The 56,487-nt window shown below is 73.0% G+C and carries 47 protein-coding genes (2 of these 47 running past the window's edge); 16 read left to right on the forward strand and 31 right to left on the reverse strand.

The window, feature by feature from the left end:
- The 4 genes from AB0D29_RS17085 to AB0D29_RS17100 all read right to left on the reverse strand — a co-directional run.
- Window positions 1-592, reverse strand: partial view of a thiolase domain-containing protein gene (locus AB0D29_RS17085; protein ID WP_362854947.1) — the 5' portion only. Its footprint begins 584 nt before the window's first position; the window shows 592 of its 1,176 coding nt (coding positions 1-592); its start codon is at window positions 590-592; the stop codon falls past the left edge of the window.
- A complete protein-coding gene (locus AB0D29_RS17090) occupies window positions 589-1,647 on the reverse strand; it encodes a thiolase domain-containing protein (RefSeq protein WP_362854948.1) in 1,059 nt (352 codons plus the stop codon). Before AB0D29_RS17090 ends, AB0D29_RS17085 begins: the two co-directional genes overlap by 4 nt.
- A complete protein-coding gene (locus tag AB0D29_RS17095; RefSeq protein WP_362854949.1) occupies window positions 1,647-2,606 on the reverse strand; it encodes an OB-fold domain-containing protein in 960 nt (319 codons plus the stop codon). The genes AB0D29_RS17090 and AB0D29_RS17095 overlap by 1 nt, the downstream gene beginning before the upstream one ends.
- A gap of 277 nt (window positions 2,607-2,883) precedes the next feature.
- Entirely contained in the window at window positions 2,884-3,684 is an 801-nt protein-coding gene (locus AB0D29_RS17100; protein ID WP_362854950.1) for a crotonase/enoyl-CoA hydratase family protein, read from the reverse strand.
- A 198-nt stretch (window positions 3,685-3,882) separates the two neighbouring features.
- On the opposite strand from AB0D29_RS17100, the gene AB0D29_RS17105 reads away from it, so the two are divergent.
- The 5 genes from AB0D29_RS17105 (at window position 3,883) to AB0D29_RS17125 (ending at window position 10,256) form a co-directional block, all read left to right on the forward strand.
- Complete coding sequence (locus AB0D29_RS17105) at window positions 3,883-5,520, forward strand: acyl-CoA synthetase (protein WP_362854951.1); 1,638 nt, start codon at window positions 3,883-3,885, stop codon at window positions 5,518-5,520.
- Between the two features lie 125 nt (window positions 5,521-5,645).
- Complete coding sequence (locus AB0D29_RS17110; RefSeq protein WP_362854953.1) at window positions 5,646-6,383, forward strand: class I SAM-dependent methyltransferase; 738 nt, start codon at window positions 5,646-5,648, stop codon at window positions 6,381-6,383.
- Window positions 6,384-6,866: 483 nt separating this feature from the next.
- Window positions 6,867-8,195, forward strand: a complete 1,329-nt coding sequence (gene paaK, locus AB0D29_RS17115; protein WP_362854954.1) for a phenylacetate--CoA ligase PaaK — start codon at window positions 6,867-6,869, stop codon at window positions 8,193-8,195.
- A gap of 71 nt (window positions 8,196-8,266) precedes the next feature.
- Window positions 8,267-9,121 (forward strand): YhjD/YihY/BrkB family envelope integrity protein, encoded by an 855-nt coding sequence (locus AB0D29_RS17120; protein WP_362854955.1) that lies wholly within the window; start codon window positions 8,267-8,269, stop codon window positions 9,119-9,121.
- Between the two features lie 211 nt (window positions 9,122-9,332).
- On the forward strand, window positions 9,333-10,256 hold the full coding sequence (locus tag AB0D29_RS17125) for a hypothetical protein (protein ID WP_362854957.1): 924 nt from the start codon (window positions 9,333-9,335) through the stop codon (window positions 10,254-10,256).
- A gap of 11 nt (window positions 10,257-10,267) precedes the next feature.
- On the opposite strand, the gene AB0D29_RS17130 is transcribed toward AB0D29_RS17125, so the two are convergent.
- Entirely contained in the window at window positions 10,268-11,800 is a 1,533-nt protein-coding gene (locus AB0D29_RS17130) for a fatty acyl-CoA synthetase (RefSeq protein WP_362855131.1), read from the reverse strand.
- Between the two features lie 184 nt (window positions 11,801-11,984).
- On the opposite strand from AB0D29_RS17130, the gene AB0D29_RS17135 reads away from it, so the two are divergent.
- Complete coding sequence (locus AB0D29_RS17135) at window positions 11,985-14,462, forward strand: penicillin acylase family protein (RefSeq protein ID WP_362854958.1); 2,478 nt, start codon at window positions 11,985-11,987, stop codon at window positions 14,460-14,462.
- Between the two features lie 27 nt (window positions 14,463-14,489).
- Here AB0D29_RS17135 and AB0D29_RS17140 read toward each other — a convergent pair whose 3' ends face one another.
- On the reverse strand, window positions 14,490-15,614 hold the full coding sequence (locus AB0D29_RS17140) for an ionic transporter y4hA (RefSeq protein WP_362854959.1): 1,125 nt from the start codon (window positions 15,612-15,614) through the stop codon (window positions 14,490-14,492).
- Window positions 15,615-15,677: 63 nt separating this feature from the next.
- On the opposite strand from AB0D29_RS17140, the gene AB0D29_RS17145 reads away from it, so the two are divergent.
- On the forward strand, window positions 15,678-15,854 hold the full coding sequence (locus AB0D29_RS17145; RefSeq protein WP_362854961.1) for a hypothetical protein: 177 nt from the start codon (window positions 15,678-15,680) through the stop codon (window positions 15,852-15,854).
- Between the two features lie 70 nt (window positions 15,855-15,924).
- Here AB0D29_RS17145 and AB0D29_RS17150 read toward each other — a convergent pair whose 3' ends face one another.
- Both AB0D29_RS17150 and AB0D29_RS17155 read right to left on the reverse strand, forming a co-directional pair.
- Window positions 15,925-17,478 (reverse strand): acyl-CoA synthetase, encoded by a 1,554-nt coding sequence (locus tag AB0D29_RS17150; protein WP_362854962.1) that lies wholly within the window; start codon window positions 17,476-17,478, stop codon window positions 15,925-15,927.
- A 14-nt stretch (window positions 17,479-17,492) separates the two neighbouring features.
- Window positions 17,493-18,599: a nitronate monooxygenase family protein gene (locus AB0D29_RS17155; RefSeq protein ID WP_362854964.1), complete on the reverse strand. Its 1,107-nt coding sequence runs from the start codon at window positions 18,597-18,599 to the stop codon at window positions 17,493-17,495.
- 286 nt (window positions 18,600-18,885) lie between these two features.
- Between AB0D29_RS17155 and AB0D29_RS17160 the strand changes: the two genes are divergently transcribed.
- On the forward strand, window positions 18,886-20,922 hold the full coding sequence (locus tag AB0D29_RS17160) for a serine hydrolase (RefSeq protein ID WP_362854965.1): 2,037 nt from the start codon (window positions 18,886-18,888) through the stop codon (window positions 20,920-20,922).
- Window positions 20,923-20,994: 72 nt separating this feature from the next.
- Entirely contained in the window at window positions 20,995-21,546 is a 552-nt protein-coding gene (locus AB0D29_RS17165) for a DinB family protein (protein WP_362854966.1), read from the forward strand.
- 207 nt (window positions 21,547-21,753) lie between these two features.
- Here the strand turns inward: AB0D29_RS17165 and AB0D29_RS17170 are convergent, their stop codons facing one another.
- From AB0D29_RS17170 to AB0D29_RS17195, 6 genes are all read right to left on the reverse strand, one after another.
- Window positions 21,754-22,338, reverse strand: coding sequence for a GNAT family N-acetyltransferase (locus AB0D29_RS17170; protein ID WP_362854967.1), 585 nt, complete (start codon window positions 22,336-22,338; stop codon window positions 21,754-21,756).
- 79 nt (window positions 22,339-22,417) lie between these two features.
- The gene (locus AB0D29_RS17175; RefSeq protein WP_362855132.1) at window positions 22,418-24,115 is read right to left on the reverse strand and encodes a methyltransferase; all 1,698 of its coding nucleotides are present in this window, start codon (window positions 24,113-24,115) and stop codon (window positions 22,418-22,420) included.
- 209 nt (window positions 24,116-24,324) lie between these two features.
- Entirely contained in the window at window positions 24,325-25,494 is a 1,170-nt protein-coding gene (locus AB0D29_RS17180) for a 4-hydroxybenzoate 3-monooxygenase (protein ID WP_362854969.1), read from the reverse strand.
- Window positions 25,495-25,789: 295 nt separating this feature from the next.
- Window positions 25,790-26,152 (reverse strand): hypothetical protein, encoded by a 363-nt coding sequence (locus AB0D29_RS17185; protein ID WP_362854970.1) that lies wholly within the window; start codon window positions 26,150-26,152, stop codon window positions 25,790-25,792.
- A complete protein-coding gene (locus AB0D29_RS17190; RefSeq protein ID WP_362854972.1) occupies window positions 26,121-27,395 on the reverse strand; it encodes a CHAT domain-containing protein in 1,275 nt (424 codons plus the stop codon). Before AB0D29_RS17190 ends, AB0D29_RS17185 begins: the two co-directional genes overlap by 32 nt.
- Window positions 27,392-30,121, reverse strand: coding sequence for a hypothetical protein (locus AB0D29_RS17195; protein WP_362854974.1), 2,730 nt, complete (start codon window positions 30,119-30,121; stop codon window positions 27,392-27,394). The genes AB0D29_RS17190 and AB0D29_RS17195 overlap by 4 nt, the downstream gene beginning before the upstream one ends.
- Window positions 30,122-30,626: 505 nt before the next feature.
- Between AB0D29_RS17195 and AB0D29_RS17200 the strand changes: the two genes are divergently transcribed.
- Window positions 30,627-31,724 (forward strand): polyprenyl synthetase family protein, encoded by a 1,098-nt coding sequence (locus tag AB0D29_RS17200; protein WP_362854976.1) that lies wholly within the window; start codon window positions 30,627-30,629, stop codon window positions 31,722-31,724.
- Between the two features lie 271 nt (window positions 31,725-31,995).
- On the opposite strand, the gene AB0D29_RS17205 is transcribed toward AB0D29_RS17200, so the two are convergent.
- The 4 genes from AB0D29_RS17205 to AB0D29_RS17220 all read right to left on the reverse strand — a co-directional run bounded on the left by AB0D29_RS17205 (window position 31,996) and on the right by AB0D29_RS17220 (window position 34,532).
- The gene (locus AB0D29_RS17205; protein WP_362854978.1) at window positions 31,996-32,682 is read right to left on the reverse strand and encodes a DNA alkylation repair protein; all 687 of its coding nucleotides are present in this window, start codon (window positions 32,680-32,682) and stop codon (window positions 31,996-31,998) included.
- Between the two features lie 108 nt (window positions 32,683-32,790).
- Window positions 32,791-33,408 carry a GNAT family N-acetyltransferase gene (locus tag AB0D29_RS17210; protein ID WP_362854979.1) on the reverse strand — a complete coding sequence of 206 codons (618 nt, stop codon included), beginning with the start codon at window positions 33,406-33,408 and terminating at the stop codon, window positions 32,791-32,793.
- Between the two features lie 104 nt (window positions 33,409-33,512).
- Window positions 33,513-33,890: a VOC family protein gene (locus tag AB0D29_RS17215; RefSeq protein WP_362854980.1), complete on the reverse strand. Its 378-nt coding sequence runs from the start codon at window positions 33,888-33,890 to the stop codon at window positions 33,513-33,515.
- Between the two features lie 9 nt (window positions 33,891-33,899).
- Window positions 33,900-34,532, reverse strand: a complete 633-nt coding sequence (locus AB0D29_RS17220; protein WP_362854981.1) for a TetR family transcriptional regulator — start codon at window positions 34,530-34,532, stop codon at window positions 33,900-33,902.
- 89 nt (window positions 34,533-34,621) lie between these two features.
- Between AB0D29_RS17220 and AB0D29_RS17225 the strand changes: the two genes are divergently transcribed.
- Together AB0D29_RS17225 and AB0D29_RS17230 are read left to right on the forward strand one after the other, a co-directional pair.
- Window positions 34,622-35,830: an FAD-dependent monooxygenase gene (locus AB0D29_RS17225; protein WP_362854982.1), complete on the forward strand. Its 1,209-nt coding sequence runs from the start codon at window positions 34,622-34,624 to the stop codon at window positions 35,828-35,830.
- A gap of 39 nt (window positions 35,831-35,869) precedes the next feature.
- Window positions 35,870-36,319, forward strand: a complete 450-nt coding sequence (locus AB0D29_RS17230) for a nitroreductase family deazaflavin-dependent oxidoreductase (RefSeq protein ID WP_362854983.1) — start codon at window positions 35,870-35,872, stop codon at window positions 36,317-36,319.
- A gap of 23 nt (window positions 36,320-36,342) precedes the next feature.
- On the opposite strand, the gene AB0D29_RS17235 is transcribed toward AB0D29_RS17230, so the two are convergent.
- The 5 genes from AB0D29_RS17235 to AB0D29_RS17255 form a co-directional block, all read right to left on the reverse strand.
- Window positions 36,343-37,236 carry an alpha/beta fold hydrolase gene (locus tag AB0D29_RS17235; protein ID WP_362854985.1) on the reverse strand — a complete coding sequence of 298 codons (894 nt, stop codon included), beginning with the start codon at window positions 37,234-37,236 and terminating at the stop codon, window positions 36,343-36,345.
- A 91-nt stretch (window positions 37,237-37,327) separates the two neighbouring features.
- The gene (locus AB0D29_RS17240; RefSeq protein ID WP_362854986.1) at window positions 37,328-38,905 is read right to left on the reverse strand and encodes an NAD(P)/FAD-dependent oxidoreductase; all 1,578 of its coding nucleotides are present in this window, start codon (window positions 38,903-38,905) and stop codon (window positions 37,328-37,330) included.
- Window positions 38,902-41,064: a serine/threonine-protein kinase gene (locus tag AB0D29_RS17245; RefSeq protein ID WP_362854988.1), complete on the reverse strand. Its 2,163-nt coding sequence runs from the start codon at window positions 41,062-41,064 to the stop codon at window positions 38,902-38,904. Before AB0D29_RS17245 ends, AB0D29_RS17240 begins: the two co-directional genes overlap by 4 nt.
- A 26-nt stretch (window positions 41,065-41,090) precedes the next feature.
- Window positions 41,091-42,038: an oxygenase MpaB family protein gene (locus tag AB0D29_RS17250; RefSeq protein ID WP_362854990.1), complete on the reverse strand. Its 948-nt coding sequence runs from the start codon at window positions 42,036-42,038 to the stop codon at window positions 41,091-41,093.
- Window positions 42,039-42,226: 188 nt separating this feature from the next.
- Entirely contained in the window at window positions 42,227-43,618 is a 1,392-nt protein-coding gene (locus AB0D29_RS17255) for a hypothetical protein (protein ID WP_362854991.1), read from the reverse strand.
- A gap of 427 nt (window positions 43,619-44,045) precedes the next feature.
- On the opposite strand from AB0D29_RS17255, the gene nadE reads away from it, so the two are divergent.
- On the forward strand, window positions 44,046-44,876 hold the full coding sequence (gene nadE / locus AB0D29_RS17260; protein ID WP_362854992.1) for an ammonia-dependent NAD(+) synthetase: 831 nt from the start codon (window positions 44,046-44,048) through the stop codon (window positions 44,874-44,876).
- A gap of 81 nt (window positions 44,877-44,957) precedes the next feature.
- On the opposite strand, the gene AB0D29_RS17265 is transcribed toward nadE, so the two are convergent.
- From AB0D29_RS17265 to AB0D29_RS17290, 6 genes are all read right to left on the reverse strand, one after another.
- Entirely contained in the window at window positions 44,958-46,364 is a 1,407-nt protein-coding gene (locus AB0D29_RS17265; RefSeq protein WP_362854994.1) for a carotenoid oxygenase family protein, read from the reverse strand.
- Window positions 46,365-46,468: 104 nt separating this feature from the next.
- The gene (locus tag AB0D29_RS17270) at window positions 46,469-46,909 is read right to left on the reverse strand and encodes an SRPBCC family protein (RefSeq protein ID WP_362854996.1); all 441 of its coding nucleotides are present in this window, start codon (window positions 46,907-46,909) and stop codon (window positions 46,469-46,471) included.
- Between the two features lie 53 nt (window positions 46,910-46,962).
- On the reverse strand, window positions 46,963-48,414 hold the full coding sequence (locus AB0D29_RS17275; RefSeq protein ID WP_362854998.1) for an MFS transporter: 1,452 nt from the start codon (window positions 48,412-48,414) through the stop codon (window positions 46,963-46,965).
- A gap of 106 nt (window positions 48,415-48,520) precedes the next feature.
- Window positions 48,521-49,087 carry a TetR/AcrR family transcriptional regulator gene (locus AB0D29_RS17280; RefSeq protein ID WP_362854999.1) on the reverse strand — a complete coding sequence of 189 codons (567 nt, stop codon included), beginning with the start codon at window positions 49,085-49,087 and terminating at the stop codon, window positions 48,521-48,523.
- Between the two features lie 55 nt (window positions 49,088-49,142).
- The gene (locus AB0D29_RS17285; protein WP_362855000.1) at window positions 49,143-51,521 is read right to left on the reverse strand and encodes a CehA/McbA family metallohydrolase; all 2,379 of its coding nucleotides are present in this window, start codon (window positions 51,519-51,521) and stop codon (window positions 49,143-49,145) included.
- Between the two features lie 176 nt (window positions 51,522-51,697).
- On the reverse strand, window positions 51,698-52,489 hold the full coding sequence (locus AB0D29_RS17290; protein WP_362855002.1) for an SDR family NAD(P)-dependent oxidoreductase: 792 nt from the start codon (window positions 52,487-52,489) through the stop codon (window positions 51,698-51,700).
- A gap of 149 nt (window positions 52,490-52,638) precedes the next feature.
- On the opposite strand from AB0D29_RS17290, the gene AB0D29_RS17295 reads away from it, so the two are divergent.
- Together AB0D29_RS17295 and AB0D29_RS17300 are read left to right on the forward strand one after the other, a co-directional pair.
- Entirely contained in the window at window positions 52,639-53,211 is a 573-nt protein-coding gene (locus tag AB0D29_RS17295; protein ID WP_362855003.1) for a TetR family transcriptional regulator, read from the forward strand.
- 60 nt (window positions 53,212-53,271) lie between these two features.
- Window positions 53,272-54,183, forward strand: a complete 912-nt coding sequence (locus AB0D29_RS17300) for an ADP-ribosylglycohydrolase family protein (protein ID WP_362855005.1) — start codon at window positions 53,272-53,274, stop codon at window positions 54,181-54,183.
- Window positions 54,184-54,212: 29 nt separating this feature from the next.
- On the opposite strand, the gene AB0D29_RS17305 is transcribed toward AB0D29_RS17300, so the two are convergent.
- Window positions 54,213-55,403: an acyl-CoA dehydrogenase family protein gene (locus AB0D29_RS17305; RefSeq protein ID WP_362855007.1), complete on the reverse strand. Its 1,191-nt coding sequence runs from the start codon at window positions 55,401-55,403 to the stop codon at window positions 54,213-54,215.
- Window positions 55,404-55,545: 142 nt separating this feature from the next.
- Between AB0D29_RS17305 and AB0D29_RS17310 the strand changes: the two genes are divergently transcribed.
- The gene (locus AB0D29_RS17310) at window positions 55,546-56,097 is read left to right on the forward strand and encodes a DinB family protein (protein WP_362855008.1); all 552 of its coding nucleotides are present in this window, start codon (window positions 55,546-55,548) and stop codon (window positions 56,095-56,097) included.
- Window positions 56,098-56,125: 28 nt separating this feature from the next.
- On the opposite strand, the gene AB0D29_RS17315 is transcribed toward AB0D29_RS17310, so the two are convergent.
- Window positions 56,126-56,487 carry the 3' portion of a hypothetical protein gene (locus AB0D29_RS17315; protein ID WP_362855009.1) on the reverse strand. It continues 166 nt past the right edge of the window, so only the last 362 of its 528 coding nucleotides appear in the window; its start codon lies off the right edge, out of view; it ends in the stop codon at window positions 56,126-56,128.

The raw sequence follows: 56,487 nt of genomic DNA on the forward strand, positions 1-56,487 counted from the left end.
GCGAGGCCTGGACCTTCTCCAGGGTGATGTCGTGCTCGTGCAGGTGCGCGTACGGGTTCTTCAGCGCGTTGCGCCGGTCCTTGTACGCGACGAGCGAGCCCACCGTGTCGGGCGCGCCCGTGCGCCGCATGTACGCGCGCACGTGCGGGGCGAAGAACCCGCCCGCGCCCGCCAGCAGCGGCTGCTGGAAGGGGACGGGGAGGGAGAGCCCCCACATGGCGTTCGACTCGGACTGCTTCTCGAAGGCGAGGGTGAGCACGGTCCGGTGGACGCGCGCGGCGACGAGGTTGGAGGCGACCAGCGCGGTGGACCCGCCGACCGAACCGGCCGTGTGAACGCGCAGCATCGGCTTGCCGACCGCGCCGAGGGCGTCCGCCAGGTACAGCTCCGGCATCATCACCCCCTCGAAGAAGTCGGGAGCCTTGCCGATGACGACCGCGTCGATGTCCGCCCAGGTCAGCTCGGCGTCGGCGAGGGCGCGCACCGCCGCCTCGCGGACCAGCCCGGCGATGGACACGTCGTGGCGGGCGGCCACGTGCTTGGTCTGCCCGATCCCGACGACGGCCACCGGCTCCTTGCCCGTGGTGCTCATGCTCGGTCCCCTTCCAGGACGGCGACCAGGTTCTGCTGGAGGCAGGGGCCGGAGGTGGCGTGGGCGACGGCCCGGTCGGACTCGCCGCGGTGGATGCGGGCGGCCGCCTCGCCGATGCGGATCAGGCCGGCGGCCATGACCGGGTTGGCGGCGAGCGCGCCTCCGGAGGGGTTGACGGCCACGCCCTCCCCGAGGCCGAGCGCCTTGCGGAGCACGACCTCCTGCGAGGAGAACGGGGCGTGCAGTTCCGCCGTGTCCACGGGCGCCTCGAAGACGCCCGCGTGTTCGGCGGCGATCCGGGTGGACGGGGAGTCGGTGAGGTCGCGCAGCCCCAGGCTGTGGGCCTCGATGCGGTGGTCGATGCCGGTGATCCAGGCCGGGCGTGCGCACAGCTGCCGGGCGAGGTCGCCGGCCGCGAGGATCACGGCGGCCACGCCGTCGCCGATGGGCGGGCAGTCCCCGGTGCGCAGCGGCCGGACCTGGTAGTCGCCCTGGGGCACCGAACCGCTCAGCTGGGCGTGCGGGTTGGCCTCGGCGGCGGCCCGGCTGCGCGCTCCGATCGCCGCCAGGGCGGGTTCGTCGGTCTCGCCCGCGTCGATGAGGGCCTGGGCCTGGAGGGCGGCGAGGGCCACCGAGTCGGGCCAGAGCGGAGCGACGTAGTACGGGTCCAACTGGCGGGTCAGCACGTCGCGCACCGACCCCGGCGAGGACTTTCCGTACGAGTAGACGAGCGCGGTGTCGGCCTCGCCGGTCTGGATCTTGACCCAGGCCTCGTAGAGGGCCCAGGCGCCGTCCATCTCCACGTGCGACTCGGAGATCGGCGGCCAGGCGCCGACCCCGTCGAGGGTCATGGTGAAGGAGAAGGCCCGGCCGGCCAGGTAGTCGCTGGAGCCGGAGCAGGTGAAGCCGATCTCCCCGGCCTTCAAGCCTGTCGCGGCCAGCACCTGGTGCAGGACCGGCATGACCATCTCGACTTCGCTGAGTTCGTCGGTGCGGCGCAGGTGGTCGCTCTGCGCGAAGGCGACCACCGCGACCTCACGGGCGTATCGGGCCATCAGATGAGCTCCTTGTACGCGTCGTAGTCCGCGTCCGGCTCGCCGGTGGGGCGGTAGTGGTCGGGGTAGCGGCCGCCCTCGGTCCACACGGGCTCGACCCGCAGGCCCATGCGCACCTGGTCGTACGGGATGCCGCCGATCCGGCCGTGGAGGGCGAGGCCGGCGCCGTCGAGGGCGATGTGGGCGTAGACGTACGGGACCTCGATGTCGAGGTTCCTGGCCTTGATGTTGACGATGCAGTACGTGGTGACCGTGCCCGCCGGGCCGACCTCCACCTGGTCGGTGGTGGCCACCCCGCAGGTGGGGCAGGCGCCGCGCGGGGGGACGTACACCTTGTGGCAGGAGGGGCAGCGCTCGCCGACGGTCTTCTGCTCGGAGAGGGCGTTGATGTACGCGGTCTGGGCGCGGCCGGGGCTGTAGACGTAGTCCAGGCGGGCCTGCGCGACGATGCCGGTGACGGCGTCGGCGAACTCCCCGTCGTGCGGGGCGGCCCGGCCGCCCGCCGGGCCCTCGTACGGTTCGAAGCAGGCGATGTCGGTGATGGCCCCGGTGCGCTCGGCGGCCCAGCGGACGCGCACCCGCATGCCGGTGCGCACGGCCTCGGGGCCGGGCGCGTCGAGGGCGTGCAGGAGGGCGGTGTCCGCGCCGTCGAGCTTGACCAGCACCCATGCGAAGGGGGTGTCCAGGGGCTGGTTGGGGCGGGGCAGGCCGTTCCAGGCCCAGGTGGTGACGGTGCCGGTGGCCGCGACCTCGACGAGCTCGCGGATCTCCTCGGCGGTGACGGGGTCGTACTCGACGGGCGGGACCATCACCTTCCCGTCGGAGGTCTTCACCCCGAGGACGACGCCTTCGCGCAGGCCGGTGAGAAAGGCACTCTGAACGGGCCCGAGGGACCGGGTGAAGGGAAACTCGACGACGAGAGGCGCGCGGAGCACCTCCGGTGGGGAGGCAGCTGTCATGGTGGCTCTCCGATGCATTGATTCCGACAACCCACGGGCAAACCCAGCCCCGCCGGCAACTCCAGCCCCGCGGGCAAACCCAGCCCGCCGGCGTTTGAGGCGCGGGGCCCGGGGCGGAGCCCCTGGTCTTTCAGCCCCGCCGACCAACCCAGCCCCGCCGGCGATTGAGGCGCGGGGTCCGGGGCGGAGCCCCGATCTTTCAGCCCCGCCGGCGTTTGAGGCGCGGGGGAACGGGGGCAGCGCCCCCGGCAAGGCAACGGCGGCGGCGACGCGGCGGCTACTCCCGCCGATACACCGCGGGCCGCTTCTCCGCAAAGGCCCGCGCCCCCTCCTTCGCATCCGCCGTCTCGAAGATCGGCCACCCCCGCAGCAACTCCGAGGCCAGCCCCTCCGTCTCCGTCAGCTCGGCGGTCTCGTAGACCGACGCCTTCACCGCCTCCACCGCCAGCGGCCCGCACGCGTTGATCCGCTCCGCGGTCTCCAGCGCGGCCTCCAGCGCCGTGCCGTCCGGCACCACCCGCCCCACGAGCCCGATCCGCGCCGCCTCCTCCGCGGAGTACGGGCGCCCGGTCAGCAGCATCTCCAGGGCGTGCGTACGCGGGATCTGGCGCGGCAGCCGGACCGTGGAGCCGCCGATCGGGAACAGTCCCCGCTTGACCTCGAAGAGCCCGAAGGTGGCTCCCTCGCCCGCCACCCGGATGTCCGTACCCTGCAGGATCTCGGTCCCGCCGGCCACGCAGTACCCCTCCACCGCCGCGATCACCGGCTTGCGCGGCCGGTGGTGACGGAGCATCGCCTTCCAGTGCAGGTCGGGATCGGCCTTGAGGCGGTCCCGGTACTGGTCGCCCGCCATCCCCTTCCCGGCCAGCGCCTTGAGGTCCATGCCGGCGCAGAAGTCCCCGCCGGCGCCGGTCAGGACGACCGAGCGGATCGTGTCGTCGGCGTCCGCCTCCAGCCAGCCGTCGTACAGCCCCACCAGCAGCGGCAGCGAGAGCGCGTTCTTCGCCTCGGGCCTGTTCATGGTGAGCACCAGCGTGGCGCCGTGCCGTTCCACGGTCAGGTGTTCTGTCCCACCCATTGCCGTCCTCCCGTCTCAAGACCTAGAACAGGTTGCAATAGGGGCGGGTGCAGTTCAATAGTTTTCTGACACCTAGTCAGATTTCTTGGGCGGTGCCCTTCCCAGTTGCCGGCTCCGACGCTCTAATGACCGCCGGAGCAGGCCGGCCACGGGGCCAGTCGTCGGGAACATCGGGAACATCCGGGGTCAGGAGGAACGGTGGAGTACAACCTTGCCGACCTGTTCGAGTCGGTCGTGGACGTGGTCCCGGACCGTGAGGCCCTCGTCTACGTGGACCACCCCGGGACCGGCGCGGAGCGCCGCCTCACGTACGCGGAGCTGGACGCGGCGGCGAACCGGATCGCGCACCACCTGCTGGACAGCGGGCTGAAGCCCGGCGAGCACCTGGGGCTCCACCTCTACAACGGGATCGAGTACCTCCAGACCGTACTGGCCTGCCTGAAGGCCCGGCTGGTCCCGGTGAACGTCAACTACCGGTACGTGGAGGAGGAGCTGGTCTACCTCTACAACGACGCCGATCTCGCCGCGCTCGTCTTCGAGGGCGAGTTCACCGAGCGGGTGGCGGCGGCGCTGCCGCAGACGACGCGGCTCCGGCACCTGATCCGCGTCGGAGAGGTCCCCGAGGGCGCCCCGGAGCCCTCGATCGCCCCGGTCGCGTACGCGGACGCCGAGGCGGCCGGCTCGGCCGAGCGCGGCTTCCCGCCCCGCTCCCCCGACGACCTGTTCATCATCTACACCGGCGGCACGACCGGCATGCCCAAGGGCGTCATGTGGCGGGCAGAGGACCTCTTCTTCGCGGGCCTCTTCGGTGGGGAGCCGTCGGGCGAGCCGGTGAAGCGGCCGGAGGAACTGGCCGAACGGGTCGCGTCGAAGGGGGCCGGGCTCACCTTCTTCCCCGCTCCCCCGCTGATGCACGGCACGTCGACACTGACCTCGTTCATCGCCTTCAACTACGGCCAGCGGGTGGTCATCCACCGCAAGTACGCGCCGGAGGAGGTGCTCCGTACGATCGAAAAGGAGAAGGTGTCGAGCGTGTCGCTGGTCGGCGACGCGATGCTCAGGCCGCTCATCGACGCCCTGAAGGGCCCCCTCCAGGGCACTGACCTGTCCTCGCTGTTCAGCGTGTCCTCGTCCGGGGCGATCATGTCGGAGACGGTGCGCGCCGAGTTCCAGCGGCTCGTTCCGAACGTACTGCTCCTGAACAACTTCGGATCGTCCGAGTCCGGCTCCAACGGCCGGGCGGCGGACGACTCCGGCCCGGAGAAGGGCTTCCGCCTGGTGGTCAACGACCGTACGCAGGTGGTGGACCCGGTCACGCACGAGCCGGTCGCGGTGGGCGAACCGGGGCGGCTCGCCCAGCGCGGGCACGTACCGCTCGGCTACTACAACGACCCGGCGAAGACCGCCGAGACCTTCTTCCAGAAGGGCGCCGAACGCTGGGTACTGCTCGGCGACATGGCGACGGTCGACGAGCAGGGCATCGTCACGGTGCTCGGGCGCGGCTCGCAGTGCATCAACACGGGCGGCGAGAAGGTCTATCCGGAGGAGGTGGAACAGGCGTTGAAGTCCCACCCCGACGTGTACGACGCCCTGGTCGCCGGCGTCCCGGACCCGACGTGGGGCAGTCACGTGGCCGCGGTGGTCCAGGTCCGCTCCGGTTCCCCGGCGCCGACCCTGGACGAGATCCAGAGCCACTGCCGCACCCGCCTGGCGGGCTACAAGATCCCCCGCCAGCTGGTCATCGCCCCCGCCATCCAACGCTCCCCGAGCGGCAAGGCGGACTACCGCTGGGCGAAGACGGTGGCGACGGAGGCCGACACGGCCCCGCAGGGGTAGGGAACCTCCGGCGGACGAAGGAAACGAAGGAAGGGAAGGAGACGAAGGAGGGGCCGGCTCCCCCCGGCGATCCGGCCCCTCCAAAACAAGGTGCGGGCGGCCCCCGGCACTGACAGCGTGTCCCGGTGAACCGTGAACAGATATCCCGCATCGCCCATGCCGATCACCCCATCAAGTCCCCGCTCGACGACGACTCCGTGAGCCGGCTCCTCGAACGCGGGGCCCCGCGCGGCGACGAGCGCGTACTCGACCTCGGATGCGGCACGGCGGAATGGCTCCTGCGCGCCCTGGCCACGCGGCCGCGGCTGCACGCCGAGGGCGTCGACATCTCCGAGGACGCCCTCGCACAGGCCCGCGCGGAAGCGGAGCGCCTCGGCGTCCGGGAACGTCTCGTCCTCCATCAGCGGGCAGCCGAGGACTTCGTCTCGCCGCAGCCCTTCGACCTCGTGGTGAGCGTCGGGGCCACGCACGCCTTCGGCGGTCTGCTCCCCACCCTCGCGGCGGCCCGCAAGCACCTGGCCCCGGGCGGCCGCGTCCTGATCGGTGAGGGATTCTGGGACCGCACCCCCTCCCCGGAGGCCGTCGAGATGCTCGGGGAGTTCACCGACCTGGCGACCACCGTGGACCGCGTCGAGGCCGACGGGTGGACCCCCGTCACCGGGCACGTCAGCACGCGGCGCGAGCTGGACGACTACGAATGGGCCTGCTGGGGATCGCTGGCCTCGTGGGCCCTGGACCACCCCGCCCATCCGGACAGCGCGCAGGCGCTCGAAACCGCCGCCCTCCGGCGCTCCGAATGGCTGCGGGTCTACCGGGACACCTGGGGCTTCGTCTCCCTGGTCCTGCGCCGCACCTCCGACTGACCGACCCGACCCCGGGGCCCCGACCGGCCCCGGGGCCGGCGGCTCGCGGCTCGGCGTGCTCGTCGGCCGTCAGGTGCCGGAGGTGAGGAAGCGCTCCACCCGAGCCGCGAACCAGGCGGCGTCGTCCAGCCAGGCGCCGGGGCCCGCGTAGGCGTCGGCGGCCTTCTCGTTCTGCTGCCGTCCGTTCACCGCGCAGTGCGCCCGGGCCCCCTCCGGTCGCTGCTCCGGGGTGGCCGGGAGGTCCGCCGCCCAGGCGGTCGGGGTGACCAGGACGGTCCGGCGCAGCCGCCGCGGGTGCGCGGCCGCGTGGAGCTGGGCGAGGTTGCCGCCGGCCGAGTGCGCGAGGGGGTCCGTGCGCTCCAGGCCGAGGTGCGTCCGGAGCCATCACAACAGACGATCACTCGTTCGAGTCATTGATTTGGCATGCCGGGTCCTGGCAATCTACCGAATGATCGTTCGGGTGACTCAGGATGAGGTGACGGCATGGCGGTGTACTCGGATCTCCACGACGAAGGCGAGCGGCTGAGTCGCGACGAGCTGGCCGCCCTCCAGCTGACGCGGCTGCGCGCGACCCTGCACCGCGCCTACGAGAACGTGCCGTTCTACCGGCAGGCTTTCGACAAGGCGGGCGTGCATCCGGACGACTGCCGCTCGCTCGCCGATCTCGCCCTGTTCCCCTTCACCGCCAAAGCCGATCTGCGCGACCAGTACCCCTTCGGGATGTTCGCCGTGCCGCGGTCCGAGGTGCGGCGCATCCACGCCTCCAGCGGCACCACCGGGCGCCCCACGGTCGTGGGGTACACCGACGGGGATCTTTCCACCTGGGCCGATGTCGTCGCCCGGTCCATACGTGCGGCGGGCGGCCGGCCCGGCCAGATCGTCCACATCGCCTACGGCTACGGGCTCTTCACCGGCGGCCTCGGCGCGCACTACGGCGCGGAGCGCCTCGGCTGTACGGTCGTGCCCGCCTCGGGCGGGATGACCGACCGCCAGGTCCGGCTCATCGAGGACTTCCGGCCGGAGGTCATCATGGTGACCCCGTCCTACATGCTGACCCTGCTCGACGAGATGGAGCGCCAGGGCATCGATCCCCGCACCACCTCGCTCCGCACCGGCATCTTCGGGGCGGAGCCGTGGACCGAGGAGATGCGCCGGGAGATCGAGGAGCGGCTGGGCATAGACGCGGTGGACATCTACGGCCTGTCCGAGGTCATGGGCCCGGGCGTCGCGCAGGAATTCGCGTCGCACAAGGACGGCCTGCACATCTGGGAGGACCACTTCTACCCGGAGGTGGTCGATCCGCTGACGGGCGCGGTCCTGCCGGAGGGCGAGCAGGGCGAGCTGGTGTTCACCTCGCTCACCAAGGAGGCCATGCCCGTCATCCGCTACCGCACGCGCGATCTGACGCGGCTGCTGCCCGGCACGGCCCGGCCCGCGTTCCGCCGCATGGAGAAGATCACGGGCCGCAGCGACGACATGATCATCCTGCGCGGGGTGAACCTGTACCCGACACAGATCGAGGAGATACTCCTGCGGACGGCCGGACTGGCTCCGCACTTCCAGCTGCGGCTGACCCGGGAGGGCCGGATGGACGCCCTGACGGTGCGGGTGGAGGCGCGCCGGGAGACGGACGCGGACGGGCGGCAGGCCGCGGCCGCCCAGGTGGTCCGGGCCGTCAAGGAGGGGATCGGGGTCTCCGTCCGGGTCGAGGTGGTCGACCCGGAGACCCTGGAGCGTTCGGTCGGGAAGATCAAGCGGCTGGTGGACCTCCGCGGCGCGGGGGAGGCGGCGGACACGCGTCCGGGCGGCTGAAACCACCCCTTCGGGCCCAATTCGGGGCGGCGCCCGGGAGCGTGATCGCCCTCGCGGGTAGTGCATGACCTGTGACCTCGTTCTTCCGGCAGCTGCACGACCGGCTCCAGGGCTCCCACATCGGGCTGGCCTGGAGCCGGGGCCGGGAGATGGAGCTGATGCACCGGGCGATGGGCTTCGCGGCCCTCGGGTTCCTCACCCTGGTGCCGCTGCTGGTGGTCGTGGCGGCCGCCGCCCCGGGCAGCGGTTCCGGCTTCGGCCGGTGGCTCGGCCAGGCCCTCGGGGTGGCGCAGTCCTCGCGGGCCCGGGTCGAGATGCTGTTCGGCGCCGCGGACCTGGCGCTGGAGCGGACCACCGCCTTCGGTCTGGCCGCCCTCGCCGTATTCGGCCTGACCTTCGGTTCGGCCGTGCAGACCGGCTACGAGAAGGTCTGGGACCTGCCGACCGCCCGCTGGCACACGATGTGGCGGCACGTCGTCTGGCTGGCCCTGCTGGTCTGCTACCTCGCCCTGCTCGTGGAGATCCCGGCGCCCTCGAACGACGTCATCGGCACCGTCCTCGGCACGGTGGGCGACCTCCTCGGCACCTGCCTGTTCTTCATCGGCTCGCAGCGTCTCCTGCTCGGCGGCCGGGTCCGCTGGCGCGCCCTGGTGCCGGGAGCGGTGGCGACCAGCCTCGGGCTGCTGGGGCTGCGCGTCTTCTCGCAGCTGGTGTTCTCCCCGCTCATCGCGTCCAACGCGGTGACGTACGGCCCCTTCGGCACCCTGCTGGTCGTGCAGTCCTGGCTGGTGGGCGTCGGCTTCGTCGTGTACGGCGGCGCCCTCGTCGGCCGCCTCGTACACGAACACCTCACCCTGCGCCGGCTCCGCCAGAGCGGGCTCCTCCCGCCCGAAGCCTTCCCCCCTCACACCTCACACCCGCGATGACCGGGCCCCGGCCCCTTCACGTGGCGATGTCGCACGCCCCGTAGGGCTCGCTCACCGCCCGGTGCGGGAGGACTCGTCGTGGTGACCCTTCGGTATTCAGGTGCCACACGCCGTCTCCCCCGGGTGGGGGAGGCGGATACGTCCGGCGGGGGACGTGCCGGGGCGGGTCAGGCCGAAGGCTGGGATTCCTGCTGGTGGAAGGGGAGTCCGGGTGGAGCGCTGGGATCGGGTCGGGCGGAACGCGGCGTATGGGGCGGCTCTGGCCCTGTCGCCGTACTTGCTGATCAAAGTCTCGTGGGTGATCGGCTCCCTCGCGGGGGTGCTGCCGATCGGTGATGGATTCGGCTTGACGGAGTGGGTGGTGCTCAACACCGTCACGGTCGGTATGGCGGTGATCGGGATTGCTCTGGCGCTCGCTCTGGTGCGGCCTTGGGGGATGCGGATTCCGGGGAGGCTGGTCGCGTTCTGTTCTTGGGTGGGGTCGGGGTTCCTCGTCTCGGTGTTGCCCGTCGGTTTGTTCAGTGCGCTCCTGGATGTGGGCGGCGACCCGCAGGGCGGCGGCGGTGACGACCCTGCGATGCCGGTCTGGGAGGGCGTACTGGTCGAGTTCAGCTTCGTGGGGATGGGGCTGGGGCTGGCTCTCGCCGTTCCGGCGTACCTGCGGCGCCGCTGGCCGGATGCATTCATCGGGAGGGTCGGTGACGGTCCGCGTGCGGCACCGCCGTGGGCGGCTGTCGTCGGTGCCACGGTCGGTCTGGTCTGGCTCTACTGGGCAGCCGGAGGCACCCTGGGAATCGCCTACCCGGCCGAGCGGAACACCGACGGGTACGTGCTGGCCGCTGGTTGGGGGTTCTGGGCACTCGCGGGATCCGCCGCCATCTGGATGGTCGCCCGGGCGCGTCCCGCCCGGTTGCCGCGCTGGCTCCCGCTGACATTCGGGTGGGTCGGAACAGGCTCGATGTTCGCATGGAGCGGCTGGAAGCTGCCCCTCGTGCTGTATGTGGCGGTGGCGGATCCGGCCGATGTCCCGCTGCCGGAGAACCCCACCGTCGCGCTGGTGCTGCATCTCTGCGCTGTGGTGGCAGGCGCGGCGATGATGCGGACACTCGTCCGCACTCCCGCAACGACTCATTGACGGGACAGCTCTCAGGAGGCCGATGAGGATCCGAAGCGGTCGCGGAGTTCGCGCTTGAGGATCTTGCCGCTGGCGTTGCGCGGGAGGGTGTCCACGAAGAGGATCCGCTTCGGGGCCTTGAAGTGGGCGAGCTTCTCCCGGGCGTACGTCATCAGCTCCGCCTCCGTCACCTCGCCGCGCGGGACCACCACCGCCGTGACCGCCTCGATCCACCGCTCGTCCGGCAGCCCGACCACGGCCGCCTCGGCCACTCCCGGGTGCGTGTAGAGCACGTCCTCCACCTGGCGCGAGGCGACCAGCACCCCGCCCGAGTTGATGACGTCCTTCACCCGGTCCACGACCGTGAAGTAGCCCCGTGCGTCGCGCACCGCGAGGTCGCCCGAGCGGAACCAGCCGTCCCGGAAGGCCTTCTCCGTGGCCACCGGGTCGTTCCAGTACCCGAGGCACAGCTGCGGCGAGCGGTAGACGACCTCGCCCGCCGTGCCGTCCGGCACGTCCTTGCCGTCCTCGTCGACGACCTTCGCCTCGACGTGGCGTACCGGCCGCCCGCAGGAGTCCATCCGCCCCTCGTGTTCGTCCGGTCCGAGCACGGTGGCCAGCGGCCCGATCTCGCTCTGCCCGAAGCAGTTGTAGAAGCCGAGCCCGGGCAGCCGAGCCCGCAGCCGTTCCAGGACCGGGACCGGCATGATCGAGGCCCCGTAGTACGCCTTGCGCAGCGCGCCCAGCTCGCGCGCCGCGAACTCCGGGTGGTTGGCCAGGCCGATCCACACGGTGGGCGGGGCGAAGAGGCTGTCCGCCTCCCCCGCCTCCACCAGGTCGAAGACCTGCTCCGCGACCGGCGCGTCCAGGATGGTGTTGCGCGCCCCCACCGCGAGGTACGGCAGCAGGAAGACGTGCATCTGCGCCGAGTGGTACAGCGGCAGTGAGTGCACCGGCCGGTCCTCCTCGGCCAGGTCCAGCGCCTCGATCGCGCTCTCGTACTCGTGGGCGAGGGCCCGGTGGGTCATCATCGCGCCCTTGGGCAGGGCGGTGGTCCCCGAGGTGTAGAGCAGCTGCGCCACCCGGCCCGGGTCCACGTCCGCGTCCACGTCCGCGTCCGCGCCGGGGGCCACGGCCGACGGCTCGGACAGTTCCGCGAGGAACGAGCCGGGGGCGTCGCGCAGCGCGCGTACGGGATACCCGCCGGGGATCCGCCCCGCCAGGTCCGGGTCGGCGAGGACCAGGGCGCTCCCGGAGTTGTCCAGGATGTACGCGAGGTCCTCGCCGGTGAGGTTCTGGTTCACCGGAACGTGGGTGAGTCCGGCCCGGGCGCAGGCCAGGAAGGCGAGGAGGTAGGCGTCGCAGTTGTGGGCGAAGGTGGCGACGCGGTCGCCCGCGGCCAGGCCGTACCGCTCCCGCAGGACGGCGGCGCCGGTGGTGACGGCCGCGTCGAGTTCCGCGTACGTCCAGCTGCGGTCCCGGTAACGGACGGCCAGGCGGTCGGGGACCCTTCGCGCGCTGTCGCGCACCAGCCCGTCGACCGTGTTGTCCCGCACTGCTCGCACTGCCCGCCCTGCTCGCGCTGCCGTCATGGCGCGATCCTCGTCCCCCGGACTCCCCAGGTCAATGACCGGGATACCGAACGGGATGTTGACAGATCATCGGACCGCCTGCATGAGTGTGGGGGCACGGACGCACCGCCTGTCCCACGGGCAACCACGCCCACCCGCAGGCTACTTGGGAGGCACCTTGCACCTCAGCACCCGTCCGATACTCCGCCGTGTCGCCCTCACCGGCGCCGCGCTGCTCGCCGCGACGGCCGCGATGCCGCAGGCCTCCGCGGCGACCGGTGACCGGATACCGGCCGGCGGCGGTCTGTCCGCCGTCATCCGGTACACCGAGAACGGCATCCCGCACATCCTCGCCCGCGACTACGCCCAGCTCGGTTTCGGCACCGGCTGGGCCCAGGCGGCCGATCAGGTCTGTGTCCTCGCCGACGGGTTCGTGACCGTCGCCGGTGAGCGTTCGCGCTGGTTCGGGCCCGACGCCGCACCCGACGGATCCCTCTCCTCCGCCACCCGGAACCTCTCCAGCGACCTGTACTTCAAGGGCGTCCGCGAGTCCGGCACGGTGGAGAAGCTGCTGGCGACCCCCGCCCCGGCCGGTCCCACCAAGGACCTCAAGGAGCTGATGCGCGGCTGGGCCGCCGGGTACAACGCCTGGCTCGCCCAGAACAGGATCGGCGACCCCGCCTGCGAGGGCGCCGGCTGGGTCCGCCCCGTCACCACCACCGACGTGGCCGCGCGGGGCTTCGCGGTCTCCGTCCTCGGCGGCCAGGGGCGCGGCATCGACGGCATCACGGCCGCGCAGCCGCCCGCCGCGCAGCCGCCCGCCGCCGCTGCGCCGGGCTCGTCGGGCCCGCCGGGCCCGTCGGCGACGGCCCTCGCCCCGGCCGCCGCGCCCGATCCGGCGATGGCGGCCGAGGCCGCGCGGGAGTTCTTCGACACCAGCCGGTACGACATGGGTTCCAACGCGGTCGCCTTCGCCGGTTCCACCACGGCGAGCGGCAGCGGGCTGCTGCTCGGGAACCCGCACTACCCGTGGCGGGGCGGGCGCCGCTTCTGGCAGTCGCAGCAGACCATCCCCGGCAAGCTGAACGTCTCGGGCGGCTCCCTCCTCGGCACCGCCGTGGTCAACATCGGCTTCAACGAGAAGGTGGCCTGGAGCCACACGGTGGCCACCGGCACCCCCGTCAGCCTGCACCAGCTCACGCTCGACCCGGCCGACCCGACCGCCTACCTGGTCGACGGCAAGCCGGAGAGCATGACGCGGCGGACCGTCACCGTCCCGGTGTCCGGCGGCGATCCGGTCACCCGTACCCAGTGGTGGACGCGCTACGGACCGGTGGTCTCGAACCTCGGCGCGGGCCTGCCGCTGCCCTGGACGGCCGGTACGGCGTACGCGCTGAACGACCCCAACGCGGCGAACCTGCGCGGCTCCGACAGCGCCCTGGCGATGGGCCGGGCCCGCTCGGTCGCCGGGATCCAGGAGGCCCTGGCCCGCACCCAGGGCCTGCCGTGGGTCAACACGGTGGCCGCCGACTCCGCGGGCGGCACCCTCTTCACCCAGTCCCAGGTGCTCCCGCGGATCACCGACGAGCTCGCGGCCCGCTGCTCCACCCCGCTGGGCCGGGCGACCTACCCCGCCTCGGGGCTGGCGGTGCTGGACGGCTCGCGCACGGACTGCGCGCTCGGCTCGGATCCGGACGCGGTGCAGCCGGGCGTGTTCGGCCCGGGGAAGGCGCCGACGCTGCGCGACGCCCCGTACGCCGAGAACTCCAACGACAGCGCCTGGCTGGCCCACGCCGACCGGCCGCTGACCGGGTACGAGCGGGTCTGGGGCAGCGTCGCCACCCCGCGTTCGCTGCGCACGCGCGGCGCGATCGAGGACGTGGCGGCGATGGCCGCGAAGGGCCGGCTGACCGTGGCCGACCTGGAGAAGCAGCAGTTCGCCAACCGGGCCCCGGCCGGTGATCTGGCCGCGGCGGACGCGGCGAAGGCCTGCGCCGCACTGCCCGGCGGTACGGCCACGGGGAGCGACGGGAGCCCGGTGGACGTCTCGGCCGCCTGCCCGGTCCTGGCGGGCTGGGACCGTACGACCGACAGCACGAGCCGCGGCGCGCTGCTCTTCGACCGGTTCTGGCGCCGGCTGGCGGCCTCGACCCCGGCCAAGGACCTGTGGCTGGTGCCGTTCTCGGCGGCCGATCCCGTACGCACTCCCCGTACGCTCAACCAGGCGGCGCCCGGCGTCGGGCGGGCGCTCGCGGACGCGGTGGCCGAGCTGAGGGCCGCCGGGATCGCGCTGGACGCCCCGCTGGGCGAGCACCAGTTCGTGGTGCGGGGCGGGCAGAAGCTGCCGGTGGGCGGCGGTACGGAGGCGCTCGGCGTCTGGAACAAGATCGAGGCTCCGTGGAACGCGGCGGCCGGCGGCTACGCGGAGGTCACGCACGGCTCCAGCCACATCCAGGCGGTCGGCTGGGACCGCGGCCACTGCCCGGTGGCGCGCACCCTGCTGACGTACGGCCAGTCCTCGGACCCGGGCTCGCCCCATTCCGCGGACCAGACCCGGCTGTTCTCCCGGGAGCGCTGGGTCACGGCGCGCTTCTGCGAGCGGGACATCCTCACCTCGCCGCAGCTGAAGGTGGTCTGGGCCCGCGAGCGGCGCTGACCGGGTCCTCTCCTTGGCCGTCGGCCCTCAGGGGCTGACGGCCAGGAAGAGGTACGCGGCCAGCAGCACGATGTGCACGCCGCCCTGGAGCAGCGTGGCGCGGCCGGGGGCGATGGTGAGGGCGCTGACCACGACGGTCAGCGCGAGCAGCACCATGTGGACCGGACCGAGGCCCAGCAGGAGCGGGCCGGAGAGCCAGATCGAGGCCAGGGCGATGGCGGGGATGGTCAGGCCGATGCTGGCGATGGCGGAGCCGTAGGCCAGGTTGAGGCTGGTCTGGACCCGGCCGCGGCGGGCGGCGCGGACGGCGGCGAGGGTCTCGGGCAGCAGGACGAGCAGGGCGATGATCACGCCGACGACGGCGTTGGGCAGGCCGGCGTCGGCGACGCCCTTCTCGATGGTCGGGGAGACGGCCTTGGCATCGCCGACCACCGCGACGAGAGCGACCAGCAGCAGGCCGGCGCTGATCAGGGCGGCGCGGGCGGTGGGCGGGGCGGCGTGGTCCTCGTCGTCGTCGCCGTGGCCGTCGGGCCGGTCGGCCGGCCGCTCGGTCTCCACGGGCAGGAAGTAGTCCCGGTGGCGGACGGTCTGGACGGCGACGAACAGGCCGTACAGGGCGAGCGAGGCGACGGCGGCGAAGGTCAGCTGGGCGGAGGAGAACTCCGGGCCGGGCTTGCTCGTGGTGAAGGTCGGCAGCACGAGGCTGAGAGTGGCGAGGGTCGCGACGGTGGCGAGGGCCGCGCCGGAGCCCTCGGGGTTGAAGACCGCGACCCGGTTGCGCAGGGCCCTGACGAACAGGGACAGGCCGACGATGCCGTTGCAGGTGATCATGACGGCGGCGAAGACCGTGTCCCGGGCGAGCGAGGCGGTCTTGTCCCCGCCATCGGCCATCAGGGTGACGATGAGGGCGACTTCGATGACCGTGACCGCGACGGCGAGCACGAGGGAGCCGAAGGGTTCCCCGACCCGGTGGGCGACGACCTCGGCGTGGTGGACGGCCGCCAGCACCGCGCCCGCGAGGCAGAGCGCGACCAGCACCACCCCGAGCGCGGGCAGGTCGCGGCCCCAGCTGAGGACGAGCGCGACGAGCGCCACCAGGGGGACGACGAGGGTCCAGTCGGTCAGGGGGGATCTGCGGGTAGCCGTACTCATATCAGCCAACTTGCCAGAAGTGTCCCTCCGATGCGGCCCGAGCGTCGCCCGCACCGCCCTGACGTGGCCCTTCTCACGCACGCCGGGCGTGGCGGGCGCGCCTTCCACCCCTTCCGCACCGGCACCGCCACGGTACGGCTGTACGTCGGCCGGACGGCCGGGCCGGCCGCGCGGATCGGCGTGGACATCGCGCTGCGGGACCCGTACTGCGCCGCGGTCCACGACTTCACCCGTTGGTGACGCGGGACCAGCTGGACCAGCTGGACCAGCTGGACCGGCGGGGCCGGCAGGACCGGCGGGCCCCGCGCGCTCACATGGCGCGGTCGTGGCCCTCCCAGTACGGGTCGCGCAGCCGCCGCTTGTAGAGCTTGCCGTTCGGGTCGCGCGGCATCGTCTCGATGAAGTCGACCGTCTTGGGGCGCTTGTAGCCGGCGAGCCGGCGTTCGCAGTGGTGCAGGATCTCCGCGGCGAGCGCCTCGCCCGCGGCGAAGCCCTCGGCCGGTTCGATGACCGCCTTGACCTCCTCGCCCCAGTCGGCGTGCGGGATGCCGAAGGCGGCGGCGTCCGCGACGGCCGGGTGGGTGAGCAGGGCCGACTCGATCTCGGCCGGGTAGATGTTGACCCCACCCGAGATGATCATGTCGATCTTGCGGTCACGGAGGAAGAGGTACCCCTCCTCGTCCATCAGGCCGAGGTCGCCGACGGTGAAGAAGTCGCCGATCCGGTTCTTCTTCGTCTTGCCCTCGTCCTTGTGGTAGCTGAAGCCGCCGGTGTTCATCTTGATGTAGACGGTGCCCAGTTCCCCGGCGGGCAGCCGGTTGCCGTCGTCGTCGAAGACGGCGAGTTCGCTGATCGGCCAGGCCTTGCCGACGGTTCCCGGCTTCTTCAGCCAGTCCTCGGCGGTCGCGAAGGCACCGCCGCCCTCGCTGGCCGCGTAGTACTCCTCCACGCAGCCGCCCCACCAGTCGATCATCGCCCGTTTGACGTGGTCGGGGCAGGGCGCGGCGCCGTGGATGGCGTGCCGCATCGAGGAGACGTCGTACGCGTCCTTCGTCTCCTGCGGGAGCGCGAGGAGCCGGTGGAACTGGGTGGGGACCATGTGGGTGTGCGTGCAGGAGTGCCCGTCGATCAGGCGCAGCATCTCCTGCGGGGTCCACTTGTCCATCAGGACCAGCGGGTGCCCGATGTGCAGGGCGGCGCCCGCGAACTGGAGGACGGCCGTGTGGTAGAGCGGCGAGCAGACCAGGTGGACGTTCCCGTCGAAGGGGCGGATGCCGAAGATGCCGAGGAAGCCGCCGAGGTACGTCTCCTCGGGGAGCTTGCCGGGCAGCGGACGGCGGATCCCGCGCGGGCGGCCGGTGGTGCCGGAGGTGTAGTTCATGACCCAGCCGAGGGTGCGCTCCCCGGGGACCGTCCCGGGCTGCCCGGTGAGGAGGTCCCCGTACGGACGGAAGCCCGGGACCGATCCGACGGCGTAGCGGTGGCTCGCGGGGAGGGCGGCCTCGTCGGCCGCGGCGGTGGCGGCGTCGGCGAAGCGCTCGTGGGCGATGAGCACCTTGGCCCCGGAGTCGGAGACGATCCAGGCGATCTCGGGGCCGACGAGGTGGTGGTTGACGGGGACGAGGTAGAAGCCGGCCTGGGAGGCGGCGAGGTAGGCGGTGAGGAACTCGACGCCGTTGGGGAGGACGACGGCGAAGACGTCGCCCTGCTGCAGGCCGGCGGCGCGCAGGCCGCGTACGAGGCGGTTGACGTCGGCGTGCAGCCGGCCGGCGCTCCACTCCTCGCCCTCGGGGGTGACGAGGACGGTGCGCTCGGGGTCGGCGGCCGCCTGGGCCCAGAAACCGTTGGGGGGCTGGTCACTCATGCTGGTCACACCTCTCAGGCCCGGCCGGCGATGCGGTTGATGCGGTCGATGGCGCGCTCGAAGCCGCTGGTGAGGTCGTCGAAGACGGCCTGGACGCTGCGTTCCGTGTTCATCCGGCCGACGATCTGTCCGACGGGGGTGCCGAGCAGCGGGTGGACCTCGTACTTCTGGATCCGTGAGACGGCCTCGGCGACGAGCAGGCCCTGGAGGGGCATGGGGAGCGCGCCCGGGCCCTCCGGGTCGTCCCAGGCGTCGGTCCACTCGGTGCGCAGCTGGCGGGCGGGCTTGCCGGTGAGGGCGCGGGAGCGGACGGTGTCGCCGGAGCCCGCGGCGAGCAGCTTCTCGGTGAGGGCGCGCGAGTGGAGGTCGGCCTCGGTGGTGGTGAGCCAGAGGGAGCCGAGCCAGGCGCCCTGGGCGCCGAGGGCGAGTCCGGCGGCGATCTGCTCGCCGCTGCCGATCCCGCCGGCCGCGAGGACCGGGAGCGGGGCGACGGCTTCGGCGATCTCCGGGACGAGGACCATGGTGGCGATGTCGCCGGTGTGGCCGCCGGCCTCGTAGCCCTGGGCGACGACGATGTCGATGCCGGCTTCCGCGTGGCGGCGGGCGTGCTTGGCGCTGCCTGCGAGGGCGGCGACGAGGACGCCGTGGTCGTGGGCGCGGGCGATGACGTCGGCGGGCGGGGAACCGAGGGCGTTGGCCAGGAGTTTGATGGGGTAGTCGAAGGCGACGTCGAGCTGACCCCGGGCGACCTGCTCCATCCAGCCGGTGATCCGCCAGCCGGAGGCTTCGCCTTCGGCGAGCTCGGGCACGTGGTGCTTGGCGAGGGTGTCGCGGACGAAGGCGCGGTGCCCGGCCGGGATCATCGCCTCGATGTCGGCTTCGCTGATGCCGTCGACGGCCTTCTTGGCGGGCATGACGACGTCGAGGCCGTAGGGCTTGCCGTCGGTGTGCGCCTGCATCCAGTCGAGGTCGCGTTTGAGGTCGTCGGGAGCGGTGTAGCGGACCGCGCCGAGCACCCCGAAGCCACCCGCGCGGGTGATGGCAGCGGCGACCGCCGGGAAGGGCGTGAAGCCGAAGATGGCGTGCTCGACTCCCAGTTTCTTGCTCAGCTCCGTCTCCATGGGCGGCAGGATGCCGCAGCCCGGCATGCGAGGGAAGAGGTTTTCTGATGCAGTGTCAGATTCTTTACGGGCCGGTCGGTGCGGAGGGTGCCCGACGGACGGGCAGATACCCACTAGCGTGCGGTGGCGCCTGCGGCGCGCTCGGCGGATCCGGGGCCCGGCCCCCCGTCGGCACGTGAGGCGCGGAACCCGGGGCTGTCCCAGCCCCGCCGGCGTTTGAGGCGCGGGGTCCTGGGTGGAACCCCGGGAGACGACGCCGCAGGTGGACAGCGGACAGGAGGGCGACATGACGGTACGCACGGGGGCTTTCGGCGTGGCGAGCGGAGAAGCACGGCCCGCGCAGGCCGCAACGGGCGGGCCGGAGAGGGCGAGCGGCGGTCCCGAGAAGGCCGACGGCGGGCCCGAGAAGGCCGACGGCGGGCCCGGGAAGCCGGGCGGCGAGCCCGGGAAGGCCGGCGGCGGGCCAGGAAAGCCCGACTGCGGGCCCGGGAAGCCCGGCGGCGGGCCCGGGAAGCCCGGCGGCGAGCCCCGGAGGCACGGCAGCGGGCTGAGCCGCCGTCGGCTCGGGGCGCGGCTGCTCGCCCTCGGCGGAGTACTCGTCCTGCACGCCGCACTCCCCGGCCCCGCCGGCGCCTCGGGCAACCCGGCCGAGCGGCGCGCACTCCAGGGCCTGCGCCTGCGGTACGGGTCCGCGCGCCAGGCCGGGCTGTTGGAGAAGCACCTGGAGGGGGTCGCGGACGAGGCGCGGCGGTTCCTCGGCCCCTCCCCCGAACACCCCTATTACGCCGGTGCGGTGGTCCTCGCGGGCCGGGGCCGCACCATCGCCCTGCACCGGGCCATGGGCGAGGCCGTGCGCTACGCGGACTACGACGGGCGGACCGACCGGGTCCGGGAGTTCCCGGCGGCCGAACGGATCGCGATGGCGGAGGACACCGTCTTCGATCTGGCCTCGCTGACCAAACTGTTCACCTCCATCCTGGCCGTGCAGCAGGTGGAGCGGGGGAAGTTGGAGCTGGAGGCCCCCGTGCGCCGGTACCTGCCGGAGTTCACCGGGGGCGGCAAGGAGGTGGTGACGGTCCGTCAACTGCTCACGCACACCTCGGGGCTGCGGTCCTGGGCGCCCTTCTACAAGGAGTCCACGCGGGAGGGTCGCCTGAGGCTGCTGTGGTCGGTGAGGCCGCAGGAGACTCCCGGGACGGTCTACCGGTACTCCGACCTGAACCTGATCACCCTCCAGCTGCTCTTGGAACGGATCACTGGTCGCACTCTGGATGTCCTGCTCCACGACGAGATCACTGCTCCACTCGGGATGCAGCGCACTCGTTACAACCCACCGCTCTCCTGGCGCCGGGTCACCGCCGCCACCGAGGTGCAGCGCCCGCCCTGGTCCGGCCTCGACCGCGGGCTGGTGTGGGGCGAGGTCCACGACGAGAACGCGTACGCGCTCGGCGGGGTCGCGGGCCACGCCGGCATCTTCGGCACCGCCTGGGACCTGGCCGTCCTCGCCCGCGCCCTCCTCGACGGCGGGGTCTACGCGGGCAAGCGCATCCTGCGCCCCGCCTCGGTCGAGCTGCTCTTCACGGACTACAACACGGCCTTCCCCGGCGACGACCACGGTCTCGGCTTCGAGCTCTACCAGCACTGGTACATGGGCGCGATGGCCACCCCGCACTCCGCCGGCCACACCGGCTTCACCGGCACCTCCCTGGTCCTCGACCCGTCCACCGACTCCTTCCTGATCCTGCTCGGCAACTCCGTCCACCCGGTGCGCACCTGGCGCGCGGGCAGCGCGCCGCGCGTCGCCGTCGGCAACCGCTTCGCCCGCGCCGTACCGGTCCGCACCCGGCACGGCGGCGCGGCCTGGTTCTCCGGGATCCAGCCGGGTGCCTCGGGCACGCTCACCCTGCCGCCGCTCACCCCGGCCACGGCGGCCGCCCGGCTGCGCTGCGCCGTGTGGTGGGACACGGTGCCCGGCGAGGGCGCCCTGCACCTGGAGGCCTCACCCGACGGGGAGCACTGGGAACCGCTGCCCTTCAGCACCGTCCGGTCCACCGGCGGCACGCCCGAGCAATGGCCCCGCGGCTCGGTGAGCGGCTGGTCCGGCCGCACCTGGCACCGCCTCGAAGCCCCCCTCACGGCCGCCTGGTCGGGCCGCGAGGTTCGCCTGCGCTTCCGCCACGCCGCGACCGGCCGCTACGTCGGCCGCGGGATCTACGTCGACATCGTCCGCGTGTCGGAACCGGCCCACCTCCTCTTCGCGGAAGACCGCCCCACCGACGCTCCCCGCCTCGAAGCCATCGGCTGGACCCGCTCCACGGACTAGAGCCTGTCCGGCGGATGTTGTTGGTTCATCCGTCGGCTGGGCTGTCAGTTCCGTTCGCTAAGGTCTGCGGCCATGACTGAGATCACGACCGAGGCCTGGCCGGAACCTCCACTCGCCGGCACCGAGGCAGCAGCCGTCCTCGGTGCCCTCGAACGGCAGCGGGCCACCCTGGCCTGGAAGTGCTCCGGCCTGGACGCCTCCGGTCTTCGCGCCACACTCGGCACGTCCACCGTCACTCTGGGCGGCCTTCTCAAGCACCTGGCGCACGTGGAAGACAGCCACTTCGCCCGGCTGTGGCTCGGCTCCCCCGTTGGGGCTCCCTGGGACAGCGTCGACTGGGACAGCACCCCCGACTGGGACTACCGCTCCGCTGAGGAGGACACCCCCGAGCAACTGCGCGGTCTCTGGCAGGAATCGGTCGCCCGCTCCCGCGCCATCGTCGACAAGGCGCTCGACACGGGCGGGCTGGACCAGCTCGGCGCCTACACGACCCGTAGCGGCGAACGCCCCAACCTCCGCCGCATCCTCCTTGACCTCATCGAGGAGTACGCCCGCCACGCCGGTCACGCCGACCTCATCCGTGAATCCGTCGACGGGCTCACAGGCGAGGACCCGCCGAGATGAACTGAGGTACGTCGTGGAGAGCAGCCTTCATCATGCTCACCCCTGACAAGGCCGAGTTCCTGTCGAGTGATCACGGGCGGAGCCAGAGCAGGATCGCGGCGATGGTCACGATGCCGTGGAAGACGTAGGCCCTCATCCGCCTTCGCCGGCAAGGTGGGTCTTGCAGGTCAGGCCGCCCCGGGACCGTCCGAGTCCCTCGGACAGGACCTAGGCCGTCTCTTTCGGATCTTGCCGGGCCTGTCGGGTGGGGGTCGGGTGGGGCGGGCGGTCCGTGCGGTAGACGAAGTGGCTGCGGTCGTCGACGGGGTTGTCGGGTTCCAGGGAGGCCTCGGCGACGCGGTGCAGGCCCGCCTTCTCCTGGGCCCGCCAGGAGGCACGGTTGGCGGCCTGTACCGGGACGATGACCGCGGTGGTGTCGGGGTGGTCGGTCCAGGTCGCCTCGACGACCGCGTGGATCATGCGCGTGCCGTGTCCCCGGCCGGCCAGGCGGGGATCACCGATCAGGTAGTCGATCGTCACCGCCCCGTCGGGCACGTCGACTTCGACCGCCAGCTCGGCCTGGTAGTCGGGGTAGTCGGCGAGGCGGCAGCGCTGCACGAGACCGATCGGTTCGCCGTCGAGCAGGACGAGCAGGTCCTCGGCCGGCTCCTCCCCGCGAACTGCGGGGCCGAAGTCGCGCTCGACGGCCTCCGGGGAGGTCTCGTGGTTCCACCAGCGTGCGACGTGCGGCTGCGCCAGCCACTGCCCCAGTCGCGGGAAGTCGGTCTCGGCGAGCCGGCGCCAGGTGATCATCGGAACTCCTCGGTGGGTCTGCGGCACCCGTAGTATCCGACCTGCCGGGTGTTCGCGCCCCCGAATTCCGCTCGGTGCGTCAGCGCTCTCCGGGGACCTTGCGGGCGTGCAGGACATGGGCTTCCAGGGGCAGGGAGGTGCGGCCGCGGAGCTCCAGTCCGGCGTCCTCGAGCAGTCGGGCGTAGTGCTCGGCACTGCGCTCGCGGCCGCCGACGTTGCACCGCATGTGGAGGTCCCAGGCCGTGGCCAGCGAGGGGGAGCCGTCGGTGGGGAGGAGCCGCTCGACGATCAGCAGGTCGGCGTGGGCGGGCATGGCGCGGGCACAGTGGCGCAGGATCTCACGGCACCTGTCGTCGTCCCAGTCGTGCAGGACGCGGGAGAGGACGTAGACGTCACCGCCGTGGGGCACGTCGGCGAAGTCGCCGCCGCGGTAGTCGCAGCGGTCGCCGCAGCCCATCGCGTCGAGCGAGCGGCGGGCGGCCTCGACGGCGTGGGGGCGCTCAAGGAGCGTGCCGCGCAGCGACGGGTGCGCGGTGAGGACGTGCCCGAGGAGTTCCCCGTTGCCGCCGGCCACGTCCACGACGGTCATGGGGGCGGGCGCCTGGGCCGCTGCGGTGATCACGGGGTGGGCCGGGATCGGCCGGAACATGCGTGAGCTCGCCGCCATGGACCGGTCGAAGAGGTCGGCGAGTTCGGGGTGGCGGGCGAAGTGGTCGAAGTGGTTCTCGCCGAAGAGGTGGTCGAAGGCCGGCAGGCCGGTCCGTACGGTGTGTTCGAGGGCGGCGAAGGAGCGGTAGAAGGGGCCCGCGTACATCAGGGCCAGGGGGCGCATCGAGTCCGGGAGGTCGGCGCGGAGCAGGCAGCCGAGCGGGGTGAGGCGGAAGCCGTCCTGCTCCTCGGCGTCCTCGGTCACGACGTCGAGCATGGTGAGGTAGCGCAGGAGCGTGGCGAGGCCGTCGGGGTGGGTGCCGGTGCGCCGGGCGAGTTCCCGGATGCCGGTGGCGGCGGTGGTGTCCATGGCGTCGGGCAGACGCAGCCGCGCGAACGCGGCCAGGGCTTGTGTGGTCCACGCTCCGGTGAGCAGGTGGAGGAGCGTTTCGGCGGGCCGGTTCGCGCCGGGGTGCTGGTCGAGGTGGGCGGCGAGGGCGTCGCGGTGGTCGCCGGGCGCGTAGAGCTCCAGCCGCCGGTAGCCGCACGTCGCGTCCGCGGGGGCGGTGAAGTACAGGACGGTGCCGTCCTCGTGCGGGTTGTACCCGCCGCCGTCGGGGCGTGCGCCGTGCCGGGTGAGTACGGCGCACAGGCCGCGCAGGACGAGCGGATCGGGGTGCTCCAATTCGAAGGCCAGGTGGGCCTCGTGGCCGCGGGCGCGCTCGTGGGCGGCGATCGGTTCCAGGTCCGACCCGTCGGGCACGGTGAGGGCGAACACCTCCACCGCGCGGCGCTCTCCGGCCGGGCCGTGGACGCGGGGGCGCAGGATCCGGACGTCCAGGTCGGCGGCGTCGCGGCGGTGGCGCCGGGCGAGCCGTTCCCGTACGACGACGCTGGGGTGGGACGGGGTGTCGGCGGCGAGGCCGCAGTCGGCGAGCCGCCGGCGCAGGTCCTGCGCGTCGGCCGGGAAGAGCAGCAGGCCCGCGTGGGCGAACCGGCAGTGCGCGGCCACCGATTCCAGCTCCGGGCCGTGCAGGCCGGGCAGCAGGAGGGGCAGCAGGGTGAGGCTCTCGTGTTCCCGTACGAAGGCCGCTGCGGCGCGCAGGCGGGCCGCGTCGTCGAGAAGCATCGTTTCGCCGTGCGGCGTCGTGACGGCGGGGCGTGCTGCGGTGGCGGGGAGGTGGGGTCCGTCGGGAAGGGTGGTCGTCATCGTCATGGTGTCCTCAGACCGGTGCGGGGGCGGGCGGGGCAGGGCAGGGCGGAAACAGGGGCCGAGCGGGGCAGGGCGGAACAGGGACGAACCGGGCAGGGCTGAACAGGCAGGAACGGGGCGCCGGTTCACACGCCGACGTAGTTCTCCGCGAACCAGTCCTGGTGCGCGCGGGAGGTGCGCAGGGAGTCAAGGCGGGCGCGCCGCAGGGAGGCGTGAAAGAACGATCCGCCTGACCGGTCCTGGCCGGGGATCGCGTGCAGCAGGCCGGTCATCCACTGGGTGAACTCCTGCGCCCGCCAGATGTGGGCCAGGCACCGCTCCGAGTAGCGGTCGAGGGCTGCGCCGTCTCCTTCGGCGAGGGCCGCGGCCAGCGCACCGGCCAGGAGCTCCGCCTCCAGGACGGCGAGGTTCGCTCCCTTCGCCGCGGCCGGGGCGGTCAGGCTCGCGGCGTCACCGGCGAGCAGGAGCGAGCCGTGGCGCAGCGGTTCGATCACGTCGCACGCCAGGTCGACGATGCCGCGCTCGACGATCGGGCCCCTGAGCAGCGGGCCGTGTTCCACAGCGCCCATCCGCAGGTCGAGTTCGTCCCAGATCCGTTCATCGGACCAGGCGTCGGCAAGGGCTCCGCGTCGGCACTGGAGGTAGTAGCGCGTGACCTGCGGGCTGCGGGCCATGTGACCGGCGAAGCCGCGGTCGTGGACGGCGTAGCCGACGGCGTCCAGGCTGGGCGGCGCTTCGGCGAGCAGGCCGAGCCAGCTCACGCCGTGGTCGTGGTGGTGGCGGACCGTGCCGGGCGGCAGCGAGCGGCGGGCCGCGCCGTGCCGGCCGTCGCAGCCGGCGACGTACCGGGCGTCCCAGCGGGCGGGGCGTCCGTCCGGCTCGCGGGTGGTGACGTACGGGCGGGCTCCGTCGGCGTCGTGGACCGTGACCGCCTCGGTACGGAACCGGATCCGCCCGCCTGCCTCCAGGTAGCGGGCCAGGAGGTCGGTCACCAGGTTCTGCTGCGGGTAGACGGTGTGCTGCTCGCGGCGGCCGAGGGCGCCGTAGTCGAGGCGGAAGCTGCCGTCCGCCGTGCGGAACTCGCAGGTTCCGTGGGTGCGTCCGTGGCGGTGCAGGCCGTCGGCGAGGCCGTGGCGGTCCAGGATCCGCACCGTGTTCGGCGTGAGGAAGCCGGCCCGGGCGCGGGTCTGTACATGGGAGCGGGTGGCGCGTTCGAGGACCACGCAGTCGATTCCGGCGGCGACCAGCAGGTTGCCGAGCACGAGGCCGGCGGGACCGGCACCGAGGACGACCACATCGGCTGATTCACGTAACGATCGGCAATTCCGGCTTTCTGTCATAGCGCGGGAATCATAAGCACGGAAAAACCCGAGGAAGATCACGAGCAATCCGGATGCACCAATAGAAAGAAAATCATCACTATGCGCCGGAAAAGCCGGCCCAGGCCGCCGAACGGACTTCGCGGGGCCCTGATCTCCTTTGCCGCATCGGCCGGGCGACGCAGCAGCCCGACGCCCCGGCCGGGGCGTCGGGCTCCCTCCCGGCCTTGCCGGTGGCGGGCCGGCGGTGCCCGGACCCGGCAGCGGCCGGCTACCCGGGCGTTCCGCGGGTGAAGGTGAAGGCCAGGCTCGACGACCCCGCGAGTTCTCCGCCGGAGCCCAACAGGGAGATCTGGCCCTTCGCGCTCACCTCGGCACTGATGGTGACCTCGTTGAGCTGGAAGTCCCCGCAGCTGGCAGGCAGGGCTGCGATGACCGATCGCATCGAGTCGAGAAAGCCGCTGACCCGCTCCTGGAACACCTCGACGGGGACCTCGGCCCGACCGAGCCGCCATTCCTGCGAGCGCCGGAACAGGGATCGGTCGTCGCCGTCCTCCAGGCCGAGAACCCGGATCACCTCGGTGTCGTCGGGCTTCGGCTCGTCAGCGCGCGGGGACCCGGTTCGCTGGGACATGGGCATCTGCATCCTCCGTCGGTTCGGTGCGGACATGGAGTTGAGGATCCGCATAGGCCGCGTACGCGATGCCGAGCGGGTTCCCGTAGGTGTGCAACAGGCTGTTGCGGGCTTCGAACACCGAGCGGCCCAGTGGGAGGCGACGGAGCAGGAAGCGCTCGTACATCGCCTCGGAGAAGGCCGCCGCCACCTCGTCCGGCACCTCGATCTCGCTACCGATGAAGCCCCGGTTCCCGTTCGTCAGGAACAGGTGGGGGAAGGAAAGGGAGCTGGTCGCGTGCATGCGCGCCGAACCGCAGGCGTTCATGACCACGAGCGGCATTTCGTGGTCGCCCTGACCGGGCCGGGACTTCAGAGCGACCAGGTCCTCCGCGATGGTGCCGAGTTTCACCCGCACGTCCTCGCCGCCCCCGTACAGCTCGATCTCGTTGTCGAGGGGGCTGTCCAGCGTCGCGTAGCAGTGGCACGCGAAGTGCTGGACCTGGTCGGGCACGACGCGGAGCTCTCCGGCGAGCGAGCGCCGGGGGTCGAAGATCTGCTCCGCCAGGGTGGCCGCCCCGGGGTCGCCGCCGGGGTAGGGGCCGTCGACATCCACCCGCTCGGCCGCCGAGGAAGTCAGCCAGTCCAGTTCGCGCCGGGCTCCGGCGAGCTCCGCGTGCTGGAGGAAGCGCAGGGGCAGCCGCCCACCCGGCAACGTCCGCAGCGACAGTCCCGTGGGGACCGGAGCGGGCAGCATCGTCCTCTTGACCACACAGGAGAACCCGACCAGGTTGCGGCATTCGGCGATGAGCTCCGCGCGGTCGGTCGGTGTGGTCGGGTACATCCGGTGGAGGGGGAGCACTTCGAGGGGCAGGAAGCAGTCGCGGTCGCCGACGCACTCCACGAGCGGCGGCGGCAGGACGGGATTGCGGCCGACGGGCAACGCACTGTTCCAGAAGGTCTGGAGGCCCTGAATGACCTTGCTCTCAAGGCCGAACAGGAGGAAGACGAGCCCCCGGCCGATGCGGTGCAGCACGTCGAACACCTCGGGGACGTCCTCGTCCTCCACGGTCAGGCCGGGCAACACGTCCTTGAGTCCCAACAGACCGGCGTCGAGGCGGCGGCGGGCCACGTCCATGACGCCCGGCTGGGGCAGAGTCATCCGCAGCGGCGGGGTGCCGTTGCGCGCGTGGAAGGTGACCTGCGTGGTCCGGGCGGTGCGGCGCACGCGGACGGTGACATCGGCGGGCTGGCTTCCCGTCATCCGGGCACCTGCCTGCCAGAGCCCTCGGCCGGCACGTCGGGGGCTTCCCCACGGGCCTCTTCGGAGGCTCCTCCGGGGAGCTCGACGGGGTTGTCCGGAGTACCGGCAGCCCGGACCGCGATGGAGACGGCGATCACCTGAACGAGCCGGCCGGACTGGTAGAGCTGAAACCACACCTCGTGCAGCCCCTCCTCCTCCGGCAACGGGAAGCGGAAGACCGTCTGCGCCTCCCGTTCGGTCCGCAGCGTCCGCCGGTGGGGGCTCGGGGTGAGCGTCGGGCTGTCCACCAGGGCCTCGAAGTCGGCGGCAGGCACATCCCGACCCCCCTCGATGTGTACGGGCTCCAGAGCGAAGAACTGCCGTTCGGGCGAGGTCTGCTGGGTGGATCCGGCCTCCCGGCCCCGGGGGTCGCGCACCACGAACAGGACCAGGCCGAGGCGCTGCCCGGGGGACGCCACCACGGTCGTACCGTGCGCGGCCCCACCGGCCGCCCCGCCGCCCGCAGCCACGTCCGCGGTGGATTCCTGCCCGGCGTCGAGCTGGAGGGCGAAATAGCCGGTGAAGTTGACGAGCGGCGGCCCGCTGACCGCCTCCTCCAGGCCCTTCCGCAAAGCCTGCTCGAGCTCACGGGCCGAACTCCCGTGCAGGTCCGCCAGCGTGCGTCCGAGACGTTCACCGACCGACACCGAGGTGTGCCGGGCAACCTCCTCGGCAAGCCGGGCCAGGTCCTTCTTGCCGAGCCGGCCCGATACGAACCGCTGGGCCAGGGCCTCGTGCTCGTCCCGCAGGGCGGTGCGGACCTCGCGGAGCACCCGCTCCGACACCTGGGAGACCAGAGCTTCGCGACTCCCGCCCGACACCTCGACTGCCGCGTTCGTCAGTGGGGGCGGGGGCGGGGGCTGCGAGGTGTCGGCCCGTGCGGCACCGGTCCAGGCGAGCGGCCGATCGAACTCCCCCGCTCCCTGCAGCACGTCGCTGAGCCCGAGGAGCTCGGCATGGCTGTCCGGCAGCGGCAGCCGCAGGGCCTCGGCCAGATCGAAGCGGTACACCTCCACCGCGGTCACGCGGTGCTCGTACGCCTCCACGACCCGCCGCCGCCCCAGCACGAGCGCGGCCACGGCAACCAGCAGCGGGCCGAGGACGAGCACGGCCACAGAGCCACTGCCCAACTGGGACCGGGCGACAACCCCCACCGCGAACGCCCAGCCCAGACCCGTACACAAGGCGCTGGCGGCACTGACACGCAGGAGCGCGACATCCCGGCCACGGCGACGGGCCTCGCGCCGCACCCCGGGCGGGGCGACGAGTTCGACCCTCGGCCACACCCTGTCTACCACCAGACCAGTCGTGAACGCCGCGTCCACGACGGCATCGTCGCAGGCGACGGGAGAGAACGGACGCACCAGAAGTCCAAGAGCTCCCGGCGAGGGACGCTCGCGGCGAAACGCCGTCCTGAGTTCGATCCCGGCGCGCCGAGATCGCGCCTGTCGCTCCTGGGCGATTTCCCACTCCACCCGGGCCCGATCCCGCTCCAGGGCGACCAACTCCCGCTCGTACATGTCCCGTTCAGACATCGACCTGGCGTGCCGCACGTGCTCCCGCAGAGCGAACTCCCGATCCCGCAGATGCTCCTCGGGCCCCGGCCACCTCCGCTGGCGCGGGTCGTCGTAAGGGATCTCCAGCCGCCCCACGCGCGAGGCGGCCCTCTCCGCGATCCCCGGCGTGCACCCGGGGCGCAACCAGCCGAGGATCAGCGCCTGGAGCCCCATCAGCACGACTGCGGCGACCGCCAATCCGGCTGACAGGACCAGTAGTTCGGCCGGGCCGGTGCCCATCCGGCGCTCCGTTCCGTCGAGCGCCGCCCACCCGAGGGATCCCAGGGGTACGACGAGGCCCGCGGCGCGCGCCCACAGTGGGACCACGGCTCCCGGCGGAGGCCCGGAGGGCGCGGGGACCTCCCTGTGCCGGGTTCTGCGCCGTGGGACTGGGAGTGACCAGTCGTTCAGGATCCCGAGGACGCCGAGCGTCCCGCCCAGCCCGAGCCCGCCGACGAGCCAGGCGGGGACGGCGTGGCCCTCGCCGGCGAGGGTGGCCACCACGAGGAGCAGCGTCGACGTGAAGACCAGCGCCAGTAGCCAGCCGGGACGGCCGGACAGGCCGTCCGCGCCACGCAACCGCGCGGTGATCACGATCAGGACGGCGGCGAGCCCGGCCAGTAGCCAGGTCCGCTGTGGGTTGTCGCCCGCCATCAGGTGGATGGCGAGCCAGCCGAGGGACCCGGCGGACAAGACGACGCCGGTGACGACCACGATCCTCTCGTGGTTCTCCATCTCGTTGTGCCGGATGACCAGCCCCGTCAACGGCACCAGAAGCAGCACCGCGACGGCGCCGACGACCCGGGCCGGCCCCATCCGGCCGTCGAGGACGAACGCCAAGGAGAGCCAGGTGAGGCCCACCTCCGACAGCACCGTCAGGGCTCCGACGAGCAGGCCCTTGGAGAGGGACGAGGCGGCTGAGGCGCTCAGCGTTTGCCAGAGGTGCCACACCCCGTAACCCAGGGCCGTGGCGCTCAGGGCGGCGACCGTCAGACCCAGGAAGAGGAGTCCGAAACCTCCCTCCTGCAGGGCCAGCGAGAGCAGAGGAGCAGCGAGCCCGGCGCTGGCCACCGCCGCGGCGAAGGCCGTCACCGCAAGGGTGGCGTGCCGTTGTTTCGGTTCCGAGACCATCCTGTCCCCCAACCCCCGTCAACCGTGCTGACAGTATGGGCGGTTGGCGGAACGCCGGCAGCAAGATCGGCATACCTGGAGGATGAAGCTCTGGGGGGCCTTGCGTCGGGCCAGACGCCGGCCGGCGGGGGCGCGAAGGGGCCGTGCCGGATCCGTAGGGTCGGCGCGGTCAGGATCCGGGTCGTGAGGGTCAGGATCTCCGTGAGGACGTCGATTTCCTGCCCGCCGTACCAGGTGCCGGTGGGCGCGTCGATGTGCTCGGTCACCGCGCGCTCGGGCGACGATCGCAGGAACCCCAACGGGTCCGCGCCGGCCGGACCGGGTTCCCGACCAGCGGCAGCGCCCCAGGGTCGCTCCCGTCCAGTGGGGTCACAGGATCCCCCGATCGGGCCGATCACGGAGTTCCCCGCTCGGGCATGACTTCTTCGTTGTGTCTCCGCCGCGAGGCACCCCGAACGGGGCCCTGCACCGGCGGTCCCGCCCGTCGCGAGGTGAAGGGGGCGAGGTGACCGGGGCCGACGTCCTGCTGGGTACGGACCCGCTCGGCCTGGCCGGCGTCCGTGCCGACATCGACGCGCACCTGGCCGCCTTCCTCGACGGCAAGGCCCGCGCCGCCGCCGAGGACCGGCTGCCCGGCGAGCTCGTCGCGACGCTGGGCGGGTTCCTCTTCGCCGGCGGCAAACGGCTGAGGCCCCTGCTGTGCGTGGCCGGCTGGCACGCCGCCACCGGTGCGGGCCCGGCCGGACCGGTGGTGTCCGCGGCGGCGTCGCTGGAGATGTTCCACGCGTTCGCCCTGATCCACGACGATCTCATGGACGCGAGCGAGATCCGCCGCGGGCGGCCCACCGCCCACCGCGCCCTGGCCGCCCACCACGCCGGGCGCCCGGACGCGGACCGGCTCGGCGTCAGCGCCGCGATCCTGCTCGGCGACCTCGCGCTGACCTGGTCCGACGAACTCCTCCACACCGCCGGCCTCACCCCCCGTCAGCTCACGGACGCCCTGGCAGTGACCGACACCATGCGGAGCGAGCTCGTGTACGGCCAGTACCTCGACCTGCTCGCCACCGGCGGGACCGCCATCGCCGACACCGAAACCGACACCGAGCGCGCCCTGACCATCTCCCGCTACAAGACCGCCAAGTACACCGTCGAGCGCCCGCTGCACTTGGGCGCCGCCCTGGCCGGAGCGGAAACGTCCCTTCGCTCCGCCCTGTCCGACTTCGCGCTCCCGATCGGCGAGGCCTTCCAACTGCGCGACGACCTGCTCGGCACCTTCGGCGACCCCACGACGACGGGCAAACCCCGCCTGGACGACCTGCGCGACGGCAAGAACACCGTGCTGGTCACCCTCGCCGTCCGGCGCGCCGACCCCGCCCGGCAGCGCACCCTGCTCACACTGATCGGCGACCGCACCCTCGACGAAGCGGGCGCCGCCCGCGTCCGCCGCATCCTGGAGGACACCGGCGCCCGCGCCGCGGTGGAACGTCTCATCCAGGACCGCCTCGAGCAAGCCCTCCACGCGCTGGCGCGGGCCCCCGTCCCCCCTGCGGTGGCCGCCGCCCTGCGGGAGATCGCCCTCGCGGCCACCGTGCGGACCACGTGACGTCGCCGACCCCGGCCCCCGGCCCGACCCCCCGACCCCCGCTCAGACCTCCGACGTGGCGTTCAGGCGGGTGATCTCGGCAGCGTACGCAGCGGTGCGGACCGCTGCCGTGCCCTGGACGTACAAGCCGGTGCCGACCGAGGCCAGGGGGAGGGAGAGGAGCAGGGCGGCGAGTATCGGTCATGCCAATGAGTTCATGGTGGCGAAGCTATCGCAGGCCGGACGGACGGCGTCCGGGGAGAGAGGACTCAGGTCCGGTACTGGCGGGCCTTCACTTGGTGTGCTGTCGGCGCACCATCTCGGTGATCCAGATCGGCGCGAACGGGGAGGTGCAGCCCGGGGAGGTCGGGTAGTCCTTGAGCACTTCGAGGCGCTCACCGATGTCGAGGGCACGGGCGCGGTACTCGGCGTGCTCGATGCCGATCTGCGCCAGGCAGTGGTTCATCGCCCACTGCAGGCGCTCCGGGGCGTCCTTCATCTGCGCCTCGATGACGTCGAGGAGTGCTGCGAGGTCGAGGCCCTCGGGCTGCTTCGCCACGCGTTCGGTGGTCAGCGCCCAGCCGGCACTGGCGACCACCGGGTCCGGGTCGGCGGACCAGGCCAGGCGCAGCTTTTCCCGGTGCGGGTTCTTCTTCACCACGTAGTTCACGAGCCAGTCGTGGACCTTGGGGGCGCGCGCCCCGCGCAGCATGACGTCCAGCTCGTCCCGCTCGAACGCCTTCGGGCGGCAGATCAGGAGCGCAAGCAGTCTCGCCGCGGTGTCGTCCGTCTCCCAGAGCCGGCGTGCGAGGTCCTGCTGCGTCTTCAGCCGCTTCGCGAGCGCGCGCAGCTTGCCGAGGTTCACACCGTGATCGTCGCCGTGTTTCTCGTTGACCGCCCGGGCCTTCGGGTCCTCGAGCGCGGCCAGCTCGGCCATCACCTCGGTCACCGTCACCTCGGCCACCACCGTCTCGGCCATCTCGGCCTCCCGTCCGTCCCGTGCGGGACGCAGCCTACGACGCGTGGTGAGGCCGGGGCGAGCGGCCATCCGTACGCACTCGGACGGATGGCCGCTCGCCCCGGTGCGTCACACGGCCCGGGTGTCGGCCGCGGGGCGCGGTTCGCGGCGCATCGCCCACAGGGTCGGGCCGCCACCGGGCAGCCGGACCTCCTCGCGCACGGTGAAGCCGAAGTGTGCGTAGAAGGGGAGGTTGGACGCCTTGGAGGACTCCAGGTAGGCGGGCAGGCCCGCCGCGTCGGCCTTGGCCAGGCCCGAGCGCAGCAGCGCGGCCCCCTGGCCCGTTCCCTGGGCGGCCGGGTCGGCGCCGATCACCGCGAGGTACCAGTGCGGTTCCTGGGGGGTGTGCTGCGCGGCAGCCTCGACGGCGGCCCCGAACAGCTCGGCGCGGTCGCCGAGGATGTTCTGCAGCTGCTGGATGGTTTCCGCGTCGGGAACCGCCTTGGCCTGCGCCTGCGGCGGCACCCAGAACGCCGCGGCGGCCTCGGTGACCTCGCACACGGCGTTGGAGACGTACTGCCGGGTGAAGAGCGTGGTGAAGTAACTGCCCAGTGAAGCCTCACGCGTGGCGTCGTCGGGGAAGAACCAGCGCATCATCGGGTCGTCGTCGAAGGCCCGGGCCAGGGAGCGGCTGATCAGCGCGGCATCGTCGATCGCTGCCGTCTTCAGCGTGTTCGGTATCAACATGTGGACATTCTGCATCTGATGATCTTGGTCGATGCGGGCGGGGTCCGACTTGTCGGACACCGACACCCGACGCCTGCCACTCGGTGCCCGGCACCCGGCACGCGTTAGTGGCGGACCAGGCAGAACGGGTGCCCCGCCGGGTCCGCGAAGATCCGCCAGCCGCGTCCGCCCGTGTCCCCGTCGAGCAGCGTCGCGCCGACCGCCAGCACCTGCTCCTGCGCGCGGTCGAGGTCCGGGACGCCGAAGTCCAGGTGGAACTGCTGCGGTCGGGTGGGGTCCGGCCAGCGCGGGGGCAGGTGGTCCGCCGCGCGCTGGAAGGCGAGGACCAGACCCGACGGCGCATGGAGGGTCGCCCAGTCCGCGCCGACCGCCCAGCGCCGGTCCGGCTGGTTGACGTTCCCGCCCAGCAGGGCCCGGTAGAACGCGGCCAGCGCCTGCGGATCGGGACAGTCCAGGACCACGCACTGCAGTTCGGCGATCATGGCCGGATCCTAGCCGTGATGCGCGAGGGCCGCGTCGATCATCCGGCGCGCTACGGCGGCCAGTTCGGCCTGGTCCGGGGCCACGCGGGAGCGGGCGAGGGCGCCGGCCAGCCGGTCGTACAGGAGCCCGTCCGTCCAGGCGACCAGCAACTCGGCGGCTTCCTCGGGCCGTTCGGACCCGAGGGCCGCGAGGATGCCCGCGGCCCGGGCCCGGGGCCCCTGCCCCGCCCGGAGGAAATCCGCCTCCAGTGCGGGGTTGCGGGCCGCCTCCAGGCTGAGTTCGAAGCGGGCCAGCTGGCGCTCGCGCCCCACCGTCAGCCAGCGGTACAGCAGTCCGGCCAGCGCGGCGGCGGCCGCGTCCCGGTCCGGCACCGCAGGCACCGGCGGGCCCCCGCCGTCGAGGTCCCCGAGGTCCCCGAGGTCGCCGAGGTCCAGGTCGGCCAGCCGCTGGTAGCAGGCGGCGATCAGCGCCGTCCGCGTACGGAAGTAGTACGAGGTGCTGCCCGCCGGCAGCCCGGCCGCCCCGTCGACCGCGCGGTGGGTGAGGCCGCGGAGCCCGGTGGCGGCGACGAGGCCGATCGCGGTGTCGGCGATCAGGGTCCTGCGGTCCGGGGTGCGTGCGCTCTGGCGAGGGGTGGACATTCCCTCACTCTACAGCTGTAGAGTGAGGACCCTCGGTCCTCTACGGATGTAGAGGACGGGGAAGAGGCAGAAGAAAGAGGGGATGCGTGATGTCGGCACTTCAGCGTGACGCGGTCGTGGCGGGCGCGGGGATCGGCGGACTCACCGCGGCCGTCGCCCTGCACCGACGGGGCTGGCGGGTCACCGTGTGCGAGCGGGCGCCCGGGCCGACCGCCGTCGGCGCGGGGATCGTCCTGGCCCCCAACGCCCTGCACGCCTTCGACGCCATCGGCTTCGACATCACCCGTGCGGTGGGCCGGGCCGTCCCGGCCGCGATGGGCCTGCGCCGCGCGGACGGCCGCTGGCTCAGCCGCGCCGACACGGCCGCGCTCGCCGCCCGTTACGGCGGTCCGCCGCTCGCCGTGCACCGCTCGGCCCTCGCCGACGCCCTGGCCGCCGCGCTCCCCGAAGGCGCGATCCGGTACGGCGTCGCGGTGGACTCGGTGACCGATGCGGACGGGTCCCCGGTGGTCCGCACCTCGGACGGCGACCTCGGGGGCGCCGACCTGGTGGTGGCCGCCGACGGCATCCACAGCCCGCTCCGGCGCCGGTACTTCCCGGACCACCCCGGCCTCCGCTACAGCGGGGAGACCGCCTGGCGCACCGTCCTGCCCGCCGACGGGGGCCGCGCCGAAGCGGTCACCGCCGAGACCTGGGGGCGCGGCGAGCGCTTCGGCGTCGTCCCGCTCGCCGACGGCCGGACGTACGTCTACGCCACCGCCGTCGCCCCCGAGGGCCACCGCCCCGCCGACGTCCGCGCCGAACTCCTGCGCCGCTACGGCACCTGGCACGACCCGATCCCGGCCCTGCTGGAGCGGATCGACCCGGCGGCCGTGCTCCAGCACGACCTGTACGACCTGGCGGCCCCGCTCCCCCGCTTCCACCACGGGCGTCTCGCCTGGCTCGGCGACGCCGCCCACGCCATGACGCCCAACCTGGGGCAGGGCGGCTGCCAGGCCATCGAGGACGCCGTGGTCCTCGCCCATCTGCTGGACGGGGCGGGCGGCACGGACGTGCCGGCCGCGCTCGCCGCCTACAGCGCGGCCCGCTGCGCACGCACCGACGCCATCCGCGTCCGCGCCCGCCGCACGGGCCGGATCGCCGCCCTCACCCACCCGTTCGCCGTCGCCGTCCGCGATCTCGCGGTCCGCGCGACCCCGGCCCGCGCCACGCACCGGGCGATGGACGCCCTCTTCGCCGGATTCACCCTTCCGGACGGAATGGGCACCGTGCCCGCGGGCGTTGACACTCGTTGGTGAGGTTCGTTGACCGTTCAACACGAAGGTAGGCGAAACCGCATGACGACAGCCATCGACTGGGACAACCCGACCGACCCCAGGCCGGGAAGCTGGCAGCTGGACCACGTCAAGCAGTACGTGGCCTCCAACGGCTCCGACGGCCACGACTGGAACGGCACCCAGACCCTCCTGCTCACCACCGTGGGCCGGGTCTCCGGCAACCCCGTGCGCACGCCCCTCATCTACGGCGAGGCGGACGGCCGCTACCTGCTCGTCGCCTCCAAGGGCGGCGCCCCCGAGCACCCGCTCTGGTTCCGGAACCTGACCGCGCACCCCGAGGTCCGCATTCAGGTCGGCGCCCGGATCCTCCAGGGCACGGCCCGGACCGCGACCGCCGAGGAGCGCGCCGCGTACTGGCCCGTGATGGTGAAGCACTGGCCCGCGTACGACGAGTACCAGACCAAGACGGACCGCGAGATCCCGATCGTGGTCATCGAGCCGATCGCGTAGGCATCGCCGGGAGCTCCGTCAGCTCAGTGGCACGTGCGCGCCACCAGCTCCAGCTCGTCCCCCCACGCGGCCACGTCCCGCGGGCCGATGTGCGGAGCGGCCAGGGACCGTACGCGGAAGCGGTTGCGCGGCGCCGTCGCGTCCGCCTCGCGGATCATCAGGTCCTGCAGCGCCGGCGGGATGGAGCGGTCCTCGGTGAAGCGCAGGAAGGTCCGCGGCACCCGCCCCCACGCCTGCGGGAGCCCCCGGGCGCCGGCGGCGCCGATCGCCGCGGACTCGTCCGGCTCCAGGGTGTTGAGGAGCGCGCGCACCTCGGCGTCGGGCAGGTCACTGCCGAGCGCCTCCTTGGCCGCCGCGAAGAAGGCGGGGTCAGCCGAGCGCCAGTTGACGCGGTTGACGCCGAGCTCCGGCGGGGTCTGGACGGCGCTGAGCCGGAACAGGGCGCTGGTGGCCGCCTCCGGGGTCGCCATCAGCTCCGCCACCGAGGCGTGCCGGGTCGGGCAGAAGGCGGACGCGTACACCAGGTGGGAGATCAGCTCGGGCACCTGGTTGGCGACCGCGTTCACCGTCACCCCGCCGAGGCTCTGCCCGACCAGGATCACGGGGCCGTTGCGGTGCACGGCGCGCACGACGCCGACGACGTGCGCCGCGAAGTCCGCCAGGGTCACCGCGGAGATCGGCGAGGGCTCGGTGCGCAGCCGCTCCGGGTCCTGGGGGGTCTGGTAGGAGAGCGGGAAGTACGCGCCCGTCCCGTGCCCCGGCAGGTCCACCGCGACCGCCCGGTGCCCGCGCATGCCGAGTTCGTGCAGGACGGGCGACCATCCGTAGGAATTGCTGCCGGCGCCGTGGACGAGGACGAAGGTGGGCGCACCGGGCCGCCGCGCGTCGCTCTGCGTACTTTCAGTTAAGTTACTCATGAGTAGAACTCTAGGCACGGACGCTTGCGGGACCGGCTGGATCCAGCCACTCCTCCGGAAGTGTTTCCGCAGCGGCGACGGCCAGGGCCCCCTAGTGTCCGAGCACCGCCATCGCCGCGTTGTGCCCGGGGACCCCGCTGACGCCGCCGCCCCGGACCGCCCCCGCACCGCACAGCAGTACGTTGCGGTGGGCCGTCTCCACACCCCACCGGCCGCCCCCGCCCGAATCCGAATCCGAGTCCGCGAACGGCCAGGAGAGGTCGCGGTGGAAGATGTGCCCGCCGGGCAGCCGCAGTTCGCGCTCCAGGTCCAGCGGGGTCTTCGCCTCGATGCACGGGCGGCCGTCGGCGTCGAAGGCGAGGCAGTCGGTGAGCGGTTCGGCCAGGTGCGCGTCGAGCTGCGCGAGGGTGGCGGTCAGCAGCACCTCGCGGGCCTGGTGGTTGTCGTGTGCGAACAGCCGGGCCGGGGTGTGCAGGCCGAAGAGGGTGAGCGTCTGGTAGCCCTGCTCCACCAGCTCGGGTCCGAGGATCGTCGGGTCGGTCAGCGAGTGGCAGTAGATCTCCGAGGGCGGTACCGAGGGCAGTTCGCCGGACGCGGCCTCCGCGTGCGCCCGGGCGAGTTCGGCGTACCCCTCGGCGATGTGGAACGTGCCGCCGAAGGCCTCGCGCGGGTCCACGGCGGTGTCCCGCAGCCGGGGCAGCCGGCGCAGCAGCATGTTGACCTTGAGCTGGGCGCCCTCGGGCGCCTCCTTCGCCGGTTCCTCGCCGAGGAGTTCGGCCAGCGCCCGCGGTGACGCGTTCACCAGCACCGTGCGGCCGACGACCCGGCCCTCCCCCGTGGCCGTACGGAACACCACCTCGGCCGGAGCGGTCCCGTCCGTGTCGATCCGCAGCACCTCGTGACCGGTGGCGATCTCGGCCCCGGCGGTCCGCGCGGCGGCGGCGAGGGCGTCCGTCAGGGCTCCCATGCCGCCGACCGGGACGTCCCAGTCCCCCGTGCCGCCGCCGATGACGTGGTAGAGGAAGCAGCGGTTCTGCGCGAGCGAGGGGTCGTGCGCGTCCGCGAAGGTGCCGATCAACCCGTCCGTGAGGACCACCCCTCGGACCAGGTCGTCGGTGAAGTGCCGCTCCACCGCCCGCCCGAGCGGCTCCTCGAACAGCATCCGCCACGCGGCCTCGTCGTCGATCCTCGCCCGCAGCTCCGCACGGGTGGGCAACGGCTCGGTCAGGGTGGGGAACACCTTCCGCGCCACCTGCCCGGTGGTCCCGTAGAAGGCGCGCCAGCTCTCGTACTCCCGGTCCGAGCCGGTCAGCCGGGAGAAGGACTCCCGGGTGCGCTGCTCGTCGCCGCCGACGAGCAGTCCGCCGGGCCGGCCGTCGCGTTCGACCGGCGTGTACGAGGAGATCGTCCGCCTGCGCACCGCGAACCGCAGGTCCAGGTCGCGCACGATCTTCGCCGGGAGCAGCGAGACGAGGTACGAGTAACGCGAGAGGCGGGCGTCGACTCCGGTGAAGGGGCGGCTGGAGATGGCCGCTCCGCCCGTGTTCCCGAGCCGTTCCAGGACGAGGACCGATCTGCCCGCCCTGGCCAGGTACGCGGCGGCCACGAGGCCGTTGTGCCCGCCACCCACGATCACGTCGTCGTACACGTCCCGCCCGAAGGTCGTCATGGCTCTTGGTAGCACACCTGGCCGAGTCGCTCCAGACAGTGGGCTTCGTCGGCGTGGGCCAGCGCCGTGTCGGGATGTTCGTCGCCCAGGGACCGTTCGCGGATGCCGGAGAGTTCCCGGTAGATGGGCAGGGCCTCGTCCCAGCGGCCCAGCCGACCGAGCCCCACGGCGAGTTCCCGGCGGCTGACCAGGGTGTCCGGGTGCTCGACGCCGAGCACCTCGGCCCGTACGGCGCCCACCTGCCGGGACTCGGCCACCGCCTCCTCCCAGCGCTCCAGGCGGCCCAGGTTGACCCCGAGGACGTGCCGGGCGCGCAGGGTCTCGGGGTCGGCGGCCCCGTAGGCGCGGGTGCGGTCGCGGACCAGGGCCCGGAACAGGTCGAGGGCCTGGGCGCTGTTCCCGGTGCGGCCGAGCGCGATGCCGACCTCGTAGCGGGCGGCCAGGGTGTCGGGGTGGTCGCGGCCGAGCACCCGCTCCCGTACGGCGGCGACCTCGCGGAAGCCGGCCAGGGCCTCCTGCCAGCGCTCCAGGCGGCCGAGCGCGTACGCCGCCTCGTACCGGGTCAGCAGCGTGTCCGCGTGCTCGGGGCCCAGGACGGCTGCCCGGTCGGCGGCGACCGCGACGGCGGTGGAGTGGGCCTCCGCGAACCGGCCCAGCGCACCCAGGGCGCAGGCCAGGTTGTGGCGGCAGCGCAAGGTGTCGGGGTGGAGCGGGCCCGTGGTCCGCTCGCGGGCCACGAGCACCGCGCGGTAGGTGTCGTACGCCTCCTGGTGGCGACCGAGCCGGCCCAGCTCGTACGCCGTCTCCTGGCGCGCGGCGAGGGTGTCGGCGTGGTCCGGGCCGAGTTCGCGCGTGCGCCCCTCGGCCACGGCCGTGTACACGGCGAGGGCTTCCTCGGGCCGGCCCGAACGGCTGAGGGCGTAGGCCCGCGTGTGGCCGGCGGCGAGCGCGTCGGGGCCGGTCTCCCGGGGGCCGGGGACGCGCGGGACGCCGTAGGCCACGGTCAGGCGCGGGTCCTCGGTGGGCTCGGGGCGGACGATGCGGACGCCGGGACCCACGGCGGGCTGCCCGCCGCTCGGACGCAGGACGGGGTTCCCGCCGCTCGGACGCAGGACGGGCTGCCCGCCGCTCGGACGGACGGCGGATGGCCCGCCGCCGGGGCGGCCGGCGGTCCAGGAGCCCGTGAGCACGGCCCATTCGCCGCTCGCGGGGCGGGCGTCGATCCCGGCCTTGCGCCCGGCGGTCATCCCGCGGGCCCAGGCCGGGAGCGGGGCCCGGGCGCCGGGCAGCCCGCCCGGTCCCAGCCGGGCCTCGACGAGCCGGCGGTGCACGTGGCGGGCGTCCCCGGGCCGGTCCTCGGGGCGCTTGGCGAGCAGGTCGAGGACCACCCGCTCGAAGGAGACGGGCAGTTCGGGGCGGTGCTCGCGCAGCGGCACGGGCGGGGTGTCGCGGTGGCCGACCAGCACCGACCAGGAGTCGCCGAGGTCGAAGGGCGGGGCCCCGGTGGCGATCTCGTAGAGGACGCAGCCGAGGGAGTAGAGGTCGCTGCGGTGGTCGACCTCGCCGCCGGCGATCTGCTCGGGCGACATGTAGTGCGGGGTGCCCATGGCCATGCCGCCGCCGGTGAGCTTGGCGGTGAAGCCGATGTCGTGGGCGAGGCGGGCGATGCCGAAGTCGCAGATCTTCACGGTGCCGTCGGTGAGCCGCATGATGTTGGCCGGCTTCAGGTCACGGTGCACGACGCCCTGGTCGTGGGTGTAGCCGAGGGCGGCGGCCATCTGCTCGGCGATGTCGACGACGACGTCCACGGGGAGCGGGCGGGTCTCGTTGTCCTCCAGGAGCTGGCTGAGGTTGCGGCCTTCGAGGAGCTCCATGACCAGGTAGAGGGGACCGCCGGCGGCACTGTCGTCACCGAAGTCGTGGACCACCGTGACACCGCGGTGCTGGAGGGAGGCGGCCACGCGCGCCTCGCGCCGGAACCGCTCGCGCAGCACCTGGGTGAAGTGGGCGTCCTGCTCGGCGCCGATCGGCTTGAGGCACTTCACCGCGACCTGCCGGCCCAGCGATTCGTCGCGGGCGCGCCACACCTCGCCCATGCCGCCGCGCCCGATCAGATCGAGCGACCGGTACCGGCCCTGGATCAGTCTGGACTCCGCCATGTCTTAAAGCCGCCCCCGTTGTCGTGCTACGCCCTCCCCGGCCGGTCCAGTATGGCCGCTGATGTACGCAGTGTGTACGGCGAGGGGCGACTCCCGGGGCCCATGCGGCGCATCGCTTTCAAGATGTGACCTGGAGGCAGCTTCCAGCGCAGACCTGCGGGAATGGTGCGCAACACGCGTCCGGTGAGGCGCAGGCGCCGGGAGGTGCTGCGCGGGGCCGGTGCGGGTCGCCCGTACAGCTGGTGCGCCCAGCCGGGGAGGGAACCGTACGCGAGGCCGGCGAGCGGGCGCCACAGCAGGTTTCGGCCAGGCACGAGGAGCGGGTGGATCGGCGGGGCGCGCAGGAAGTCGTCCACGGCGTGCGCGTCGGGGCCGGCGGCGAGCTCGGGGCGGATCCGCTCGAAGTAGGCGGCGAGCCCGGCGGCGTCGGCGGGCACGTCGGCCGGGTCGAGGCCGACGAGGCGGGCGTTGACGCGGTTCTCGTCGACGTAGCGGTCGGCCTGGGCGGCGGTGAGGCGGACGCCGGAGCGGCGCAGGACGTGCAGGAAGCTGTCAATCTGCGCGCAGTGGATCCACAGCAGCAGTTCGGGGTCGTCGACGGGGAAGCGGTCGCCGGTGCCCGGATCGGTGGCCGAGAGCTTGCGGTGGATCGCGCGGACCCGGCTGCCGGCGCGCTCGGCGGCCTCGGTGGTGCCGTAGGTGAGGGTGCCGACGAAGTCGGCGGTGCGCAGCAGTCGGCCCCAGGCGTCCCTGCGGAAGTCCGAGTTCTCCATGACTCCGCGGACGGCGCGCGGGTGGAGCGCCTGGAGGTAGAGCGCCCGGACGCCGGCGATCCACATCATCGGATCGCCGTGGCAGTGCCAGGTGACGGAGGCCGGGCCGTACAGCCCCGGATCGGCGTCGGCCCCCGGGCCGGGGCCTTGCGCGGGTCGTGGCGCGGGTCCCGGTTCTGGTGCGGTCGCGGTGTCACCCATCCCGTACCTCCCCGTCGCAGGCGCCCGGCGGTCCCAGCCTACCGATCCGGGGCGCCCGTCAGTGATGCGTATGCAGCGGGCCGACCGCCGTCGGGGTCCCTCCAGGATCCCGTCAGGGGGTCGACGCGCCTGTGCCGGCCGTGGATCCGGCTCTCCGGGCCGCGTTCCGGCGGCCTTCGTGACGGGGCTCAGCGGCCGAGGATCCGGGTCGTGGCCTGGTCGGTGTCGTTCCTCCTGTTCCGGTCCGGGGTCGTGGAGGTCACGGCGGCCTTGGCCGTGATGGCGGGCCGCTGGGTGGCCCGTACCGTGACGTGGAAGACCCGCGACTGTCCGGCCCCCAGGGCCTCGACGCGCCAGGTCAGCGGAGTGGGAGTGCGGCGGTCGGCGCCGGGGGGCGCGTCCGTGACCGTCACCCCGCGCGGCAGGGTCAGGGTGACGGCCAGGTCCGCGGCGGCGAAGGGCCCCTTGTTGGTCACCGTGATGTCGTAGGTGTACTCGGCGCCGCCGCGTACGGAGGCCGGTGCGCTCAGCCGGACCGCCAGGTCGGCCCGGGGCGGACCGGCGTCGAGCTCCAGCCGTCCGACGCGGTCGCCGCCGATCTCGGTGAACCACATGGCGGCGTCCGGCCCCGCGGTGATGCGGACCGGGAGGCTGCCCGGGGTGGGCAGCGGGTACCGCGCGAAGTTCCCGTCGGGGGTGATCCGGCCGATCCCGTCGGTGAGCTGCTCGGTGAACCACAGGTTGCCGTCGGGCCCGGCGGCGATCCCGTCCGGGCCGCTGTCGGCGTCCGGCAGCGTGTGCTCGGTGATGGCACCGGCCGTGCTGATCCTGCCGATCCGGTTGCCGAAGAGCTCCGTGAACCACAGGTTCCCGTCGGGCCCGGCGGTGATGACGTCCGGCCCGCTGTCGGCGTTGGGCAGCGGGTACTCGGTGATCTTGCCCTGGGGGGTGATCCTCCCGATCCGGTTTCCGGAGATCTCGGTGAACCACAGGTTCCCGTCGGGCCCGGTCACGATGGACTCCGGGCCGCTGCCGGGGTTCGGCAGGGGGTACTCGGTGATCTTCCCGGTGGGGGTGATCCGGCCGATCCGGTCACCGGGGTCCTCGGTGAACCAGAGGTTCCCGTCGGGCCCCGTGGTGATGGCGAACGGCGTGCCGCTGCCGGCGGGCAGGTCGTACTCGGTGATGAGGCCCGCCGTGGTGATGTTCCCGATCCGGCGGCCGACGTCGGTGAACCACAGCCTGCCGTCGGGCCCGGCGGTGATCCCGATGGGGCTGTTGTCGTCACCGGGCAGCTGGTACTCGGTCAGGTCCCCGGTGGGGGTGATCCGGGCGATCTTCCGGATGCCCTGCTCGGTGAACCACAGGTTCCCGTCGGATCCCGTGGTGATGTCGCCGGGGAAGCTGCCGGCCGTGGGGAGCGGGTGCTCGGTGACGTCCCCGACGTCGGCGTGGGCGGGTGCCGAGGCCACGGGCAGGCTGATCAGGCTGAGGAGCAGGGCGGCGGCCAGTTGGAACGCCCGGCGCGGGCGGCGTCGGCGGGTCCGGGGCGCGGAGCCGCACGGGGTGCGTGGGGACATCGGGAGGCAGACCTTTCGGCCGGAGGTCGGGGGCGGGCCCGCCGTCGGGGCGGGACCTCGCCGGCGGGCCCGGGCACTGTCGGGCGGCGCTCGAGGTCGCGACAGCGGTGCGCTGCTGGATGCCCGGGGGCATGCGCACTGCGCAGCGTAGGACCCCGGGTGACGGCATGTCAGTCGCCACTGGGCCAACAGGATGACGGCCGGACGAGCAGGCCCCGCGCGGGCCCGCGGCGCCGGGACGCCCGCGTCGGTCCTTCCGCGTCGGTACGCAGGTGCCTGGGCGGCGCCCACCTGGTCGGATGCCCTGAGCGTGCGCTCGCGGCCGTCCTCTAGAGTGCTTCCGTCCCCCATCCACCATGCACGCGCCCGTGGCCCCGGCCCTGCGGCGCGCCCCGCCCCCGCCCACGGGCCCGACCGAGGAGCAGCCGTGACCGACCTGGCGTCCATAACCCTGCAGCAGGAGATCGCCCGGGATCTCCAGGTGAGCGCGTCCTTCGACGTGCAGGAGGAGATCGAGCGCCGGGTGGCCTTCCTGGCCGGCCAGCTGACCTCCACGGGCCTGCGCTCCCTGGTACTGGGCATCAGCGGCGGCGTGGACTCCACCACCGCGGGCCGGCTGTGCCAGCTCGCCGTCGAGCGGGTCCGTGCCACCGGGCAGGACGCTACGTTCTTCGCGATGCGGCTGCCGTACGGCACCCAGGCCGACGAGGCGGACGCGCAGCTGGCGCTGGAGTTCATCCGGCCCGACCGGGTCCTGACCGTCGACGTGAAGGCGGCCAGCGACGCGGCGCTGGAGGCCGCACTGGCCGGCGGCACGGTCTTCCGCGACGCGCACCACCAGGACTTCGTGCACGGCAACATCAAGGCCCGGCAGCGCATGATCGCCCAGTACGCGGTGGCGGGCGCCCACGAGGGCCTGGTCGTCGGCACCGACCACGCCGCCGAGGCGGTCTCCGGTTTCTTCACGAAGTTCGGCGACGGCGCGGCCGACGTGGTGCCGCTCACCGGCCTCACCAAGCGGCGCGTACGGGCCATGTCCCAGGCTCTGGGCGCGCCCGCCGGTCTGACCGTGAAGACCCCGACCGCGGACCTGGAGACGCTGAAGCCGGGCCGGCCCGACGAGGAGGCGCTCGGCGTGACGTACGACGACATCGACGACCTCCTGGAGGGCAAGCCCGTCGGCGAGGCAGCGTACGCGGCCATCACCCACCGCTACCGCCTCACCGAACACAAGCGACAGCTCCCGATCGCCCCCTGAGACGGCGCCGGGCCCCGGGGTGGAGTCACCCGGTGGCCGTGGGCCCGGGGTGGAGTCCCCCGGGGCCACGGCCACCGGCGTTCAGCTGCCGGAGCCCTCGCGGCCGATGCCGCGGCCGCCGTCGAGGTCGCCGTCCAGGTCGCTGTCGGGGATCCAGGAGCCGTGGATGCCGCCGGTGACCCGGCGCGGCAGGTGGACCGTGGCGATCCGCTCGAGGGCGGAGGCGTCGAGGACCAGGAGCTGGGAGGCGTCCTGCTTGAGGTCGGAGACGACGGTGAGCAGGTAGCCGTCGTCCTCTCGGGTGGCCCCGGCGGCGGGGACGAACACGGCCTCGCTGGGCAGTCGGGCGTCGCCGGCCTCGTGGATGTGACGGGCGCCGGTGGTGCGGTCGTACTTGACGATGCCGTAGCCGTCGTGACCTTCCTGGTCGGGGAAGGAGACCGCGTACTGGTAGCGGTGCTCGGCGCCGAGGAACTCCTCGTTGAGCGTGGGGAATTCGATGGCGAGGTCGTCGATGACCTGCTCGTCCACGCGGCCGGCGGCCAGGTCGACGACCCAGCGGCGGTTGAAGGAGCGGGTGTTGGGCTCGGCGCCGCGATCGGGCGCGCCGACCCACCAGTTCCACGAGAGCCGGAAGCCCTCCCGGTCCACGGTCGGCCCCTCCAGCACGATCCGGCCGTGGGCGTCCTCGTAGGCGTTGGCGGCGTGCAGCATGCTGCCCGGCTCGATGGGGAACCAGCGCGTCTTCGCCGCGCCGTGCGGGCCGCGGGGCATGACGCCGATGCGCGCCGGCTGTGCGTCGTTCCAGCCGTAGGGGATGCCGGAGTGCTCGGCCGGGTCGAAGGTGACGGTGCCCTCGAAGAAGACCACGTGGTTGCGGGTGACGGCGAAGTCGTGCTTGAGGGAGGCGGTCGCTCCGGGCACCTCGGTGCTGTGGCTGATCTGCCCCTTGGCATCGGCCACGTAGTACGTGAGGAACGGCGGGAACGGCGAGGAGCCGAAGAAGTGCAGCTCGCCGGTGACCGGGTCGGTCTTCGGGTGCGCGGTCATCGCGCTGGTCAGCTTGCCGCCGAAGTCGTAGGCGCCGACGGTGGCGAGGTCCCGGGTGAGTTCGAAGGGGAAGTTGGCCTCGCACAGCGCCAGGAGGCGTCCTCCGTGTTCGATGACGTGGGTGCCGGCGGTACTGGCGGTCAGGTCCGGGCCGCGATCGGTCATGTACGGGGCGCCGTCCAGGGCGGGAGTGTGTACCCAGCGGTTGCGGTACCACTCGGCGCGGCCTTCGCGCAGCCGGATGCCGTGGACCATGCCGCTGCCCTTGAACCAGTGGGTGGGGGTGATTCCGGGCTTGGGGTTGTGGCTGTTACGGATGAGCCGGCCGGTCAGCTCGGGGGGCAGGGAGCCCTCGACGGTCAGCTCGGTGGCGGTGATCTCGTCGACGGCCGGGGTGTAGTGGCCGGTGAGGTAGGGCTTCTTGTCGGTGGTGGTCATGGCAAGAACCTCGCTTTGCGTGACGGTGACGGGGTCGGTGACGGGGGCGGTGCTCGTGCTGGTGCCGGCTTCGCGGGTGGAACGGGCGGGCCGGGCGGCCGGGGTCAGGCGGTCTGCTCGGCGCGGGCCTTGAGGGCGGCGAGCCAGGCGGTCAGCGAGTCGTGCAGGGCCTGGCCGAGCTCGGCGGGCGCGGCCTCGACGGGGGCCCCGCTCCAGGACTCCTCGGTGCGGACGGTCACCTGGCTGCCGGTCTGTTCGAAGGTCCACACGTGGACGCCCTCGATGCCGTTGGCCGGGCCGCCCCAGACCAGCCGCTCACCGGGGACGATCTCGCGGATGGTGGAGGTGATGTCCAGCCCGTGCGTCTTCCAGCTGAAGGAGTGGCCCGGCAGCAGCGGACCGTCGAGCTCGGCCTGGTCGACGTGGGCGTTCCAGCTGGGCCAGGCGTCGATGTCGGTGTGCAGGGCCCAGATCCGCTCCAGCGGGGCGTCGATGACGGTGGACAGGCGGACGACGGCGGGAGCGGTCTCGTCGATGGTGAACATGGCGGTTCTTCCTCTCGGTTGGTGTGCTGTCAGTGGTGCGTACGGCCGGCTGGTCAGCCGTCGGCCGCGGGCTGCGGGGCCGGGTGCGGGCTCGCCCCCGAGGGGGCGGCCGCGGTGCGGCGGGTGAGGAGCGGGGCGAGGGCGGCGGTGGCCAGGAGGACGGCGGCGGAGACGCCGAAGGCGGTGCGGTAGCCGGAGGTGAGTGCTTCGAGCTGCGGCTGGTGGGTGGCCGCGTGGCTGGTGACGGTGCCCGCGAGGGTGGCCAGGACGGCGAGCCCGATGGCGCCGCCGACCTGCCGGGAGGTGTTCACCAGGCCCCCGGCCAGCCCGGCGTCCTGGCGGGCGACGCCCTCCACTGAGAGGGCGGTGAGCTGGACGAAGGCGATGCTCAGGCCCAGGCCGATGAGGATGCCGGGGCCGAGGAGGTCGGCGACGTAACTGCCGTCCGCGCTGATCCGGGACAGCCAGAGCAGTCCGGCGGCCTCGGTCAGCAGGGCTCCGGTCACCGTCGCGGTGGCGCCGATGCGGCGGGAGATCCGCGGGGCGAGCGCGGAGCCGAGCATGTTGGCCGCGGCGAGGGGGAGTTGGCCGAGGCCCGTGACCAGCGGGCTGGAGCCGAGGACCTGCTGCTGGTAGAGCGGCAGGAAGAAGAACAGGGCGATCCACACCGAACCGAGCAGGGCCATCAGCGCGTTGCCGACGGTGACGCGGCCGGCGCGGAACAGGCGCGGCGGCAGCAGCGGATTCGGGTGGCGGCGCTCGACGAGGACGAACGCCGCGATCAGCACGGCGGCGACGGCGAAGGCCCCGAGGACGGCGGTGTCCGTCCAGCCCGAGCGGCGGGCGGTGGTCAGGCCCCACACCAGGGCGGTCAGCGCGAGGGTGACGGTGGTGGTGCCGGGCAGGTCGAACCGGCCGCTGCCGGTGACCGGGGTCCGCGGCACGCTCACCGCGGTGCCCGCGAGGACCGGCAGGATGCCGACGGCGACCGCGAAGAAGATCCACTGCCAGCCCCAGGCCTGGGTGAGGACCCCGCCGAGCAGGACTCCGGCGGCGCCTCCCGCGCCGGACACCGCGCCCCACACACCCAGCGCCCTCCCCCGCCCGGACCCCGGCGGGAACAGGTCCATCACCAGGGCCAGCGCCGCCGGGGCGATCGCCGCCGCGCCCAGACCCTGTACGGCACGGGCCGCGATCAGGACCGAGGAGGAGACGGCCAGTCCGGCCGCCAGCGAGGCGGCCCCGAACACCGCGAGCCCCGCGATCAGCACCCGGCGCCGGCCGAGGAGGTCGGCCGCCCGTCCGCCGGCCAGCAGCAGCGCGCCGAAGGCCAGGCCGTAGGCGTTGACCACCCAGGTCGTGCCGCTGTCCGAGAGCCCGACGCCGGCGCGGATCTGCGGCAGGGCCACGTTCACGATCGAGGTGGCGAGCATGACCGTGAACTGCGCCGCCGCGAGAGCTGCGAGCGCCGCTCCGGGGCTCCGGGTGGTGGCGGTGATCCTCACACTGTCCTCCTTGAGTGGTTGACCACTCACACTTGACGCCTAAGAAAAGGCGGGGCGTGTGCCCCGCCGACGGGCCCGACCGCACGGTGACGCGGTGACGCCGGACCTAGTAGTGCGTGATGCCCGCGGACAGCGTGCGGATCCAGGGGGCGTCCACCTCGTCGGCCCCCATGGAGACGATGAGGTGGCACAGCATGCCGAGCGCGAAGAACTGCTGGACCTGCTCCTCGGTGCCACCGGAGGCGCCCCGGACGTACTCCACCACCCGGGCGTAGCCCTGTCGGACCACCTCGCGCACGGCCGGCTCGGAGACGGCCGCGGCCTGGGCGTGCAGCTGGATCAGCATCAGGTCGTTGTCCTTGATCAGCAGCGCGTACGCATCCCCCATGGCCTCCAGCACCACCTCGGCGGAGCTGCCCTTCGCCTCGGCCGCCGCCCGCTCCAGACCGGCCCGGACCTGCACGAAGCAGTGCTCGACCACCGCGGTGAACAGCAGCTCCTTGTTCGGGAACAGGCGGTAGACGTACGCCTGCGAGATGCCGGCCGCCTTCGCCACCTCGGTCGTGGTGGTGCCCCAGTAGCCGCGCGCCGCGAAGGCGCCGATGGCGGTGCGCAGCACCGTCTCGCGGCGCTCTTCGGCGGTGGACAGCTTCCGGGGTCGTTCGTTCTTCATGTGAGTACTCAACCACTCACACTCTTGTGTGTCAACGCCGGGGCCACTGCTCCGGCTAGGCGGCGCTGACGGCCGTCAGGTGCGTGGTGCCGTCGCGCAGGGCGGTGATGCGGACTTGCCCCGCACGGAAGGAGTCCCTCCCGTTCGGGCCGGGTATCTGCGCGAACGGGGTCCAGGAGCCGTCCGGCCTCCTGATGTCGTGCCAGATCCGTCCGTCGAGCCCGACCGCCACCACCTGGGCGGAGCCGTCGGGCGTCCCCGCGATGCCGATGGCGCTGGCCCCCATGGTGGCCGAGGTGACGCCCCGCGGGGCGCGGAAGCCGGACCAGGAGCCGTCGGGCCGCCGCAGCTGGTGGTACACCATCCCGTCGAGCCCGATCGCGAGGACCTGGGCGGAGCCGTCGGGCATGCCGGTGATCGCCAGGGCCGGGCCGGAGAACGCCGGGGCCCCGTTGGCGCCGGCCAGGCGTCCCCAGGCCGTCCACATACCGTCCCGTCCGCGGGCGCAGTGGTACATGGCCCCGTCCGTGCCGTAGCTGAGCAGCTGGGCGGAGCCGTCGGGCATGGCGGTGACCGACACCTTCGTCGCACCCCAGCGGCTCTTCGCGGTGAAGCCGGGCAGGGCCCGGAACCCGGGCAGCCCGCCGTCGGCGCGCCGCTGCTGGTGGTAGGTGGTGCCGTCCATGGCCGTCACCACGATCAGGCACGTGCCGTCGGGGAAGGCCGCGATGTCCGCCTCCCGCACGGTGAACCCGGCCGAGCCGTCCGGTCCCGCGACCCGCTGCCAGGGCCGGACCGCGGCCGCTCCCCGTACGACCGTCAGCCACAGGCCGTTGTCGGCCGCGATGCCCAGCACCACGACGGAGCCGTCCCCCATGCCGGCGGCGGCGCTCTGCACCCCGGCGAACGAGGCGGCGCCGGCGGCGGCACCCGGCAGCGGACGCATGCTGCTCCACGATCCGTCGGGGTGGCGCTCGGTGTGGAAGAGCACGCGCCGCTCCACGTCGTACGGGGGCAGTTGGGCGGAGTAGAACCACACCGGGTTGGTGAGGGCGACCAGTTGGTCCAGCGTGGTGGAGGCGGGCTCGGGCCGGCGCACCTCGGCCCGGACGAACAGGGAGGCCTTGCCCCAGCCGCGCCACCGCAGCTGTCCCCTGCCGCTGCCGTCGATGCAGGTGGCGGCCATGATGCCCCACTCGGTGTACAGCGTGGCGATGCTGTCGGGGGCGCCCGTCACGTTCAGGGTCACGTCGACGGTGTCGAAGAACGACAGGGGCAGTTCCTCGCCGGGTCCCGCGACCGCCCCGCCCGCGCGGGCGGTGAAGTCCAGGGTCACGGCCGCGGATTCGACGGCGTACGACCGGCCCATGCGCAGTGCGTCCAGGACGGCGGGCGTCGACAGGCTGGTGGCGCGCACCACGTTGTGGGGCCGGCCGACGGCGTCCGCGGGGCTGTGCGCGTCGCTGTTGCCGACGGCGGCGACCCGCTTGCCGAGGCAGAGCATGACGTGCCAGGCCGCGATGTTGGCGGCGTCGTCCAGGGTCCACGGTCCGTTCCACACCTCCAGGGCGTCCACGCGGTCGAGGCCGAACTCCCAGAAGGATCCCGCCGCCGGAGTGAGCGGATGGGCGGCGATCGTGAGTCCGCCCAGACTGTGCACGCGCCGGGCGTGGCCGTCGAACACCCCCTGGTCCGCGGGGCCGTAGCGCCAGTCCACCCATTCGCCCTGGGGCAGGCCGACGGCCAGCCAGTGGCCGTGGCGGGTGGTGACCTCCTCCGCGTTGACGACCAGCAGGTCCGTCGGCACGTTTCCGCGCCAGGTCACCCCGGTGGAGCTGGTGTTGTGGTCGGATGTGGCGATGAAGTGCAGCCCCTCCTGGCGGGCGGCCGCGACGATCTCGTCCACCGTGCGCTTCCCGTCGGAGTGCACGCTGTGCAGGTGCAGGTCTCCCCGGTACCAGCCGGGCCCCCGCCCGGCCACCGAGGTCGGCAGGATGTCGTACGGAGCCCGGGGCAGCGGGTCTCCGTGGTGCAGGGTGACGTCGACCTGCCAGTCCATGCCGCCGGCGGCGCCGACCATCGGCCCCAGGATGACGGACCAGCCGCCGGGCTCGACGGGCCCGGGGACGTAGCCGGGGGTGGCGTCCGCCGCGGAGAGGGTGAACCCGGCCCGTTCGCCACCCGACCAGCCGCGGAACCCGGACGGGCCGAAGATGCCGAGGTCCAGGATGCCGGCGGCGGCGTCGTGGGAGGTGGAGACGGAGATCCGTTGCACTCCGGCGGGGACGTCGAAGGCGACGTACGCCCACTGGTCGTTGCCGTACGGGGAGTGTCCCTTGTAGGTGGTGGTCTCCGCGTCGGTCCCCCGGCCCCTGGTCGCGGCGTACACGACCGGTGCGGGAACCAGCGCGGCGGCTCCGCCCGCGGCGAGCATGGCCCCTAATCGGAGCAGGGACCTGCGCTCGACACCCGGGCCGGGGTCGGGGGCGGGGGCTGGCGCAGCGTTCGGGAGGTGTTCACTCGGTTCACTCGGTTCACTCGGTTCACTCGACACAGCCGTGCTCTCCTTCACGTGAAGTGACAGGGAAGACGTGCGGGTGCGGTGGCGTCCTAGCGGCGTGAGCGCTGGGCCTCGACGATCTGTCGCACGGAGCCGTCGACGTCCGCCCGGGCCTGGACCCGCTCTGCGAAGCCGGGGAACTGGCCGGCGATGGCGCTCAGCAGCCGCAGTTCCAGCGGCGCCACGTTGACCTCGCACCGGTCGCGCCGGACGGCTCGTACGACGCCGTCGGCGACCTGGCCGGGCGAGACGGTCCTGATGCCGTTCGGCGTGGCGGCTCCGGTGGCCGCGAACATCCCGGCGTCGCGGACGAAGCCGGGCTGGACCAGGGACACCCCCACCCCCGTGCCCCTGAGCTCCTGGCGCAGGGCGAGGGCGAATCCGCGCAACCCGAACTTCGTCGCGTTGTACAGGGAGGTCGACTTGGTCGCCGCCTTGCCGGAGATGGAACCGACCAGCACGATGTGGCCGCGGCCGCGGGCCACCATGTGCGCCGCCAGCAGCTGTGACAGCAGCACGGGCGCACGCAGGTTGACGTCGAGGGCGCGGTCGAGCTGCTCCTCGGTGTAGTCCAGCAGGTTGCCGCTGGCGGGCAGGGCCGCGTTCGCGACGAGGATGTCCGTCTCGGCGCAGCTCTCGGCGAGGCCGACGACGTCGGACCGGACGGCCAGGTCGGCGACCGCCGTGCGGGCCCCGCAGGCCTCCGCAGTGACCTTGAGGGCCTCCTCCCGCCGCCCGGTGACCGTGAGACGGGCCCCCTGCGCGGTCAGACGTGAGGCCAGGGCGGAGCCGATGCCTCCGGTGGCCCCGGTGAGCAGAACGTTCGATCCGGATATGTCCACGACGACTCCCGTGACTCCCGCGCGACGGCACTCTTCTGTTCGTTCGAACGAACAGTAGGGATCGCTCTGCCCCCTGTCCACACCGCGGACGCCCCAACTCCCCTTCCCCGCCGGGGCCGACACGCCATCCGATGGGGCAGAATGCGGACATGCCCCATGCCTCCGACACCCGCCAGAGCATCATCGACGCCGTGCTGCGGATCATCGGGCAGGACGGCATCGCCGCCGTCACCAACCGGAGGATCGCCAAGGAGGCGGCCGTTTCCCTCGGGTCCGTCACCTACCACTTCGCCACCCAGCACGAGCTGTTGCGCGAGAGCCTGCTGCACTTCGTGGCCGAGGAGACCCGCCACTTCACGGCGCTCGCCGACGCGTGCTCCGACGACCGCTTCGACATCGGGCAGGCGGCCGAGGTGGTGGCGCAGGTCGCGGGCGGCAACGCCTTCGACAGCAGGCACATCGCGCCGTTCGAGCTGTACGTCCAGGCCGGCCGCGACGAACGGCTGCGCGTCGCCGCGGCCGAGTGCTTCGCCGCCTACGACCTGCTGGCCACCCGGGTCCTGACCCAGCTCGGCGTACCGGACCCCGAACGACTGGCGGGCGTGGCCGTCGCCCTGGTCTTCGGCCAGCAGCTGCGCCGCCTGGCCACCGGCGCCCCCGCCGAGGACCTCGTCGACACCCTGCTGGTCCTCACGCAGTTCGCCCCGGCGCGGACCCCGTAGCCGAGCACGCGCGCCGAAATCGGAGTGCCGGGGGCGGCGTCGCCTTGTGATACTGCTCCGATGATCAATCTGCCTGCCGCCGTGCTGGATTCGTTGTCCGGGCTCGCCTTCGGCGATGCCTTCGGCGACCGCTGGTTCGGCATCCTGCGCCGCGAAGGCCCGGCGGCCCTGGAGGCACGGATCCCGCCCCCGGAGCCGCTGTGGCAGTGGAGCGACGACACCGCCCAGGCGCTCGTTCTCGTCCGGGAACTCGCCGAGGGCGGCGGCACCGTCGACCAGGACCGCCTCGCCCTGCGCCTCGCCGAGGCCTACGCCGACGACACGCACCGCGGCTACGGAGCCTCGATGCACGACGTGCTCCGCCGCATCGGCGCGGGCGAGCCCTGGCGGGAGGTGGTCGCCGGGCAGTTCGACGGCCAGGGCTCGTGGGGCAACGGCGCGGCCATGCGCGTCGCCCCGCTCGGCGCCTGGCACGCCGCCGACCTCGACGCCGTCGTCGAGCAGGCCGCCCGCCAGAGCACGGTCTCGCACCACCACCCGGAGGCGGTCGCCGGGGCGGTGGCGGTGGCCGTGGCCGCGGCGCTGGCCACGCGCAGCCGGGGCGGGCCCGCCCCGGCACGCCCGGACTTCCTCCGGGCGGTCGCCGCACGGCTCCCCGACAGCGACGTCCGCTCGGGCGTGCGGGTCGCGGCCCGGATGTCGGCCCGCACCTCGCTGCGGCACGCCGCGGAGGTACTGGGCTCCGGCTACCGGATGTCCGGGCCCGACACCGTCCCCTACGCCCTCTGGTGCGCGGCGGGACACCTCGACGACCTGCACGAGGGCCTGTGGTTCACCGTCGGCGGACGCGGCGACATCGACACGACCTGCGCCATCGCGGGCGGGGTGATCGCCGCCCGCACGGGCGTCACCGCCCTCCCGCCCACCTGGCACGCGGCCCGCGAACCACTGCCCCCGGTCCGGCCTGAGTAGGAACGCGCCGGGCTCCTCGTCGCACGGTGTCAGCGGCGGACTCGGGGCATGCCCAGGCCGATCCAGGAGATGATCTCGCGCTGGATCTCGTTGTTGCCGCCGCCGAAGGTGAAGATGACGGCGCTGCGGTAGCCGCGTTCGAGCTCGCCGTGCAGGACCGCGCCGGCGGAGCCGTCCTTGAGGGAGCCGGCCGCGCCGACGATCTCCATGAGCCAGGCGTACGCGTCGCGGCGGGCCTCGGAGCCGTACACCTTGACCGCGGAGGCGTCCTGCGGGGTGAGGGTGCCGGCCTGGACGGCGTTGACCATCTGCCAGTTGAGCAGCTTCATCGCGTCGAGCCGGGCGTGGGTGCGCGCGAGGCGGCCGCGCACCCAGCCGAGGTCGATGACCCGGCGGCCGTCGGCGAGCTTGGTCGAGGCGGCCCAGCGCTGGACGTCGTGGAGGGCGCGGATGGCCATGGTGCCGTGCGCGGCCAGGGTGACGCGCTCGTGGTTGAGCTGGTTGGTGATCAGGCGCCATCCCTTGTTCTCCTGGCCGACCCGGCGGCTCGCGGGGACGCGGATGTCCTCGTAGTAGCTGGCGGTGGTGTCGTGCGAGGCGAGGGTGTTGATCAGGGTGCAGGAGTAGCCGGGGTCCGAGGTCGGCACGAGGAGCATGGTGATGCCCTTGTGCGCGGGGGCGTCCGGGTCGGTGCGCACGGCGAGCCAGACCCAGTCGGCGGTGTCGCCGTTGGTGGTCCAGATCTTCTGGCCGTTGACGACGTAGGTGCCGGTCTCCTCGTCGCCCTCGCGGACGGCCTTGCACTTGAGCGCCGCGAGGTCGGTGCCGGCGTCGGGCTCGCTGTAGCCGATGGCGAAGTCGATCTCGCCCGCGAGGATCTTCGGCAGGAAGTACGCCTTCTGCTCGTCGGTGCCGAACTGCATGATGGTCGGCCCGACCGTGTTGAGGGCCATCAGGGGCAGCGGTACGACGGCCTGCGCGGCCTCGTCGAAGAAGATGAACTGGTCCATCGGGGACATCCCGCGGCCGCCGTACTCCTTGGGCCAGCCGACCCCGAGCCAGCCGTCGGCGCCGAGCCGGCGGATCGTCTCCCGGTAGTAGCGCTTCTGGGCGGCAGGGTCCTCGTAGCGGGCGTACACGTCGTCCGGTACCAGCTCGGCGAAGTAGGCACGCAGCTCGGCGCGCAACTGCTGCTGCTCAGGCGTGTATTCGAGGTGCACGGCCCCTCCGGGAGTCTCGCGGTCCAGCCGGTTCGCTGTGGCGGCGGTCAGAGTAGAACCAGTTTCAGAAATTAGGAAGGGGCCGGGGGTGCGGAGGGACCCGGGTGCTCCCGGTCCGGCGCAGGCGTTCATAATCTCGGTCATGACGAGCCCACGGAGCAGAGCGGAATTCTTCGTCGAGCCCGAGCGGGACGGCCGCTTCAGCGGCCCCGCCACCGGCGACGAACGGCGCATGCTGGTCGCCTTCCTGGCGGACCACCGCGCGACCCTGGAGCTGAAGTGCGCAGGCGTGGCGGAGGAGTTGGCGCGGCGGTCCATAGAACCGTCCACGCTCTCCCTGCTGGGACTGGTCCGGCACCTCGCCGATGTGGAGCGCCGCTGGTTCCGGCGGGTCCTGGCGGGGCAGGACGCACCGCCCCTGTTCTCCTCCGCGGCCGAGCCCGACGGGGACTTCGACGGCGCCGTGTCCGATCCCGCCGCCGTCGCGGCGGGCTGGGAGGCGTGGCGCGCCGAGGTGGCCTTCGCCGAACGCTACGTCGCCGAGGCGCCCCACCTCGACGTCGAGGCCGTGGACGCGTGGCGCGGGCGGGTCTCCCTGCGCTGGGTCCTCATCCACATGGTCGAGGAGTACGCCCGCCACAACGGGCACGCCGACCTGCTCCGCGAGCGGATCGACGGGGCCGTCGGCATCTGAACCGCCCCCGGACGGCCGCTGTCGGGCGTCAGGTGTAGAGGTAGACGAGGTCGAAGCGGACGAGGTCCCGGGCCTCGTCGAGGTGGTACTCGCCCGAGGGGACGGCATCCGACTGCGGGCGGTTCACGTACGCGTCGTACTGCGGGCTGTGCTGCCAGGCGGCGTCGGCGGGCAGGTACTTCTGCAGCGGGGCGGGCAGCGCGGACGCGGGTGCGGCGGGCGTGAAGGCGTACTCGGCGTTGCGCACGATCGCGGCCGCGCCGCCGGCCGCGAGGCGGGCGACACCGACCAGGCGGATCCGGGAGTCCGGGCTCGGGATGCTCCGGTCCCCGGGGCTCTCGTCCATGTCGTAGCCCAGCCAGTGCGCCTCGGTCAGCTCGCCCACGTACG

This window comes from Streptomyces sp. NPDC048424, from assembly GCF_040651555.1.
Classification (GTDB): domain Bacteria; phylum Actinomycetota; class Actinomycetes; order Streptomycetales; family Streptomycetaceae; genus Streptomyces.

What these genes read in the sequence shown, in the direction of transcription:
- AB0D29_RS17090 (WP_362854948.1), bottom strand. Translation starts at nt 1,647, where the DNA reads ATGGCCCGATACGCCCGTGAGGTCGCGGTGGTCGCCTTCGCGCAGAGC.
- AB0D29_RS17095 (WP_362854949.1), bottom strand. Translation starts at nt 2,606, where the DNA reads ATGACAGCTGCCTCCCCACCGGAGGTGCTCCGCGCGCCTCTCGTCGTC.
- AB0D29_RS17100 (WP_362854950.1), bottom strand. Translation starts at nt 3,684, where the DNA reads ATGGGTGGGACAGAACACCTGACCGTGGAACGGCACGGCGCCACGCTG.
- paaK (WP_362854954.1), top strand. Translation starts at nt 6,867, where the DNA reads ATGGCGGTGTACTCGGATCTCCACGACGAAGGCGAGCGGCTGAGTCGC.
- AB0D29_RS17140 (WP_362854959.1), bottom strand. Translation starts at nt 15,614, where the DNA reads ATGAGTACGGCTACCCGCAGATCCCCCCTGACCGACTGGACCCTCGTC.
- AB0D29_RS17150 (WP_362854962.1), bottom strand. Translation starts at nt 17,478, where the DNA reads ATGAGTGACCAGCCCCCCAACGGTTTCTGGGCCCAGGCGGCCGCCGAC.
- AB0D29_RS17155 (WP_362854964.1), bottom strand. Translation starts at nt 18,599, where the DNA reads ATGGAGACGGAGCTGAGCAAGAAACTGGGAGTCGAGCACGCCATCTTC.
- AB0D29_RS17160 (WP_362854965.1), top strand. Translation starts at nt 18,886, where the DNA reads ATGACGGTACGCACGGGGGCTTTCGGCGTGGCGAGCGGAGAAGCACGG.
- AB0D29_RS17165 (WP_362854966.1), top strand. Translation starts at nt 20,995, where the DNA reads ATGACTGAGATCACGACCGAGGCCTGGCCGGAACCTCCACTCGCCGGC.
- AB0D29_RS17170 (WP_362854967.1), bottom strand. Translation starts at nt 22,338, where the DNA reads ATGATCACCTGGCGCCGGCTCGCCGAGACCGACTTCCCGCGACTGGGG.
- AB0D29_RS17175 (WP_362855132.1), bottom strand. Translation starts at nt 24,115, where the DNA reads ATGCTTCTCGACGACGCGGCCCGCCTGCGCGCCGCAGCGGCCTTCGTA.
- AB0D29_RS17185 (WP_362854970.1), bottom strand. Translation starts at nt 26,152, where the DNA reads ATGTCCCAGCGAACCGGGTCCCCGCGCGCTGACGAGCCGAAGCCCGAC.
- AB0D29_RS17190 (WP_362854972.1), bottom strand. Translation starts at nt 27,395, where the DNA reads ATGACGGGAAGCCAGCCCGCCGATGTCACCGTCCGCGTGCGCCGCACC.
- AB0D29_RS17195 (WP_362854974.1), bottom strand. Translation starts at nt 30,121, where the DNA reads ATGGTCTCGGAACCGAAACAACGGCACGCCACCCTTGCGGTGACGGCC.
- AB0D29_RS17205 (WP_362854978.1), bottom strand. Translation starts at nt 32,682, where the DNA reads ATGGCCGAGACGGTGGTGGCCGAGGTGACGGTGACCGAGGTGATGGCC.
- AB0D29_RS17210 (WP_362854979.1), bottom strand. Translation starts at nt 33,408, where the DNA reads ATGTTGATACCGAACACGCTGAAGACGGCAGCGATCGACGATGCCGCG.
- AB0D29_RS17215 (WP_362854980.1), bottom strand. Translation starts at nt 33,890, where the DNA reads ATGATCGCCGAACTGCAGTGCGTGGTCCTGGACTGTCCCGATCCGCAG.
- AB0D29_RS17220 (WP_362854981.1), bottom strand. Translation starts at nt 34,532, where the DNA reads ATGTCCACCCCTCGCCAGAGCGCACGCACCCCGGACCGCAGGACCCTG.
- AB0D29_RS17225 (WP_362854982.1), top strand. Translation starts at nt 34,622, where the DNA reads ATGTCGGCACTTCAGCGTGACGCGGTCGTGGCGGGCGCGGGGATCGGC.
- AB0D29_RS17230 (WP_362854983.1), top strand. Translation starts at nt 35,870, where the DNA reads ATGACGACAGCCATCGACTGGGACAACCCGACCGACCCCAGGCCGGGA.
- AB0D29_RS17235 (WP_362854985.1), bottom strand. Translation starts at nt 37,236, where the DNA reads ATGAGTAACTTAACTGAAAGTACGCAGAGCGACGCGCGGCGGCCCGGT.
- AB0D29_RS17240 (WP_362854986.1), bottom strand. Translation starts at nt 38,905, where the DNA reads ATGACGACCTTCGGGCGGGACGTGTACGACGACGTGATCGTGGGTGGC.
- AB0D29_RS17245 (WP_362854988.1), bottom strand. Translation starts at nt 41,064, where the DNA reads ATGGCGGAGTCCAGACTGATCCAGGGCCGGTACCGGTCGCTCGATCTG.
- AB0D29_RS17250 (WP_362854990.1), bottom strand. Translation starts at nt 42,038, where the DNA reads ATGGGTGACACCGCGACCGCACCAGAACCGGGACCCGCGCCACGACCC.
- AB0D29_RS17255 (WP_362854991.1), bottom strand. Translation starts at nt 43,618, where the DNA reads ATGTCCCCACGCACCCCGTGCGGCTCCGCGCCCCGGACCCGCCGACGC.
- AB0D29_RS17265 (WP_362854994.1), bottom strand. Translation starts at nt 46,364, where the DNA reads ATGACCACCACCGACAAGAAGCCCTACCTCACCGGCCACTACACCCCG.
- AB0D29_RS17270 (WP_362854996.1), bottom strand. Translation starts at nt 46,909, where the DNA reads ATGTTCACCATCGACGAGACCGCTCCCGCCGTCGTCCGCCTGTCCACC.
- AB0D29_RS17280 (WP_362854999.1), bottom strand. Translation starts at nt 49,087, where the DNA reads ATGAAGAACGAACGACCCCGGAAGCTGTCCACCGCCGAAGAGCGCCGC.
- AB0D29_RS17285 (WP_362855000.1), bottom strand. Translation starts at nt 51,521, where the DNA reads ATGCTCGCCGCGGGCGGAGCCGCCGCGCTGGTTCCCGCACCGGTCGTG.
- AB0D29_RS17295 (WP_362855003.1), top strand. Translation starts at nt 52,639, where the DNA reads ATGCCCCATGCCTCCGACACCCGCCAGAGCATCATCGACGCCGTGCTG.
- AB0D29_RS17300 (WP_362855005.1), top strand. Translation starts at nt 53,272, where the DNA reads ATGATCAATCTGCCTGCCGCCGTGCTGGATTCGTTGTCCGGGCTCGCC.
- AB0D29_RS17310 (WP_362855008.1), top strand. Translation starts at nt 55,546, where the DNA reads ATGACGAGCCCACGGAGCAGAGCGGAATTCTTCGTCGAGCCCGAGCGG.